At 66.6% G+C, this 56,495-nt stretch carries 52 protein-coding genes and 1 tRNA gene (2 of these 53 running past the window's edge); 43 read left to right on the top strand and 10 right to left on the bottom strand.

Annotated features, from left to right (window positions below; translation table 11 throughout):
* The 7 genes from WG898_RS17170 to tsaD all read left to right on the top strand — a co-directional run.
* Positions 1-930 carry the 3' portion of an IscS subfamily cysteine desulfurase gene (locus WG898_RS17170; RefSeq protein WP_339604016.1) on the top strand. It extends 291 nt beyond the left edge of the window, so the window shows 930 of its 1,221 coding nt (coding positions 292-1,221); the start codon falls outside the window, past its left edge; its stop codon occupies positions 928-930.
* 26 nt (positions 931-956) lie between these two features.
* Positions 957-1,343, top strand: a complete 387-nt coding sequence (iscU, locus tag WG898_RS17165; protein ID WP_339604015.1) for a Fe-S cluster assembly scaffold IscU — start codon at positions 957-959, stop codon at positions 1,341-1,343.
* 24 nt (positions 1,344-1,367) lie between these two features.
* The gene (iscA, locus tag WG898_RS17160) at positions 1,368-1,691 is read left to right on the top strand and encodes an iron-sulfur cluster assembly protein IscA (protein ID WP_285232281.1); all 324 of its coding nucleotides are present in this window, start codon (positions 1,368-1,370) and stop codon (positions 1,689-1,691) included.
* Between the two features lie 68 nt (positions 1,692-1,759).
* A complete protein-coding gene (gene hscB, locus WG898_RS17155) occupies positions 1,760-2,287 on the top strand; it encodes a Fe-S protein assembly co-chaperone HscB (protein WP_339604014.1) in 528 nt (175 codons plus the stop codon).
* A 4-nt stretch (positions 2,288-2,291) separates the two neighbouring features.
* The gene (gene hscA, locus WG898_RS17150) at positions 2,292-4,148 is read left to right on the top strand and encodes a Fe-S protein assembly chaperone HscA (RefSeq protein ID WP_339604013.1); all 1,857 of its coding nucleotides are present in this window, start codon (positions 2,292-2,294) and stop codon (positions 4,146-4,148) included.
* A gap of 2 nt (positions 4,149-4,150) precedes the next feature.
* Complete coding sequence (fdx, locus tag WG898_RS17145) at positions 4,151-4,489, top strand: ISC system 2Fe-2S type ferredoxin (RefSeq protein ID WP_285232278.1); 339 nt, start codon at positions 4,151-4,153, stop codon at positions 4,487-4,489.
* Positions 4,490-5,521, top strand: coding sequence for a tRNA (adenosine(37)-N6)-threonylcarbamoyltransferase complex transferase subunit TsaD (gene tsaD / locus WG898_RS17140; RefSeq protein ID WP_339604012.1), 1,032 nt, complete (start codon positions 4,490-4,492; stop codon positions 5,519-5,521).
* Between the two features lies 1 nt (position 5,522).
* On the opposite strand, the gene WG898_RS17135 is transcribed toward tsaD, so the two are convergent.
* Positions 5,523-5,963, bottom strand: coding sequence for an Hsp20/alpha crystallin family protein (locus WG898_RS17135; RefSeq protein WP_339604011.1), 441 nt, complete (start codon positions 5,961-5,963; stop codon positions 5,523-5,525).
* Positions 5,964-6,395: 432 nt separating this feature from the next.
* Between WG898_RS17135 and rpsO the strand changes: the two genes are divergently transcribed.
* The 25 genes from rpsO to WG898_RS17010 all read left to right on the top strand — a co-directional run bounded on the left by rpsO (position 6,396) and on the right by WG898_RS17010 (position 32,240).
* Positions 6,396-6,665, top strand: coding sequence for a 30S ribosomal protein S15 (rpsO, locus tag WG898_RS17130; RefSeq protein ID WP_339604010.1), 270 nt, complete (start codon positions 6,396-6,398; stop codon positions 6,663-6,665).
* Between the two features lie 214 nt (positions 6,666-6,879).
* Positions 6,880-9,045 (top strand): polyribonucleotide nucleotidyltransferase, encoded by a 2,166-nt coding sequence (pnp, locus tag WG898_RS17125; protein ID WP_339604009.1) that lies wholly within the window; start codon positions 6,880-6,882, stop codon positions 9,043-9,045.
* 9 nt (positions 9,046-9,054) lie between these two features.
* Positions 9,055-10,041: an NAD(P)H-quinone oxidoreductase gene (locus WG898_RS17120; RefSeq protein ID WP_339604008.1), complete on the top strand. Its 987-nt coding sequence runs from the start codon at positions 9,055-9,057 to the stop codon at positions 10,039-10,041.
* A 15-nt stretch (positions 10,042-10,056) separates the two neighbouring features.
* Positions 10,057-10,797, top strand: coding sequence for a triose-phosphate isomerase (gene tpiA / locus WG898_RS17115; protein ID WP_339604007.1), 741 nt, complete (start codon positions 10,057-10,059; stop codon positions 10,795-10,797).
* A gap of 67 nt (positions 10,798-10,864) precedes the next feature.
* On the top strand, positions 10,865-11,236 hold the full coding sequence (secG, locus tag WG898_RS17110; RefSeq protein ID WP_285232271.1) for a preprotein translocase subunit SecG: 372 nt from the start codon (positions 10,865-10,867) through the stop codon (positions 11,234-11,236).
* Positions 11,237-11,337: 101 nt separating this feature from the next.
* Positions 11,338-11,422 (top strand) — tRNA-Leu (locus tag WG898_RS17105).
* Between the two features lie 261 nt (positions 11,423-11,683).
* Positions 11,684-12,043: an NADH-quinone oxidoreductase subunit A gene (locus tag WG898_RS17100; RefSeq protein ID WP_339604006.1), complete on the top strand. Its 360-nt coding sequence runs from the start codon at positions 11,684-11,686 to the stop codon at positions 12,041-12,043.
* A 132-nt stretch (positions 12,044-12,175) separates the two neighbouring features.
* Complete coding sequence (locus WG898_RS17095; RefSeq protein WP_046113908.1) at positions 12,176-12,652, top strand: NuoB/complex I 20 kDa subunit family protein; 477 nt, start codon at positions 12,176-12,178, stop codon at positions 12,650-12,652.
* 12 nt (positions 12,653-12,664) lie between these two features.
* Positions 12,665-13,258, top strand: coding sequence for an NADH-quinone oxidoreductase subunit C (locus WG898_RS17090; RefSeq protein ID WP_339604005.1), 594 nt, complete (start codon positions 12,665-12,667; stop codon positions 13,256-13,258).
* A 5-nt stretch (positions 13,259-13,263) separates the two neighbouring features.
* On the top strand, positions 13,264-14,517 hold the full coding sequence (locus WG898_RS17085) for an NADH-quinone oxidoreductase subunit D (protein WP_339604004.1): 1,254 nt from the start codon (positions 13,264-13,266) through the stop codon (positions 14,515-14,517).
* A complete protein-coding gene (locus WG898_RS17080; RefSeq protein WP_339604003.1) occupies positions 14,514-15,032 on the top strand; it encodes an NADH-quinone oxidoreductase subunit NuoE family protein in 519 nt (172 codons plus the stop codon). The genes WG898_RS17085 and WG898_RS17080 overlap by 4 nt, the downstream gene beginning before the upstream one ends.
* Before the next feature lie 15 nt (positions 15,033-15,047).
* Positions 15,048-16,391, top strand: a complete 1,344-nt coding sequence (gene nuoF / locus WG898_RS17075) for an NADH-quinone oxidoreductase subunit NuoF (RefSeq protein ID WP_339604002.1) — start codon at positions 15,048-15,050, stop codon at positions 16,389-16,391.
* A 14-nt stretch (positions 16,392-16,405) separates the two neighbouring features.
* A complete protein-coding gene (gene nuoG / locus WG898_RS17070; protein WP_339604001.1) occupies positions 16,406-18,739 on the top strand; it encodes an NADH-quinone oxidoreductase subunit NuoG in 2,334 nt (777 codons plus the stop codon).
* Between the two features lie 3 nt (positions 18,740-18,742).
* Positions 18,743-19,840: an NADH-quinone oxidoreductase subunit NuoH gene (gene nuoH / locus WG898_RS17065; RefSeq protein WP_339604000.1), complete on the top strand. Its 1,098-nt coding sequence runs from the start codon at positions 18,743-18,745 to the stop codon at positions 19,838-19,840.
* Positions 19,841-19,845: 5 nt separating this feature from the next.
* Positions 19,846-20,334 (top strand): NADH-quinone oxidoreductase subunit NuoI, encoded by a 489-nt coding sequence (nuoI, locus tag WG898_RS17060; RefSeq protein WP_339603999.1) that lies wholly within the window; start codon positions 19,846-19,848, stop codon positions 20,332-20,334.
* Between the two features lie 59 nt (positions 20,335-20,393).
* A complete protein-coding gene (locus WG898_RS17055) occupies positions 20,394-21,032 on the top strand; it encodes an NADH-quinone oxidoreductase subunit J (protein ID WP_339603998.1) in 639 nt (212 codons plus the stop codon).
* The gene (nuoK, locus tag WG898_RS17050; RefSeq protein WP_339603997.1) at positions 21,032-21,343 is read left to right on the top strand and encodes an NADH-quinone oxidoreductase subunit NuoK; all 312 of its coding nucleotides are present in this window, start codon (positions 21,032-21,034) and stop codon (positions 21,341-21,343) included. The genes WG898_RS17055 and nuoK overlap by 1 nt, the downstream gene beginning before the upstream one ends.
* Positions 21,344-21,350: 7 nt before the next feature.
* Positions 21,351-23,408, top strand: coding sequence for an NADH-quinone oxidoreductase subunit L (gene nuoL, locus WG898_RS17045; RefSeq protein ID WP_339603996.1), 2,058 nt, complete (start codon positions 21,351-21,353; stop codon positions 23,406-23,408).
* 18 nt (positions 23,409-23,426) lie between these two features.
* The gene (locus tag WG898_RS17040) at positions 23,427-24,899 is read left to right on the top strand and encodes an NADH-quinone oxidoreductase subunit M (RefSeq protein WP_339603995.1); all 1,473 of its coding nucleotides are present in this window, start codon (positions 23,427-23,429) and stop codon (positions 24,897-24,899) included.
* Positions 24,900-24,913: 14 nt separating this feature from the next.
* Positions 24,914-26,398, top strand: a complete 1,485-nt coding sequence (gene nuoN, locus WG898_RS17035) for an NADH-quinone oxidoreductase subunit NuoN (protein ID WP_339603994.1) — start codon at positions 24,914-24,916, stop codon at positions 26,396-26,398.
* A 16-nt stretch (positions 26,399-26,414) separates the two neighbouring features.
* Positions 26,415-26,723, top strand: a complete 309-nt coding sequence (locus WG898_RS17030) for a DUF2818 family protein (protein ID WP_339603993.1) — start codon at positions 26,415-26,417, stop codon at positions 26,721-26,723.
* A complete protein-coding gene (locus tag WG898_RS17025) occupies positions 26,713-27,300 on the top strand; it encodes an NUDIX domain-containing protein (protein WP_339603992.1) in 588 nt (195 codons plus the stop codon). Before WG898_RS17030 ends, WG898_RS17025 begins: the two co-directional genes overlap by 11 nt.
* 24 nt (positions 27,301-27,324) lie before the next feature.
* Complete coding sequence (locus WG898_RS17020) at positions 27,325-27,738, top strand: DUF1178 family protein (RefSeq protein WP_339603991.1); 414 nt, start codon at positions 27,325-27,327, stop codon at positions 27,736-27,738.
* Positions 27,739-27,872: 134 nt separating this feature from the next.
* Complete coding sequence (locus WG898_RS17015) at positions 27,873-29,021, top strand: efflux RND transporter periplasmic adaptor subunit (protein WP_339603990.1); 1,149 nt, start codon at positions 27,873-27,875, stop codon at positions 29,019-29,021.
* A 3-nt stretch (positions 29,022-29,024) separates the two neighbouring features.
* Positions 29,025-32,240 carry an efflux RND transporter permease subunit gene (locus tag WG898_RS17010; protein WP_339603989.1) on the top strand — a complete coding sequence of 1,072 codons (3,216 nt, stop codon included), beginning with the start codon at positions 29,025-29,027 and terminating at the stop codon, positions 32,238-32,240.
* Positions 32,241-32,279: 39 nt separating this feature from the next.
* Here the strand turns inward: WG898_RS17010 and WG898_RS17005 are convergent, their stop codons facing one another.
* Both WG898_RS17005 and WG898_RS17000 read right to left on the bottom strand, forming a co-directional pair.
* Positions 32,280-33,689, bottom strand: coding sequence for an FAD-binding oxidoreductase (locus WG898_RS17005; protein WP_339603988.1), 1,410 nt, complete (start codon positions 33,687-33,689; stop codon positions 32,280-32,282).
* Complete coding sequence (locus WG898_RS17000) at positions 33,686-34,075, bottom strand: DUF2069 domain-containing protein (protein ID WP_339603987.1); 390 nt, start codon at positions 34,073-34,075, stop codon at positions 33,686-33,688. Before WG898_RS17000 ends, WG898_RS17005 begins: the two co-directional genes overlap by 4 nt.
* 25 nt (positions 34,076-34,100) lie before the next feature.
* On the opposite strand from WG898_RS17000, the gene WG898_RS16995 reads away from it, so the two are divergent.
* Positions 34,101-35,393, top strand: coding sequence for a YihY family inner membrane protein (locus tag WG898_RS16995; RefSeq protein WP_339603986.1), 1,293 nt, complete (start codon positions 34,101-34,103; stop codon positions 35,391-35,393).
* 222 nt (positions 35,394-35,615) lie between these two features.
* Here the strand turns inward: WG898_RS16995 and WG898_RS16990 are convergent, their stop codons facing one another.
* On the bottom strand, positions 35,616-36,194 hold the full coding sequence (locus WG898_RS16990) for a helix-turn-helix domain-containing protein (RefSeq protein ID WP_339603985.1): 579 nt from the start codon (positions 36,192-36,194) through the stop codon (positions 35,616-35,618).
* Between the two features lie 95 nt (positions 36,195-36,289).
* On the opposite strand from WG898_RS16990, the gene kbl reads away from it, so the two are divergent.
* The 3 genes from kbl to WG898_RS16975 are packed head-to-tail and all read left to right on the top strand — an operon-like array spanning position 36,290 to position 39,338.
* The gene (gene kbl / locus WG898_RS16985) at positions 36,290-37,510 is read left to right on the top strand and encodes a glycine C-acetyltransferase (protein ID WP_444718964.1); all 1,221 of its coding nucleotides are present in this window, start codon (positions 36,290-36,292) and stop codon (positions 37,508-37,510) included.
* Positions 37,511-37,527: 17 nt separating this feature from the next.
* Positions 37,528-38,469, top strand: a complete 942-nt coding sequence (locus WG898_RS16980; protein ID WP_339603984.1) for an NAD-dependent epimerase/dehydratase family protein — start codon at positions 37,528-37,530, stop codon at positions 38,467-38,469.
* 38 nt (positions 38,470-38,507) lie between these two features.
* Positions 38,508-39,338 carry a MipA/OmpV family protein gene (locus tag WG898_RS16975; RefSeq protein ID WP_339603983.1) on the top strand — a complete coding sequence of 277 codons (831 nt, stop codon included), beginning with the start codon at positions 38,508-38,510 and terminating at the stop codon, positions 39,336-39,338.
* Positions 39,339-39,351: 13 nt separating this feature from the next.
* Here WG898_RS16975 and WG898_RS16970 read toward each other — a convergent pair whose 3' ends face one another.
* The gene (locus WG898_RS16970) at positions 39,352-40,152 is read right to left on the bottom strand and encodes an alpha/beta fold hydrolase (protein WP_339603982.1); all 801 of its coding nucleotides are present in this window, start codon (positions 40,150-40,152) and stop codon (positions 39,352-39,354) included.
* A 7-nt stretch (positions 40,153-40,159) separates the two neighbouring features.
* Positions 40,160-41,521, bottom strand: coding sequence for an O-acetylhomoserine aminocarboxypropyltransferase (locus WG898_RS16965; RefSeq protein WP_339603981.1), 1,362 nt, complete (start codon positions 41,519-41,521; stop codon positions 40,160-40,162).
* Positions 41,522-41,612: 91 nt separating this feature from the next.
* Between WG898_RS16965 and WG898_RS16960 the strand changes: the two genes are divergently transcribed.
* The 5 genes from WG898_RS16960 to WG898_RS16940 all read left to right on the top strand — a co-directional run bounded on the left by WG898_RS16960 (position 41,613) and on the right by WG898_RS16940 (position 48,988).
* Positions 41,613-42,083, top strand: a complete 471-nt coding sequence (locus tag WG898_RS16960; RefSeq protein WP_339603980.1) for a CBS domain-containing protein — start codon at positions 41,613-41,615, stop codon at positions 42,081-42,083.
* A 51-nt stretch (positions 42,084-42,134) separates the two neighbouring features.
* On the top strand, positions 42,135-43,232 hold the full coding sequence (gene aroC / locus WG898_RS16955; RefSeq protein WP_339603979.1) for a chorismate synthase: 1,098 nt from the start codon (positions 42,135-42,137) through the stop codon (positions 43,230-43,232).
* The gene (locus WG898_RS16950) at positions 43,184-44,416 is read left to right on the top strand and encodes an MFS transporter (protein ID WP_339603978.1); all 1,233 of its coding nucleotides are present in this window, start codon (positions 43,184-43,186) and stop codon (positions 44,414-44,416) included. The genes aroC and WG898_RS16950 overlap by 49 nt, the downstream gene beginning before the upstream one ends.
* Before the next feature lie 158 nt (positions 44,417-44,574).
* Positions 44,575-45,750: an efflux RND transporter periplasmic adaptor subunit gene (locus tag WG898_RS16945; protein ID WP_339603977.1), complete on the top strand. Its 1,176-nt coding sequence runs from the start codon at positions 44,575-44,577 to the stop codon at positions 45,748-45,750.
* Positions 45,751-45,760: 10 nt separating this feature from the next.
* Complete coding sequence (locus WG898_RS16940) at positions 45,761-48,988, top strand: efflux RND transporter permease subunit (RefSeq protein ID WP_339603976.1); 3,228 nt, start codon at positions 45,761-45,763, stop codon at positions 48,986-48,988.
* 42 nt (positions 48,989-49,030) lie between these two features.
* On the opposite strand, the gene WG898_RS16935 is transcribed toward WG898_RS16940, so the two are convergent.
* Positions 49,031-51,262 (bottom strand): O-linked N-acetylglucosamine transferase, SPINDLY family protein, encoded by a 2,232-nt coding sequence (locus WG898_RS16935; RefSeq protein ID WP_339603975.1) that lies wholly within the window; start codon positions 51,260-51,262, stop codon positions 49,031-49,033.
* Positions 51,263-51,388: 126 nt separating this feature from the next.
* Between WG898_RS16935 and WG898_RS16930 the strand changes: the two genes are divergently transcribed.
* Complete coding sequence (locus WG898_RS16930; RefSeq protein ID WP_339603974.1) at positions 51,389-52,150, top strand: substrate-binding periplasmic protein; 762 nt, start codon at positions 51,389-51,391, stop codon at positions 52,148-52,150.
* Here WG898_RS16930 and WG898_RS16925 read toward each other — a convergent pair.
* Genes WG898_RS16925 through WG898_RS16915 form a run of 3 tightly spaced genes read right to left on the bottom strand, consistent with a single transcriptional unit; the run spans position 52,147 to position 54,663 of the window.
* On the bottom strand, positions 52,147-53,397 hold the full coding sequence (locus WG898_RS16925) for a putative glycoside hydrolase (RefSeq protein ID WP_339603973.1): 1,251 nt from the start codon (positions 53,395-53,397) through the stop codon (positions 52,147-52,149). The genes WG898_RS16930 and WG898_RS16925 overlap by 4 nt on opposite strands.
* Entirely contained in the window at positions 53,388-53,708 is a 321-nt protein-coding gene (locus WG898_RS16920; RefSeq protein ID WP_339603972.1) for a chaperone modulator CbpM, read from the bottom strand. The genes WG898_RS16925 and WG898_RS16920 overlap by 10 nt, the downstream gene beginning before the upstream one ends.
* Positions 53,709-53,712: 4 nt before the next feature.
* Positions 53,713-54,663, bottom strand: a complete 951-nt coding sequence (locus tag WG898_RS16915) for a DnaJ C-terminal domain-containing protein (RefSeq protein ID WP_339603971.1) — start codon at positions 54,661-54,663, stop codon at positions 53,713-53,715.
* A gap of 106 nt (positions 54,664-54,769) precedes the next feature.
* Here WG898_RS16915 and ftsH point away from each other — a divergent pair, with 106 nt between their 5' ends.
* On the top strand, positions 54,770-56,495 hold the 5' portion of the coding sequence (gene ftsH, locus WG898_RS16910) for an ATP-dependent zinc metalloprotease FtsH (RefSeq protein ID WP_339603970.1). The gene runs 152 nt beyond the window's last position; only the first 1,726 of its 1,878 coding nucleotides appear in the window; it begins with the start codon at positions 54,770-54,772; its stop codon lies beyond the right edge, outside the window.

The following is a 56,495-nucleotide window of genomic DNA, read 5'->3' as shown; positions in this document are numbered from 1 at the left end:
CACATCATCACGCTCAAGACCGAGCACAAGGCGGTGCTGGACACCTGTCGCGAGCTGGAACGTCAGGGTTTCGATGTCAGCTACTTGGATGTGCAGGAGAACGGCCTGCTGGATCTGGAAGTGTTCAAGGCCGCGCTGCGGCCGGACACCATCCTGGCCTCGGTCTTGTTCGTCAACAACGAGATTGGCGTGATCCAGGACATCGTGGCGATCGGCGATCTCTGCCGCGAACGCGGTGTGATCTTCCACGTCGACGCCGCGCAGGCCACCGGCAAGGTGGAGATCGACCTGGCGAGCCTGCCTGTCGACCTGATGAGCCTGGCCTCGCACAAGACCTATGGCCCCAAGGGCATCGGCGCGCTGTTCGTGCGCCGCAAGCCGCGCATCCGCCTGGAAGCGCAGATGCATGGCGGCGGCCATGAGCGTGGCATGCGCTCGGGCACGCTGGCCACGCACCAGATCATAGGCATGGGCGAGGCCTATCGCATCGCCAAGCTGGAAATGAAGGAGGAGGGCGAACGCATCCGCATGCTGCACCAGCGTCTGCTGGATGGCCTGTCGGGCATCGAGCAGGTGTTCGTCAATGGCGACCTGAAGCAGCGCGTGCCGCACAACCTGAACATGTCCTTCAACTATGTGGAGGGCGAGTCCCTGATCATGGGCGTGAAGGGCTTGGCTGTGTCGTCGGGCTCGGCCTGCACCTCGGCCAGCCTGGAGCCCAGCTATGTGCTGCGCGCCCTGGGCCGCAGCGATGAGCTGGCGCATTCATCCCTGCGCATGACGATAGGCCGCTTCACCACGGTGGAGGAGATCGACTATGCCGTCAGCACGCTGAAGGACAGGGTGGCGAAACTGCGCGAGCTCTCGCCGCTGTGGGATATGTACAAGGATGGTATCGACCTGAGCACCATCCAATGGGCGGCTCACTGAGCGGCCCTGACTAGCAGGAGAACAACATGGCATACAGTGAAAAAGTCGTTGATCATTACGAAAATCCCCGCAATGTCGGCGCCTTCGAGAAGGGTGACGACACGGTTGGTACCGGTATGGTGGGTGCGCCGGCCTGCGGCGATGTGATGAAGCTGCAGATCAAGGTCAACCCCGCCACCGGGCTGATCGAGGATGCCAAGTTCAAGACCTATGGTTGCGGCTCGGCCATCGCCTCCAGCTCGCTGGTGACCGAATGGGTCAAGGGTAAGACCCTGGACCAGGCACTCGACATCAAGAACACCCAGATCGCCGAGGAACTGGCGCTGCCGCCGGTGAAGATCCACTGCTCCATCCTGGCCGAAGACGCCATCAAGGCCGCGGTGGATGACTACCGCGCCAAACACGTTCAGTAAACGAAAGAAGGCGGGAACTTCAGGATGTCAGTGACCTTGACGGAAGCCGCGGCGCGCCATGTGACGCGCTATATCACCAAGCGCGGCAAGGGTGTAGGTGTGCGCCTGGGGGTGAAGACCACCGGTTGCTCGGGCCTGGCCTACAAGCTGGAATACGCCGACGACGTGGCGCCGGAGGACATCGTGTTCGAGGGCCATGGCGTCAAGATCCTGATCGATCCCAAGAGCCTGCCCTACCTGGACGGCACCGAGCTGGACTTCGTGCGCGAGGGCCTGAACGAGGGTTTCAAGTTCCGCAATCCGCGCGAGAAGGATCGCTGCGGTTGCGGTGAATCTTTCCGCGTCTGAGCTCATGCTCCGATGACGAGGCGCGGCCATCACCGGCCGCGTTTTTGTTGCTTCGCTGACTAAGCTTCATGAATCTCGCCGACGACGATTTCAGCCTCTTTGGCCTGCCCCAGCGCTATGCGCAGGAGCTGGCCGACATCGACGCGCGCTGGAAGGCCGTGGCGGCCCATGTGCATCCGGACAAGTTCGCCGCCGACGGCGCGGCCGCACAGCGCCTGGCGATGCAGTGGGCGGTGCGCGTCAACGAGGCCCACCAGCGCCTGCGCAACCCGATGAAGCGCGCCGCCTATCTGTGCGAGCTGCGCGGTGCACCGCTGCAGGAGCATGACAACACCGCCATGCCGGCCGGCTTCCTGATGGAGCAGATGGCATGGCGCGAGGCCCTCGACGAGGCCGATGGCGTGGCGGCGGTGCAGGCGCTGGACGATCTGGTGGCGGCGCGCGAGCGCGCCTTGCTGGCGGAGGCCGGCATGCTGCTGGACGACAAGCAGGATGCGGCCGCCGCGGCCCAGCGCGTGCGCGCGCTGATGTTCGTGACACGCTTTCGCGCCGATATCGACAAGCGCCTGGACGCCCTGGACGGGCTGGGACAATAAGAACATGGCATTGCTGCAGATTTCCGAACCGGGCCAGTCGCCCAATCCGCATGAACGGCGCATCGCCGTTGGCATCGACCTGGGTACCACGCATTCGCTGGTGGCCTCGGTGCGCCATGGCGTGGCCGAGTGCCTGCCCGACGCGCAGGGGCGCGTGATCCTGCCGTCGGCGGTGCGCTACCTCACGGATGGCGGGCGCCAGATCGGTGCCGAAGCGCTGGCGGCGCAGGCCGACGACCCCGAGCACACCGTCGTGTCGGTGAAGCGCTTCATGGGGCGCGCGCTGGCGGACATCGGTGGCCGCGACAAGCTGCCTTACCGCTTCGAGGACACGCCGGGCATGCTGAGCGTGAACACGCGCGCGGGCGTCAAGTCGCCGGTGGAGATCTCCGCCGAGATCCTGGCGACGCTACGCTATCGCGCCGAAGACAGCTTTGCCGACGACGTGTTCGGTGCCGTGATCACCGTGCCGGCCTACTTCGATGACGCGCAGCGCCAGGCCACCAAGGATGCGGCCCAGCTCGCCGGCCTCAAGGTGCTGCGCCTCATCAACGAGCCCACCGCGGCGGCCATCGCCTATGGGCTGGACAATGCGTCCGAGGGGCTTTATGCGGTCTATGACCTGGGTGGTGGCACCTTCGACATCTCCTTGCTGCGCCTGACGCGCGGCGTGTTCGAAGTGGTGGCCACCGGCGGTGATGCCGCGCTGGGTGGTGACGATTTTGACCAGTTGCTGGCCGACTGGGCGCTGGCCCAGGCCGGGCTGGCGGCCGCCAGTGCGCACGACAAGCGCGCCGTGCTGGTCGCCGCGCGGCGCGCCAAGGAGGCGCTGTCCGCGGCCGTGTCCACCGAGCTGGTTTGCGAGCTGGATGCGGGGCGCGTCGACGTGAGCGTCAGCCGCGAGCAGTTCGAAGCGCTGGCCAAGCCGCTGGTGGACAAGACCCTGGTCGCGGTACGCCGCGTGCTGCGCGACGCCAGGATCAAGGCGGACGAGGTGCAGGGCACGGTGATGGTGGGTGGCTCGACCCGCATGCCCTGTGTGCGCGCTGCGGTGAGCCAGTTGTTCGGCCGCGAGGTGCTGGTCAATCTGAATCCCGACGAGGTGGTGGCCCTGGGTGCCGCTATCCAGGCCAACCAACTGGCCGGCAACGCGGCCGACGGCGAGATCCTGCTGCTCGACGTGATCCCGCTCTCACTTGGGCTGGAGACCATGGGCGGCCTGGTGGAGCGCGTGATCGAGCGCAATGCCACCATTCCGGTGGCCAAGGCGCAGGACTTCACCACCTTCAAGGATGGCCAGACCGCCATGGCCATCCATGTGCTGCAGGGCGAACGCGAGCTGGTGAGCGAGTGCCGCTCGCTGGCGCGTTTCGAGCTGCGCGGCATCCCGCCCATGGTGGCCGGTGCGGCGCGCATACGCGTGAGCTTCCAGGTCGACGCCGACGGCTTGCTGAGCGTGTCGGCGCGCGAGCTGGGCTCGGGCGTGGAGGCCGCCATCAGCGTCAAGCCCAGCTATGGTCTGTCGGACGAGCAGGTCGCCAGCATGCTCAAGGATGGCTTTGCCAGCGCCGAGACCGATATGCAGGCGCGCGCCCTGCGCGAAGCGCGGGTGGAGGCCGAGCGCATGCGCCTGGCCACCCTGTCGGCGCTGGAGGCCGACGCCGAGCTGCTCACCGCGGGTGAGCATGCCGAGATCGACGCCTTGCTGGAGCAGATGCAGGCCGCGGCGATCGGCGAGGACGCCGATCGCATCAATGCCGCCGTCGAGACCCTGGCCAAGGGAACCGAGGCCTTCGCGGCCGCACGCATGAACAAAGGCATACGCCAGGCGCTGGCGGGCCGCAACATCGAGCAGCTCTGACCATGCCCATCATCAAGATCCTTCCCCATCCCGAATACTGCCCGCAGGGCGCCGAGGTGACGGCGCCGTCCGGCACCTCGATCTGCGAGGCCCTGCTGGACAACGACATTCCCATCGAGCATGCCTGCGACCAGGTCTGCGCCTGCACCACCTGCCATGTGATCGTGCGCGCCGGCCAGCGTTCGCTGTCCGAGATGGAGGAGGGCGAGGAAGACATGCTGGATCGGGCCTGGGGGCTGGAGCCCGATTCGCGCCTGAGCTGCCAGGCCATCCTGGCGAATCAGGATGTCACCATCGAGATCCCCAAGTACTCGATCAACCACGCCAAGGAAAAGCACTGAATGCGCGTGTTGGGCTTCGAGTCATCCTGCGACGAGACCGGGGTGGCCCTGGTCGAGGTGCCTGAGCAGGGCGCGCCGCGCCTGCTGGCGCAGGCCCTGCACAGCCAGATCAGCATGCACCAGGCCTACGGCGGCGTGGTGCCCGAGCTGGCCTCGCGCGACCATATCCGCCGCGTCATCCCGCTCACGCGCGAGGTGCTGGCCGGGGCGCGGCTGGGCTTGGCGGACGTGGATGTGATTGCCTATACCCAGGGGCCAGGTCTTGCCGGTGCCCTCCTGGTCGGGGCCGGCGTGGCGGTGGCGCTGGCCGCGGCGCTGGGCAAGCCCAGCCTGGGCGTGCATCATCTCGAAGGCCATTTGCTCTCGCCCTTTCTTTCGGCCGACGCGCCCGAGTTTCCCTTCGTGGCCCTGCTGGTTTCGGGCGGGCACACGCAGCTGATGCGGGTGGACGATGTGGGCAGCTATGAGGTCTTGGGCGAGACCATCGACGATGCGGCCGGCGAGGCCTTCGACAAAAGCGCCAAGCTGCTGGGCCTGCCTTACCCAGGCGGGCCGCATCTGGCCCAGCTGGCCCTGCGGGGCGACCCCAAGGCCTTCGACCTGCCGCGGCCGCTGCTGCACAGCGGCAAACCGGATTTCAGCTTTGCCGGCCTGAAGACGGCGGTGCTGACCCAGGTGAAGCGCCTGGGTGAGTCGCCCAGCGAGCAGCAGCGCGCCGACCTGGCGGCGGCCACACAGGCGGCCATCGTCGAGGTGCTGGTGAAGAAGGCGCTGCTGGCGCTCAAGACCTCGGGCCTCAAGCGCCTGGTGGTGGCGGGCGGCGTGGGCGCCAACAGCGCCCTGCGTCAGCAACTCAACAGCGCCTGCGCCAAGCGCGGCGTGCGCGTGCACTATCCCGAGCTCAGCCTGTGCACCGACAACGGCGCCATGATCGCGATGGCCGCCGCCATGCGCCTGCAGCGCGGCATGGGCCAGCTCAGGCGCGACGGCAGCTTCGAAGTCAGGCCGCGCTGGGACCTGGCTTCGGTCTGACTCAACTCACCGTCAGTTGTGCGGCACCCTTGGCCTGGCGCTTGGCGAGATTCAGGGTCAGTACGCCATGGTCCATCTTGGCGCTGGAGTCGGACTGACTCACTTCCTCGGGCAGGGTGAAGCTGCGCGAGTAGCGTGAGCTGGAGCGCTCGCGATACAGCAGGCGCTCGCCGTCCTTCTTCTCTTCGTCCTTGTGGGTCTCGGCGTCCACGCTGATGCGGCGGCCGTCGATGCTGATCTTCACCGCCTCCTTGGGCACGCCTGGCATGTCCAGCTTGACCGTGTAGGCCTGCTCGGTTTCGCTGACATCCAGGGCCGGGCTGCGCAGCTGGCTGGCGAGTTCGCGGCCATCGCCGAAGAAGCTGCTGAGGCCGTCGTCAAACAGGCGCTCAAGGCTGCGCGAGAAGTCGGACACATTGCGGTTCACGGGAACGAGAAACATAAAGCCTCCTTTTGACACGGGTGGAATGTCGAGCCTGCCGCCCCAAGGGCGCGTCAGTGCCCGTAGCCTCAACGTAGGTGCCGCCCCCATGCTTTCAAGAGCTGCTCGCGATGGCTTCTTGCGGCGCGTCAAGAGGCACTGACGGCCGCCTGCTTGGGGCCTCGTCGGGCGCTTGAAAACGGGCAGCGGCGCTGCCATATGTGTCTGCTTGCCTGATCGGCCCGATCCACAGTCCGTCGCCACGCCTGCATTTTGGGTTAGAATCCGCAGGTTTTGCGCCGCCAGGCCTTGCTTGGTGGCGTGGAACAAGGCACGGCACGGGTCGGTTTCACCTGTGACCGCAAGTTGAAAACCTGGAAACCGTCTGAGAGCGACGCATCAGTCCCTGCATGGGAGCGCTGCCCGGCGGATTCCGATAGCTAGGAACGCACCATGGCAATCGCCGATCTGAACAAAGCAGACATCGTCAAGTCGAACGCTCGCAGCGCCAACGACACCGGTTCGCCGGAAGTCCAAGTGGCCCTGTTGACCGCCCGCATCAACGAGCTGACCCCCCACTTCAAGCTGCACGCCAAGGACCACCACGGCCGCCGCGGTCTGCTGAAGATGGTCAACACCCGCAAGAGCTTGCTGTCTTACCTGAAGCGCAAGGACGCTGCGCGTTACACCGCACTGATCCAGAAGCTGGGTCTGCGTAAGTAAGCAGCTGTCGCGATCAAGGAGCCTGTCTGGAACTACTGCCAGCACAGGCTCTTTGTCTTTGTAGTTCAACGTTTTGGAGTTGAGCTGACGTGGTTGAGATGTGTCATTCCAAGGTGTTTCACCCGAGGCCCCCTGGAATGGCATCCGGCCAAACCCAGCCCCACTCCCGGTTCGCAGGCGCACCGCAAGCGCCCAAACACTAGAGGAGATGAACATGAGCTTGTTCAACAAAGTCACCAAGACCTTCCAATGGGGCAACCACCAGGTCATCATGGAAACCGGCGAGATCGCACGCCAGGCTTCCGGCGCCGTGCTGGTGAACATCGAAGACACCGTGGTGCTGGCCACCGTGGTGGCCAAGGGCGAGGCCAAGGCCGGCCAGGACTTCTTCCCGCTGACGGTCGACTATCTCGAGAAGACCTATGCCGCCGGCAAGATCCCCGGCAGCTTCTTCAAGCGTGAAGGCCGCCCCAGCGAGCTGGAGACCCTGACCTCGCGCCTGATCGACCGCCCGATCCGCCCGCTCTTCCCCGAGGGCTTCTTCAACGAAGTGCAGGTGGTGGTGCATGTGGTGTCGCTGAACCCCGAGGTGCAGGCCGACATCGCGGCCCTGATCGCTACCAGCGCCGCGCTGGCCATCTCCGGCATCCCATTCAATGGCCCGATCGGCGCTGCGCGCGTGGGCTATGTGAACGGCGAATACGTGCTGAACCCCGGCAAGACCGCGCTGCTGGACTCCAAGCTGGACCTGGTGGTGGCCGGTACCGAGGCCGCCGTGCTGATGGTGGAATCCGAAGCCGACCAGCTCAGCGAAGACATCATGCTGGGTGGCGTGGTGTTCGGCCATGAGCAGGGCAAGATCGCCATCAACGCGATCCATGAACTGGTGCGCGACGCCGGCAAGCCGAGCTGGAACTGGGTGGCTCCGGCCAAGAACGAACCCTTCATCGCCAAGGTCACAGCCCTGGCCGAAGAGGCGCTGCGCGCCGCCTACCAGATCCGCTCCAAGCAAGCCCGTACCGTGGCCTGCCGCGAGGCCTATGCCAAGGTCAAGGAGACCCTGAAGGCCGAGGGCGTGGAATTCGACGGTGTCGAGGTCGACGGCCTGCTGTTCGAGATCGAAGCCCGCATCGTGCGCGGCCAGATCCTGGCCGGTGAGCCCCGCATCGACGGCCGCGACACCCGCACCGTGCGCCCGATCGAGATCCGCGCCGGTGTGCTGCCGCGCGCCCACGGTTCCTCGCTGTTCACGCGTGGCGAGACCCAGGCCCTGGTGGCCGCGACCCTCGGCACCGACCGCGATTCGCAGACCATCGACGCGCTCGCCGGCGAGTTCAGCGAGAGCTTCATGCTGCACTACAACATGCCTCCGTTCGCCACCGGCGAAACCGGCCGCGTGGGCAGCCCCAAGCGCCGCGAAATCGGCCATGGCCGTCTGGCCAAGCGCGCCCTGGTGGCGGTGCTGCCGAACAAGGAAGACTTCCCCTACTCGATCCGCGTGGTCTCGGAAATCACCGAGTCCAACGGCTCCTCGTCGATGGCTTCGGTGTGTGGCGGCTGCCTCTCGCTGCTGGACGCCGGCGTGCCGCTGAAGGCGCATGTGGCCGGTATCGCCATGGGCCTGATCAAGGACGCGAACCGTTTTGCCGTGCTGACCGACATCCTGGGCGATGAAGATCATCTGGGCGACATGGACTTCAAGGTCGCGGGTACCACCACCGGTATCACGGCCCTGCAGATGGACATCAAGATCCAGGGCATCACCAAGGAAATCATGCAGGTCGCACTGGCGCAGGCCAAGGAAGCGCGCCTGCACATCCTGGGCAAGATGGTGGAAGCGGTGGCCGGCGCCTCGACCGAGGTGTCGGAGTTCGCGCCGCGTCTGTACACCATGAAGATCAACCCCGAGAAGATCCGTGACGTGATCGGCAAGGGCGGCGCCACCATCCGTGCGCTGACCGAAGAGACCGGCACCACCATCGACATCGGCGAAGACGGCACCATCACCATCGCCTCGACCGACGCCGACAAGGCCGCACACGCCAAGAAGCGCATCGAAGAGATCACCGCCGAAGTGGAAGTGGGCAAGGTCTACGAAGGCCCGATCACCAAGATCCTGGACTTCGGTGCCCTGGTGAACCTGCTGCCCGGCAAGGACGGCCTGCTGCACATCAGCCAGATCGCGCACCAGCGCGTCGAGAAGGTTACCGACTTCCTGACCGAAGGCCAGATCGTCAAGGTCAAGGTGCTGGAGACCGACGAGAAGGGTCGCATCAAGCTGTCGATGAAGGCCCTGATCGACCGCGACGCCGCGCCTGCATTCGCACCGCAGGCAGCGCCCGTCGCGGCCCCGGTGGCCGAAGAAGGCACGGCCGAGTAAGGCCTGGCAGTGAAGGCCATCGCCATCACGCAGCCGGGCGCGCCCGAGGTGCTGCAGTTGGTCAGCCGACCCGACCCCGTCGCCGGGGCAGGGGAGTGCCTGATCGCTGTGCAGGCCTATGGCATCAATCGCCCGGATGTGCTGCAACGCAAGGGTGCTTACCCGCCGCCTCCCGGGGCCAGCGATCTGCCTGGCCTGGAAGTGGCGGGGCGCATTGTTGCGGGCGATGCGCAGGCCCTGGCTGCGGCCGGCCTGCATATCGGCGACGCGGTCTGCGCGCTGGTGGCGGGCGGCGGCTATGCCGAGCTTTGCACGGCGCCGGTGGCGCAATGCCTGCCGGTGCCGGATGGTTGGAGCATGGCCGAGGCGGCCAGCCTGCCCGAGACCTTCTTCACCGTCTGGAGCAATGTGTTCGAGCGGGCGCGTCTGCAGCCCGGCGAGAGCCTCCTGATCCATGGCGGCAGCAGCGGCATCGGCGTGACCGCGATCCAGTTGGCCAAGGCCTTTGGTGCCCAGGTGCTGGTGACGGTGGGCAGTGCCGAGAAGGCCGAGGCCTGCCTGAAGCTGGGTGCCGATGTGGCGATCAACTATCGCACGCAGGACTTCGTGTCCGAGGTCAAGCTGGCGACCGCGGGCCGTGGCGTGGATGTGATCCTCGACATGGTGGCGGGCGACTATGTGGCCCGCAATGTGCAATGCCTGGCCGACGACGGCCGGGCCGTCATCATCGCGGTGCAGGGTGGCGTCAAGGCCGAGTTCGATGCGGGTCAGGTCTTGCGCCGGCGCCTGACCATCAGCGGCTCGACGCTCAGGCCGCGCTCGCTCGAGTTCAAGGCCGGCATCGCGCGCGCGCTGCGCGCACATGTCTGGCCCCTGCTGGCGGCGCGCACCATCGCGCCGGTGATCTACAAACAATTGCCAGCCGATCAGGCCGCTGCAGCGCACGCACTCATGGAGTCGGGCGAGCATGTGGGCAAGATCGTGCTGAGCTGGTAAGTTGGAGTGTTAGCGATGCGCAAGAAGTTGGTGGTGGGCAATTGGAAGATGCACGGCAGCCGTGCCGCCAATGCCTTGTTGCTGACCGGCTTGAAGGAGGCGGGCCCCTGGAATGCCGACGTGGCGGTCTGCGTGCCCTTTCCGTACATCACCGAGACTGCGTTGGCGCTGACCGGCCAGGCGATGGCCTTCGGTGCCCAGGACTGCTCGGCCCACGAGCAGGGCGCCTACACCGGCGAGGTCTCGTCGGCCATGCTGGCCGACACCGGTTGCCGCTATGTCATCGTCGGCCACTCCGAGCGCCGCGCCTATCACCATGAGAGCGACCAGCTGGTGGCCGACAAGGCCAAGGCCGCGCTGGCGCACGGCGTGACGCCCATCGTCTGTGTGGGTGAAACCCTGGCCGAGCGCGAGGCGGGCCAGACCGAGGTGGTGGTGAAGCGCCAGCTCGCCGCGGTGATCCATACGCTGACGCATTGCATTGGCGAGATCGTGCTGGCCTATGAGCCGGTGTGGGCGATCGGCACCGGCCTCACCGCCTCGCCCGAACAGGCGCAGGCGGTGCATGCAGTGCTGCGCAAGCAGCTCGCCGCTGCAACACAGAAGGCCGACGCGATGCGCATTCTGTATGGCGGCAGCGTCAAGCCCGACAACGCGGTGCAGCTGTTCGCCCAGCCCGATATCGATGGCGGTCTGATCGGTGGCGCCGCCCTCAAGGCGGCCGACTTCTCGGCCATCTGCCGCGCGGCTGGCTGAGCTAATGAAGAAACGACGCGGCCGCTGGCGGCCGCGCGTCCGCAAATGATTTCCTGGAGAGTTTGAGATGCAAGTGTTGATGAATCTGGTACTGATCGTGCAACTGCTGAGCGCCCTGGCGATGATCGGCCTGGTGCTGGTGCAGCATGGCAAGGGTGCCGATATGGGCGCCTCGTTCGGCAGCGGCGCCTCTGGCAGTCTGTTTGGCGCCACCGGCAGCGCCAACTTCCTGTCGCGCAGCACCGCGGTGTGCGCCACGCTGTTCTTCGTTTGCACCCTGGGCCTGGCCTATCTGGGCAGCCGTGGCAGTGCGGCTCCGGCGGGCGGCGAAAGCGTGTTGGACCGTGCCGCTCCGACGGCGCCTGCGGCACCCGCATCCGGCGCGGCTGCGGTGCCGACCAGCCTGCCCGCGGCACCGGCTTCCGCAGCCTCGAACTGAGTCGCAAAAATACAGCGAATCTCGCTGGAGCCTTGAAATTTCGGTATAGAATTCAAGGCTGTCTCGGAAGCAATCCTCAAGCAACCGAATATCAGGCAAGCGCCGACGTGGTGAAATTGGTAGACACGCTATCTTGAGGGGGTAGTGGCGAAAGCTGTGCGAGTTCGAGTCTCGCCGTCGGCACCAAACAATGCGATCGAGATCGTCAGTTAACATCCCAGGGCTGGAGCCCGACGATGTGTTGGTGATGTTGGTTGTGGCGCCCTGTAGTGGTGAAGGTTTGACGAAGGTCATGCCGGAAGCTGCGAAGGGACTAGGCGGGCGCAGTCCGTGAGCGATACTCCATCGCCAACGGCGCGCCCTTTGCTTTTGGCGAAACGTTGTTTTGTCGAATATGTTGCTGCTGGGCCTGGAGGCCGTAGGGCAGCGCAAACGAGAGCAAAAAAAGTGAATCTGGAACAGTACCTCCCCGTCATCCTCTTTATCTTGGTCGGCGCAGCGGTGGGTATAGTGCCCCAGGTTCTGGGCTTCCTGCTGGGGCCCAATCGGCCGGATCAGGCCAAGAACTCCCCCTATGAATGTGGCTTCGAGGCCTTTGAAGATGCGCGCATGAAATTCGATGTGCGCTATTACCTCGTGGCCATTCTCTTCATTTTGTTTGACCTGGAAATCGCCTTCCTGTTTCCCTGGGCCGTGGCCCTGCGTGAAATTGGAGCCACGGGTTTCTGGGCCATGATGATTTTCCTGGGCATTCTGGTCGTGGGCTTTGCCTACGAGTGGAAAAAGGGTGCCCTCGACTGGGAATGATGGTTGGCCCCTCGCCCAACGGTTACGTTGGGCGGTCCCCCGAGGGGATGCCAGCCTGGCGGCTGGCAAAGGGCCGGCTTGGGGCGGCCCGGCGCTCGGCCCCAAGTGGCCGCGAACGTTTGAAAGCTTGCAATGGGTATTGAAGGCGTTTTGAAGGAAGGCTTTGTCACCACCTCGGTGGACAAGCTGATCAACTGGTCCAAGACCGGTTCACTCTGGCCGATGACCTTTGGTCTGGCTTGCTGTGCGGTGGAGATGATGCATGCCGGTGCGGCGCGCTACGACATCGACCGCTTCGGCATGCTGTTTCGTCCGAGCCCGCGCCAGTCCGATCTGATGATCGTGGCTGGCACGCTGTGCAACAAGATGGCGCCCGCCCTGCGCAAGGTCTACGACCAGATGGCCGAGCCGCGCTGGGTGCTGTCGATGGGTTCCTGTGCCAACGGCGGCGGCTACTACCACTACAGCTATTCGGTGGTCCGGGGCTGCGACCGCATCGTGCCGGTGGACGTCTATGTGCCCGGTTGCCCGCCCACCGCCGAAGCCTTGCTCTATGGCATCTTGCAGCTGCAGGCCAAGATCCGCCGTGAGAACACCATCGCACGCTGAAGGCTGCCATCAATGAGCAAACTCGATACCTTGCAGGCCGCGCTGGAGAAGGTGCTGGCCGGCCAGATCATGGAACTCAAGCGCGAGTTCGACGAAATCACCATCCGCGTCTCGCCCGCCGACTATCTGGCCGTGGCCAAGACGCTGCGCGACCATTCGGAACTGCGCTTCGAGCAATTGATCGACCTGTGCGGCCTGGACTACAGCGCCTATGGCGACGGTGGCCATGAAGGTCCGCGTTATGCAGTGGCCTCGCAGCTGCTGTCGGTCAACAAGAACTGGCGCCTGCGCCTGAAGGTGTTCTGCGCCGACGACGACTTCCCCTGCGTGGCGGCCGTGACGCCGATCTGGAACTCGGCGAACTGGTTCGAGCGCGAAGCCTTCGATCTGTTCGGCATCATCTTCGAGGGCCATGAGGACCTGCGTCGCATCCTGACCGACTATGGCTTCATCGGCCATCCGATGCGCAAGGACTTCCCGACCCAGGGCAATGTGGAAATGCGCTACGACGCGGAACAGAAGCGCGTGATCTATCAGCCGGTGACGATTGAGCTGCGTGAGATCACGCCACGCGTCATCCGCGAAGACAACTACGGCGGGATCTGATCCAAATGGCCGACATCAAGAACTACACCCTCAATTTCGGGCCTCAGCATCCGGCCGCGCACGGCGTGCTGCGCCTGGTGCTGGAACTCGACGGCGAAGTGATCCAGCGTGCCGATCCGCATATCGGCCTGCTGCACCGCGCCACCGAGAAGCTGGCCGAGAGCAAGACCTATATCCAGTCGTTGCCCTATATGGACCGTCTGGACTATGTGTCGATGATGGCCAACGAGCATGCCTACTGCCTGGCGATCGAGAAGATGCTGGGCGTGGACGTGCCGCTGCGTGCGCAGTACATCCGCGTGATGTTTGCCGAGATTACGCGCCTGCTGAACCACCTGCTGTGGATCGGCGCGCATGGTATCGACTGCGGCGCCATGAACATCCTGATCTACGCCTTCCGCGAGCGCGAGGATCTGTTCGATATGTACGAGGCGGTGTCGGGTGCGCGCATGCACGCGGCCTACTTCCGTCCGGGTGGCGTCTACCGCGACCTGCCCGACAGCATGGCGCAGTACAAGGTCTCCAAGATCAAGAACGCCAAGACCATTGCGATGCTGAACGAAAACCGTTCGGGCACGCTCTTGGACTTTATCGACGACTTCTGCGCACGCTTCCCCAAGAATGTCGACGACTACGAAACCCTGCTGACCGACAACCGCATCTGGAAGCAGCGCACCGTGGGCATCGGCGTCGTCAGCCCCGAGCGCGCGCTGAACATGGGCTTCACCGGTCCGATGCTGCGTGGTTCGGGCATCGCCTGGGATCTGCGCAAGACCCAGCCCTACGATGTCTACGCCCAGATGGACTTCGACATCCCGGTGGGCACCAACGGCGATACCTACGACCGCTACCTGGTGCGCATGGAAGAGATGCGCCAGTCCAACCGCATCATCAAGCAATGCGTGGACTGGCTGCGCGCCAACCCCGGCCCGGTCATCACCGACAACCACAAGGTGGCGCCGCCCGCCCGTGTCGACATGAAGTCGAACATGGAAGAGCTGATCCACCACTTCAAGCTCTTCACCGAAGGCTTCCGCGTGCCCGAGGGCGAGGCCTATGTGGGCGTCGAGCATCCCAAGGGCGAGTTCGGCATCTACATCGTCAGCGATGGTGCCAACAAGCCCTACCGCCTGAAGATCCGTGCCCCCGGCTTCTCGCATCTGGCCGCGCTGGACGAGATGGCCAAGGGCCACATGATTGCCGACGCCGTTGCCATCATCGGCACCATGGATATTGTTTTTGGTGAGATCGATCGATGAGCGCCACCACCTATGTGATCAGCGAGGCCACGCGCGCTCGCTTTGACCGCGAAGTCGCGAAGTACCCGGCCGAGCAGAAGCAGTCGGCCGTGATGGCCTGCCTGGCCATCGTGCAGCAGGAGCAGGGCTATGTCTCGCGCGAGAGCGAAGACGCCATCGCCGCCTACCTGGGCATGCCGGCCATCGCCGTGTACGAGGTCACGACCTTCTACAACATGTACAACCAGCGCCAGCTGGGCAAGTTCAAGTTGAACGTCTGCACCAACCTGCCTTGCCTGCTGCGCAACGGCCAGCAGGCCTTGGACCATCTGTGCCAGAAGCTGGGCGTGGAAGAGGGCGGCACCACCGCAGATGGCCTGTTCACCGTGCAGAAATGCGAATGCCTGGGCGCCTGCGCCGATGCGCCGGTGATGCTGGTGAACGATCGCCAGATGTGCAGCTTCATGAGTCATGAGCGCCTCGACGAACTCGTCGACGTGCTCAAGGCCAATTCCAACAATTCGGCCAAGAACTGAGGGAAGAGAAATAGCATGCTGGATCTCTCCAAGTTTCAAGCCAAGGGCGTCGAAACCTGTTTCCATGATCGCCACCTTGGGGCCCAGATATATGCCGGCCTGAACGGCAGCAACTGGAGCCTGAAGGACTACGAGGCACGCGGCGGTTATGCCGCGCTGCGCAAGATCCTGGGCAAGGATGGCGGCGAAGGATTGACGACGGACCAGGTGATTGCCGAGGTGAAGACCTCGGGCCTGCGCGGCCGCGGCGGTGCGGGCTTCCCCACCGGGCTGAAGTGGAGCTTCATGCCGCGCCAGTTCCCCGGCGCCAAATACCTGGTCTGCAATTCCGACGAGGGCGAGCCCGGTACCTGCAAGGACCGCGACATCCTCATGTACAACCCCCACATCGTCATCGAAGGCATGGCGATTGCCGCCTATGCGATGGGCATCAAGGTGGGCTACAACTACATCCACGGCGAGATCTTCGAGGTCTACGAGCGCTTCGAGGCGGCCCTGGAAGAGGCGCGCGCCGCCGGCCTGCTGGGCGACCACATCCTGGGCTCGGATTTCAGCTTCCAGCTGCACGCCCACCATGGTTTCGGCGCCTATATCTGCGGCGAGGAAACCGCACTGCTGGAATCGCTGGAAGGCAAGAAGGGCCAGCCGCGCTTCAAGCCGCCGTTCCCGGCCAGTTTCGGCCTCTACGGCAAGCCCACCACCATCAACAACACCGAGACCTTCGCGGCGGTGCCCTGGATCATCCGCAACGGCGGCCAGCCCTATCTCGAGATCGGCAAGCCCAACAACGGCGGCACCAAGATCTTCTCGGTCTCGGGCGATGTCGAGCGCCCTGGCAACTACGAGGTGCCGCTGGGCACGCCCTTCGCCAAGCTGCTGGAGCTGGCCGGTGGCGTGCGCAAGGGTCGCACGCTCAAGGCCGTGATTCCCGGTGGTTCGTCGGCACCGGTGCTGCCGGCCGCGACCATGATGGAATGCACCATGGACTACGACTCCATCGCCAAGGCCGGCTCGATGCTGGGCTCGGGTGCGGTGATCGTGATGGACGACAGCCGCTGCATGGTCAAGAGCCTGCTGCGCCTCTCGTACTTCTACGCGCATGAGAGCTGCGGCCAGTGCACGCCCTGCCGCGAAGGCACGGGCTGGATGCACCGCGTGGTCGAGCGTATCGCCAACGGCCATGGCAAGCCCGAGGACATCGACTTGCTGAACTCGGTGGCCGACAACATCCAGGGCCGCACCATCTGCGCGCTAGGCGATGCCGCGGCCATGCCGGTGCGCGCCATGATCAAGCATTTCAAGCACGAGTTCGTGCACCTGATCGAACACAAGACGGCCCTGGTGCCGGCCGCTGCCTAAGCGCAGGAAGAGATATGGTTGAAATCGAACTCGACGGCAAGAAGGTAGAGGTCCTGGAAGGCAGCATGGTGATGCATGCGGCCGAAAAGGCCGGCACCTACATCCCGCATTTCTGCTACCACAAGAAGCTCTCCATCGCCGCCAACTGCCGCATGTGCCTGGTGGACGTGGAGAAGGCACCCAAGCCCATGCCGGCCTGCGCCACCCCGGTGACGCAGGGCATGATCGTGCGCACCAAGAGCGACAAAGCCATCAAGGCCCAGCAGGGCGTGATGGAGTTCCTGCTCATCAACCATCCGCTGGACTGCCCGATCTGCGACCAGGGTGGTGAGTGCCAGCTGCAGGATCTGGCGGTGGGCTATGGCGGCACGAAGAGCCGCTACACCGAAGAAAAGCGCGTGGTCTTCCACAAGAACGTGGGCCCGCTGATCTCCATGGAGGAGATGAGCCGCTGCATCCATTGCACCCGCTGCGTGCGCTTTGGCCAGGAGATTGCCGGCCAGATGGAGCTGGGCATGGCGCATCGCGGCGAGCACAGTGAGATCCAGACCTTTGTCGGCCGCACGGTGGATTCCGAGCTGTCCGGCAACATGATCGACATCTGCCCGGTGGGTGCTCTCACCAGCAAGCCCTTCCGCTACAGCGCCCGCACCTGGGAGCTGTCGCGCCGCAAGAGCGTCAGCCCGCATGACTCCACCGGCGCCAACCTGATCGTGCAGGTCAAGGGTAACCAGGTGATGCGCGTGGTGCCGCTGGAGAACGAAGAGGTCAACGAATGCTGGATCGCCGACCGCGACCGCTTCTCCTACGAGGCCCTCAACAGCGACGCCCGCCTGACCCAGCCCATGATCAAGCAGGGCGGCCAGTGGAAGGAAGTCGACTGGAGCGTGGCGCTTGAGTATGTGGCCAAGGGCCTGCAGGGCATCAAGAGCCAGCAAGGTGCTGCCAGCATCGCTGCCCTGGGTTCGGCGCATAGCACGGTCGAAGAGTTGCACCTGCTGGCCTCGCTGGTGCGCGGCCTGGGCAGCGAGAACATCGACTACCGCCTGCGCCACGCCGCCTTCGACAACCGGGCCGAGGCCGGCAAGGCACATTGGCTGGGCGGCTCGATCGCCTCGCTGAGCCAGTTGGACCGTGCCTTCGTGATCGGTTCCTTCCTGCGCAAGGACCACCCGCTGTTCGCGCAGCGCCTGCGCCAGGCCGCTCGCCACGGCGCCAAGGTACTGAGCCTGCATGCCAGCGAGGACGACTGGCTGCTGCCGGTGGCCGCACGCATCACCGCGGCGCCCAGCGCCTGGGTGCAGGAGCTGGCCAATGTCGCCGCTGCCATCGCCGCAGCGAATGGCGCACAAGCCCCCGCCGCTGGCCAGGCCACCGAGGCCGCCAAGGCCATCGCCGCTGCGCTGCTGAGCGGCTCGCGTAAGGCCGTGCTGCTGGGCAACGCCGCCGCCGAGCATCCGCAGGCCGCCAGCCTCCTGAGCCTGGCCAACTGGATCGGCGCGCAGACCGGCGCCAGCGTCGGCTACCTGACCGCCGCCGCCAACACGGTGGGCGCGCAGCTGGTGAATGCCATGCCGGGGCAGGGCGGTGCGAACGCCGCCGAGATCCTGGGTGCAAATCCTGACAAGGGCGCCAAGGCCTTGCTGCTGCTGAATACCGACCCGCTGCTGGACGCCGCCAACCCGGCCGCCGCCGCCAAGGCGCTGGACGCTGCCGACATGGTGGTGGTGCTGAGCCCCTTCAAGTCGGGCATGGACTACGCCGATGTGCTGCTGCCCACCGCGCCCTTCACCGAGACCTCGGGCAGCTTCGTGAATGCCGAGGGTCGCCTGCAGAGCTTTGTCGGTGTGGTGAAGCCGCTGGGTGAAACCCGCCCGGGCTGGAAGATCCTGCGCGTGCTGGGCAATCTGCTGGGCCTGCAAGGCTTTGGCCATGAGAGTTCCGAGCAGGTGCGTGCCGAGGCCCTGGGTGTGGATGCCGATCTGAGCGCGCGTCTGAGCAACGCCGGCCAGGCCGCCGTGGTGTTCGGCCAGGCGAGCGATGTCGAGCGCATCGCCGACCTGCCCATCTACGCCAGCGATGCCCTGGTGCGCCGCGCCAGCTCGCTGCAGCTGAGCACCGACGCGCGCCGGGCCGCCGTGGCGCGCGTGTCCAAGGCGCTGTGGCAACAACTCGGCCTTGCCGAGGGTGGCCGCATCAGCGTGAGCCAGGACGGTGCCGGCTCGGCCGAGTTGGCCGCCCAATTGGATGCCAGCCTGCCCGCCAATGTGGTGCGCGTGCCGGCCGGCCTGCCCGAGACGGCCGCCCTCGGCGCCGCCTTCGGCAGCCTGACGATTGCCAAGGTGTAATCCATGATCGACAGCCTTTATCAATCCGGCAACGCGCTCCTGGGGGGCTTCTGGCCCGTCATCTGGAGCCTGCTCAAGATCGTCGCGGTGGTGGCACCGCTGATGTTGTTCGTCGCCTACCTGACGCTGTGGGAGCGCAAGGCCATCGGCTGGACGCAGATCCGTCCGGGCCCGAACCGCGTCGGCCCCTACGGCCTGCTGACCCCGATTGCCGATGCGGTGAAGCTGATCTTCAAGGAGATCATCATCCCGACGGCGGCCAACAAGGGCCTGTACTTCCTCGGCCCCATCATGACCATCATGCCGGCCCTGGCGGCCTGGGCGGTGGTGCCCTTCGGCCCGCAGGCCGCGGTGGCGGACGTGAATGCCGGCCTGCTGTTCCTGATGGCCATCACCTCGCTGGAGGTCTACGGCGTCATCATCGCCGGCTGGGCATCGAACTCGAAGTACGCCTTCCTGGGCGCGCTGCGCGCCTCGGCCCAGATGGTGTCCTATGAAATCGCGATGGGCTTTGCCCTGGTGATCGTGCTGATGGTCACCGGCAGCATGAATATGAGCCAGATCGTGATCTCGCAGGAGACCGGCCGCTTCGCCGACCTGGGGCTGAACTTCCTGTCCTGGAACTGGCTGCCGCTGCTGCCGATCTTCGTCGTCTACTTCATCTCGGGCCTGGCCGAAACCAACCGCCACCCCTTCGACGTGGTGGAAGGCGAGTCGGAAATCGTTGCCGGCCACATGATCGAGTACTCGGGCATGTCGTTCGCGATGTTCTTCCTGGCCGAATACGCCAACATGATCCTGGTCTCGACCCTGACCGCGGTGATGTTCCTGGGCGGCTGGTCGGCACCGATCTCCTGGAGCCTCCTGGGCATGGAGACGCCGGCCCTCATCAAGGCCACGCTGCCGCTGTGGAACTGGTTCTGGCTGTTCGCCAAGATGTTCGTCGTCGTCACCATGTTCCTGTGGGTGCGCGCCACCTTCCCCCGCTTCCGCTACGACCAGATCATGCGTCTGGGCTGGAAGATCTTCATTCCCGTGACGCTGATCTGGCTGGTCGTTGTTGGCCTGTGGATCCAGTCGCCGTTCAACATCTGGAAGTGATTGACATGAGTTCAGTCAGCCATTTCTTCAAGAGCTTCTTGCTCACCGAGCTGTTCAAGGGCATGGCCCTGACCGGCCGGCATTTCCTGTCGCGCAACATCACGGTGCAGTTCCCGGAAGAGAAGACGCCGCTGTCGCCGCGCTTCCGTGGCCTGCATGCGCTGCGCCGCTACGACAACGGTGAAGAGCGCTGCATCGCCTGCAAGCTCTGCGAGGCGGTGTGCCCGGCGATGGCCATCACCATCGAGTCGGATGTGCGCGAGGACGGCAGCCGCCGCACCACGCGCTACGACATCGACCTCACCAAGTGCATCTTCTGCGGCTTCTGCGAGGAGAGCTGCCCGGTGGATTCGATCGTCGAGACACCGATCTTCGAGTACCACGGCGAGAAGCGCGGCGACCTCTACTTCACCAAGGACATGCTCCTGGCCGTGGGCGACCGCTACGAAAAAGAGATCGCAGCCACCAAGGAGGCCGACGCCAAGTACCGCTGATGGCCGAGGGTCAGGTCTTGCGCCTGGCCTCCCACACAGCTGACGCTTGCAGGATTCCCATGCAAACAACCACTGCGCTGTTCTACGTTTTCTCGGCCGTCTTGCTGGCCTCTTCGTTCCGTGTCATCACGGCCAAGAGCACCGTGCATTCGGCCCTGTTCCTGATCCTGGCCTTCTTCACCGGCTCCTGCATCTGGATGCTCTTGAAGGCCGAGTTCCTGGCGATCGCCCTGGTGCTGGTCTATATCGGCGCCGTGATGGTGCTGTTCCTGTTCGTGGTGATGATGCTGGACATCAACACCGACAGCATCCGCCAGGGCTTCTGGAAGCATCTGCCGCTGGCGGGCCTGGTGGGCGCCTTCATTGCGCTGGAAATGGCCGCGGTGCTGATGAGCGGCTTCCGCCTCAGCGAGGCGCCGGCGCTGGACCCGGTCTCGGCCCAACTGGGCAATAGCAAGATGCTGGGCATTGCGATCTACACGCAATACCTGTACCCGCTGCAGATCGCCGCCGTGCTGCTGCTGGTGGCCATCATCGCCGCGATTGCGCTGACGCTGCGCCGCCGCAAGGATTCGCGCTACCAGGACCCGGCCGAGCAGGTCAAGGTCAAGAAGGCCGACCGCCTGCGCGTGCTGAAGATGCAGGCAACGGTGCAAGCACCGGCGGCTGCCGCCGACAAGAACGAAGGAGCCGCATGATGGGTGCGCTGACCCTGGGCCATTTCCTCACGCTGGGCGCGCTGCTGTTCGCGCTCTCCGTGATAGGCATCTTCATGAACCGCAAGAACCTGATCGTCATCCTGATGGCGATCGAGCTGATGCTGCTGGCGGTGAATCTGAACTTCGTGGCCTTCTCGCACTACCTAGGCGACATGGCGGGCCAAGTCTTTGTGTTCTTCATCCTGACCGTGGCGGCCGCCGAATCGGCGATCGGCCTGGCGATCCTGGTGGTGTTGTTCCGCAACCGCGCCAGCATCAATGTGGAAGAACTGGACGCCTTGAAGGGCTGATAAGAACATGTCCGCACAACTCTCACAGAACCTGCTGCTGGCGGTGCCGCTAGCGCCCCTGGCCGGTGCCATCGCGGCCGGCTTCTTCGGCAAGCAGATCGGTCGCCGCGGCGCCCACACGCTCACCATCCTGGGCGTGCTGATCGCCTTCATCATCTCGGCCATGACGCTGAACGCGGTGGCCGTTGACGGCGCGCGTTTCAACCAGACCGTCTACGAATGGATGGTGCTGGGCGGGCTGAAGATGGAGGTCGGCTTCCTGGTCGATGGCCTCACCGCCATGATGATGTGCGTGGTGACCTTCGTCTCGCTGATGGTGCATATCTACACCATCGGCTATATGGAGGAAGACCCCGGCTACCAGCGCTTCTTCGCCTACATCTCGCTGTTCACCTTCTCCATGCTGATGCTCGTGATGAGCAACAACATGCTGCAGCTGTTCTTCGGCTGGGAGGCGGTGGGCCTGGTGTCGTATCTCTTGATCGGCTTCTGGTACACCAAGCCGACGGCGATCTTCGCCAATATGAAGGCCTTCCTGGTGAATCGCGTCGGTGACTTCGGCTTCATCCTGGGCATCGGCCTGCTGGTCGCCTATGGCGGCTCGCTCAACTACGCCGAAACCTTTGCCAAGGCGGGCGAGCTGGCGCAGATCAAGTTCCCGGCGCCGCTCTGGGGCTCGGACTGGATGATGCTGAGCGTGGCCTGCATCTGCCTGTTCATCGGTGCGATGGGCAAGTCGGCGCAGTTCCCCCTGCATGTCTGGCTGCCCGATTCGATGGAAGGCCCGACCCCGATCTCCGCGCTGATCCACGCCGCCACCATGGTGACGGCCGGCATCTTTATGGTCGCCCGCATGAGCCCGCTGTTCGAGCTCAGCGACACAGCGCTGAACTTCGTGCTCATCATCGGCGCCATCACCGCGCTCTTCATGGGCTTCCTGGGCATCATCCAGAACGACATCAAGCGCGTGGTGGCCTACTCGACGCTGTCGCAGCTGGGCTATATGACGGTGGCGCTGGGTGCCTCGGCCTACTCGGTGGCGGTGTTCCACCTGATGACGCATGCCTTCTTCAAGGCGCTGCTGTTCCTCGGCGCGGGCTCGGTCATCATCGGCATGCACCACGACCAGGACATCCGCAATATGGGCGGCCTGCGCAAGTACATGCCCATCACCTGGATCACCTCGCTCTTGGGCTCGCTGGCTCTGATCGGCACGCCGCTGTTCTCAGGCTTCTATTCCAAGGACTCGATCATCGAGGCGGTGCACGCCAGCCATCTGCCGGGTGCGCAGTTCGCCTACTTTGCGGTGATCGTGGGCGTGTTCGTCACCGCCTTCTATTCCTTCCGCATGTACTTCCTGGTCTTCCATGGCAAGGAACATTTCCATCACAAGCCCTTCCCGCAGGAAGATGCGGCCGAGCATGACGCGCATCACGGTCATGACGAGGACCATACGCCGCACGAGTCTCCCTGGGTGGTGACGGCGCCGCTGGTGCTGCTGGCGATCCCCTCGGTGGTGATCGGTTACCTCACCATCCAGCCCATGCTGTTCGGCGACTTCTTCAAGGATGCGATCTTCGTCAACCACGAGGTCCACCATGCGATGGAAGAGCTGGCGCATGAGTTCCACGGCGCGGTGGCGATGGCCACGCATGGCCTGACGGCGCTGCCGTTCTGGCTGGCGCTGGGCGGCGTGCTGACGGCCTATGTCTTCTACATGGTCGCGCCCAGCATCCCGGCCACCATCGCGCGTGTCTTCAGGCCGGTCGTGAACCTGCTGGAGAACAAGTACTACATGGACTGGATCAACGAGAACATCTTCGCCGCCGCGGCGCGCGCCATCGGCGTGGGCCTGTGGAAGGGCGGCGACGGCGCGCTGATCGATGGTGTGCTGATCAATGGTTCGGCCAAGGCGGTGGGCGGCATTGCCGGCCTGGTGCGCCGCGTCCAGACCGGCCACCTGTACTGGTATGCCCTGGTGATGATTCTGGGCGTCATTGGCTTGATGACCTGGCAGCTGTGGCCTTACATCGGGCCCCAATTCAGAGCCTTGGCGGGTTTCTGATCCGGGCGGAGAACAAGAATGTCCTTGCTTAGTATTTCCATCTGGTTGCCCATCGTCAGCGGCCTCGTGCTGCTGGCCCTGGGGCGTGACGACCAGGCCAAGACCGTGCGCTGGCTGGCCCTGGTGGCCGCCGTCACCAGCTTCCTGGTGACGCTGCCGCTCATCACCGGCTTCGACACCAGCACTGCCGCCGCTCAGTTCGGCGAGAACCTGCCCTGGATCGAGCGCTTCAACATCCGCTACCACCTGGGCGTGGACGGCATCTCGATGTGGTTCGTGCCGCTCACCGCCTTCATCACCGTGATCGTGGTGCTGGGTGCCTGGGAGGTGATCCAGACCCGCGTGAACCAATACATGGGCGCCTTCCTGGTGCTCTCGGGCCTGATGGTCGGCGTGTTCTGCGCGCTCGACGGCATGCTGTTCTACGTGTTCTTCGAGGCCACGCTGATTCCGATGTACATCATCATCGGCGTCTGGGGCGGCCCGCGGCGCGTCTATGCGGCCTTCAAGTTCTTCCTCTACACGCTGGCCGGCTCGCTCCTGATGCTGGTGGCCTTGCTCTACCTGTACTACAAGTCGGGTGGCAGCTTCGACATCCTCACCTGGCACAAGCTGCCGCTGCCGCTGAACGCGCAGACCCTGCTGTTCTTCGCCTTCCTGGCCGCCTTCTCGGTGAAGGTGCCGATGTGGCCGGTGCATACCTGGCTGCCGGACGCCCACGTCGAAGCGCCCACCGGCGGCTCGGTGGTGCTGGCCGCCATCATGCTGAAGCTGGGCGCCTACGGCTTCCTGCGCTTCTCGCTGCCGATCGCGCCCGACGCAGCGCGCGAATACGCCTGGTTCATCATCGCGCTCTCGCTGATCGCGGTGGTCTACATCGGCCTGGTGGCCCTGGTGCAGAAGGACATGAAGAAGCTGGTGGCCTATTCGTCCATCGCCCACATGGGTTTCGTGACGCTGGGCTTCTTCATCTTCAACGAGCTGGGTGTTTCGGGCGGCATCGTGCAGATGATCTCGCACGGCTTTGTCTCGGGTGCGATGTTCCTCTCCATCGGCGTGCTCTACGACCGCGTGCATTCGCGTGAGATCGCCGACTACGGCGGCGTGGTCAACACCATGCCCAAGTTCGCCGCCTTCGCGCTCTTCTTCGCCATGGCCAACTGCGGCCTGCCGGCCACCGGTGGCTTCGTCGGCGAGTGGATGGTGATCCTGGGCACGGTGAAGGCCGACTTCTGGCTCGGTGCGATCGCCGCCACCGCCCTGGTGTTCGGCGCCGCCTACACCTTGTGGATGTACAAGCGCGTCTATTTCGGCGCCATTGGCAACGACCATGTGCGCGAACTCACGGACATCAATGGCCGCGAGTTCCTGATGATGGCGCTGCTGGCCGCGGCGGTGCTGTGGATGGGCGTGTATCCCAAGCCCTTCACCGATGTGATGCATGTCTCGGTCACCGAGCTGCTCAAGCATGTGGCCATCTCGAAGCTCTGAGGGCCGATAAGCAAATGAACACCCAAATGAATTGGCTCGCGGTTTACCCCGAAATCGTCCTGCTGGGCATGTCCTGCCTGGTGGCGCTGGTGGACCTGTTCGTCACCGACCCGCGCCGCACGCCGACCTACTGGCTGACCCAGCTGACGCTGGCGGTGCTGGCCGGCATGCACTTCAGCTACTTCAACGCTGGCGGCACCGTCTATGCGATGCAGGGTATGGTGGTGTCCGACCCCATGGGCCATCTGCTGGCGGCCTTCGCGGCCGTGGCCACCATCGTCACACTGGTCTATGCGCGCCCCTACGCCGAGTCGCGCGAGATGCTCAAGGGCGAGCTGTTCACGCTCAGCCTGCTGGCCTATCTGGGCATCTGCATCATGGTGTCGGCCAACAACTTCCTGGTCATCTACCTTGGCCTGGAGTTGATGAGCCTGTCGCTCTACACCCTGGTGGCGCTGCGCCGTGACCATGCGGTGTCGACCGAGGCCGCGATGAAGTACTTCGTGCTGGGCGCGCTGGCCAGCGGCTTCCTGCTCTACGGCCTGTCGATGATGTATGGCGCCACCGGTTCGCTGGCGATCCCGCGCGTCTTCGAGGTCATCAGCACCGGTGCCCCGAACAAGTCGGTACTGATCTTCGGCGTGGTCTTCGTGGTCGCCGGCCTGGCCTTCAAGCTCGGTGCCGCCCCCTTCCACATGTGGGTGCCCGACGTCTACCAGGGCGCGCCCACCGCCGCCACGCTGCTGCTGGGCGGTGCGCCCAAGCTGGCCGCCTTTGCCATCACCATCCGCCTGCTGGTGGAAGGCATGCTGGGCCTGGCGGTGGACTGGCAGCAGATGCTGATCGTGCTGGCGCTGATGTCGCTCTTGGTCGGCAATCTGGCCGCCATCGCGCAGACCAACCTCAAGCGCATGCTGGCCTACTCCACCATCGCGCAGATGGGCTTCATGCTGCTGGGCCTGGCCTCGGGCGTGGTCAACAACAACACGCTCTCGGCCGCCAATGCCTACAGCTCGGCGATGTTCTACGCCGTGACCTATGTGCTGACCACGCTGGGCAGCTTCGGCATGATCATGCTGCTGTCGCGCCAGGGCCATGAGTCCGAAGAGATCAGCGACCTGGCCGGCCTGGCCAAGCGCAGCCCCTGGTATGCGCTGGTGATGACCATCTTCATGTTCTCGCTCGCGGGCATCCCGCCCACGGCCGGCTTCTACGCCAAGCTGTCGGTGCTGCAGGCCCTGGTGTCCACCAATGTGCAGCTCTATCTGTGGCTGGCGGTGGCGGCGGTGCTGGTGTCGCTGGTGGGCGCCTTCTACTACCTGCGCGTCATTAAGGTAATGTTCTTCGACGAACCCAGCGATCGCTCGGCGCTCGGCGCGCCCATCGACGTGCGCCTGGTGATGTCGCTGAACGGTGCCGCGGTGCTCGCCTTCGGCCTGCTGCCCGGCGGCCTGATGAATATGTGCGCCCAGGCCATCGTGCGTACGCTGGCGAGCTGAGCCTCAGGTCGCGTCGATGAATCAGACCGCGGCCGTCTGGCTGGTGCTGCTGGTTGCACTGGTTTCGGCCAATCTGCCTTACTTCAGCACGCGCATCCTGCTGCTCGGGCCGGCTCGCCACCCCAAGGCGGTGGGCTGGCGCCTGCTGGAGCTGTTGCTGATGGCCTGCCTGACCCTGGGCCTGGGCTTTGCGCTGGAGGCCCGCATGGGCCAGCGCCAGCCTCAAGGCTGGGAGTTCTATGCCGCCGGCCTGTGCCTCTTCATCACCCTGGGCTTTCCGGGCTTTGTCTGGCGCTATCTGCGCCGCGGCCGGCATGAAGACTGACAGCGACGATGCGCATCTGCGCGAGCATTGCATCGAATCGGCCGCGGTCTACGAGGGTCATTTCCTGCACGTGCGGCGCGACCGCGTGCGCCTGCCCGATGGCCGCGAGGCGGCGCGCGAGTACATCCGCCATCCCGGCGCGGTGATGATCGTGCCGCTGCTGGACGATGGCCGCCTGCTGCTGGAGCGCCAGTACCGCTACCCGATGGGCCGGGTGATGCTGGAGTTCCCGGCCGGCAAGCTGGATGCGGGCGAGGGCGCCCTGGCCTGCGCCCGACGCGAGCTGCGCGAGGAAACCGGCTACCAGGCGCGCGAATGGGCCCATGCCGGCGTGCTGCACAACGCCATTGCCTATTCCGACGAGGGCATCGAGATCTTCTTTGCGCGCGGCCTCGAGCCCGGCGCGCGCCAGCTCGACGAGGGCGAATTCCTCGACCTGGTGAGCCATACCCCGGCCGAGCTCGATGCCATGGCGCAGGTGGGCGAACTCACCGACGCCAAGACCCTGGTGGCCATGCTCTGGCTGGCGCGCTGGCAGACGGGCCAATGGGCTTTGCACTGGCAGCCGGCGCACTGAGCAGCATCTGCCTATCATCCGAGCATGCTTGTCCTCAACCTGGCCTGCGAACATGGCCACAGCTTTGAAGCCTGGTTTGGCTCCGCGGCGGACTATGAGTCGCAGCAGCAGCGCCAGCTGGTGAGCTGCCCGATCTGCGGCAGCCAGGACATCAGCCGCATGCCCAGCGCTCCACGCCTGAATGTCTCGCACCTGCGCGCCGAACCGGCCGCGCTCAAGACCGCCCAGGCCCTGGCCGCCGTGCGACAGCTGATCGCCAACACCGAGGATGTCGGCGAGCGCTTTGCCGAAGAGGCGCGCCGCATCCACTATGGCGAGGCCGAGGAGCGCGGCATCCGGGGCCGCGCCAGCGCCGAACAGACGCGCGAGCTGGTGGAGGAGGGCATCGCCGTGCTACCCCTGCCGATGGCCGACGCGCTCAAGGGCACGCTGCAATAGCACTGCTGACATGTTTGGGATCCGTCGCACCATGACCTGCGGCTATATTCCCGATCGCACGTAAGCTGCCCCCCGCGCCCTGGCCGTCCGGCCAGGGCGACTCTTTGCCTCTCACTAGAACTCTCGGAGCCCACATGCGTGAGTCCCTGCTCGCTGTTGCCATCGCCCTTGCCCTGGTGGCTTGCAGCAAACCCTCCAACGACGCACCCGCCGGAGCCGGCGAGGCCAAGGCGGCCTCGGTGGCGGCAGGCGCCGACAGCAAGCCGCTGCTGGTGGCTGCCGTTGACCTGCGCGCCCTGGATCTGAGCAGCTTTGCCAGCGGCCCGGTGATCACCGGGTCGATCCAGCCGGAGCGCCGCGCCGATCTGCGCGCCGAGGTCTCGGCCATCGTGCTGCAGGTGCTGAAGGAGAACGGCGAGCCGGTACGCCGCGGCGACCTGCTGGTGCGCCTGGATGACACCGCGATTCGCGACAGCTTGGCCTCGGCCGAGGAAGCCGCGCGCGCCGCCGGCCAAAGCTTCGAGCAGGCCGAGCGCCAGTACCAGCGCCTCAAGACCCTGCAGGCCCAGGGCATGAGCTCGATCCAGGCCACCGAGGACGCCGAGATCCGCCGCAACAACGCGCAAAGCGATCTGGTGGCGGCCAAGGCCCGCGCCGCCACCGCGCGTCAGCAGCTGCAGCGCACCGAGGTGCGCGCGCCCTTCGACGGCGTGGTGAGCGAGCGCAAGGTCTCGGCCGGCGACACCGCCCAGGTGGGCAAGGAGCTGGTCAAGGTGATAGATCCGCAAAGCCTGCGCTTCGAGGGCCTGGTGGCCGCCGATCGCCTGGCCGAACTGAAGGTCGGCCAGGGCGTGCATTTCCGCGTCAACGGCTATGGCAACAGCGGCTTCAGCGGCAAGGTCAAACGCGTGGACGTGGCGGCCAATGCCACCACGCGTCAGGTCGAGGTAATGGTGGCCTTTGCCGAGGGCGAAAAGCCCAAGGCCGCCGGCCTCTATGCCGAGGGCCATGTCGAGTCCAGCGCCAGCCAGGCCCTGCTGCTGGAAGACGCCGCCGTGCAGCGCGTGGGCGACAAGAGCTATGCCTGGCGACTGCAGGGCGGCCGCCTGAACAAGGTGGAAGTGCAGCTGGGCGCACGCGATGTGCGCACCGGCAACTACGCGGTGCTGAGCGGCCTGAAGGCCGGCGACCAGGTGCTGGCCAAGCCCGGCAGCACGCTCAAGGATGGCCAGAGCGTCGAGCTGCTGAAGGTGGCCGCGCAATCCTCCCCGACCGGAAAGTAAACCATGTTTCTTTCAGACTTCAGCATCAAGAAGCCGATCGCCACGATCGTCATCATCATCTCGGTGATGTGCCTGGGCTTGATGGCCCTGAAGAAGCTGCGCGTCAACTCGATCCCGGATGTGCAGGAGCCGATGCTGTTTCTGAGCATCGCCTACCCGGGCGCCTCGCCGGACACGGTGGAGCGCGAGGTGGTGAACCGCGTCGAGAAATCGCTGCAGGGCCTATCGGGCGTGCGCAAGGTCAACTCGACCTCGCGCGAGGGCGCGGCCGAGTTCCAGCTGATCTTCAACTTCAGCAAGAACCTGATCGAGGCCGCCGACGATGTGCGCAATGCCATCGCCACGGTGCGCTACAAGCTGCCGGTCGAAATGCGCGAGCCGGTGCTGCAGCGCTTCGACGTCTCGGCACAGCCGGTGATGCAGCTGGCGCTCTCGTCCACCACGCAGAGCCATGCCGAGATCAGCCGGCTGGCCGAGGACCAACTGGCCGACAAGTTCCGCAGCATCCCGGGCGTGGCCACGGTAGCGGTGAACGGCGCGCTGCGCCGCGAGCTGAGCGTGCTGCTGCGCGCCGAGAAGCTGCGCGAGTACAACGTCTCGGTCACCGAGGTGGTGGCGGCGCTGCGCGCACAGAACATCTCGGTGCCGGTGGGCAAGGTGCGCGGCCAGATGGAGGACCAGAGCATCCGCCTGCAGGGCCGCATTGAATCGCCCGCCGACTTCCAGCAGGTGGTGGTCAAGCACATGGGCAGCGAGTCGATCCGCCTGGGGCAGCTGGCCCAGATCGGCGACGGCTTTGCCGAACTCGCCAGCTTCAGCGTGCGCAATGGCCGGCCCAATGTGGGCATCTCCATCACGCGCACCCGCGACGCCTCCACCGTCACGGTGGCGGCCGAGGTCAACAAGATGGTGGCCAAGCTGGCCCCCACGCTCAGCCAGGGCACCACCCTGGAGGTGACGCGCGACGAGGGCAAGGAATCGCAGGAGAACCTCGACAACGTCATCCACGCCCTGGTGTTCGGTGCCGGGCTGACGATTGCGGTGGTCTATGTGTTCCTGAACTCCTGGCGCTCCACCATGATCACGGCGCTGAGCCTGCCGACCTCGGTGATCGCCGCCTTCATCGCCGTCTGGCTGTGCGGCTTCACGCTCAACTTCATGAGCCTGCTGGGCCTGTCGCTGGCGATCGGCGTGCTGATCGACGACGCCATCGTGGTGCGCGAGAACATCGTGCGCCATATGGAGCGCGGCGCCGATCGCCGCACCGCGGCGCTCAACGGCACGGCCGAGATCGGCCTGGCCGTCGCCGCCACCACCTTCTCCATCGTCGCCGTGTTCATTCCGGTGGCCTTCATGCCGGGCGTGTCGGGCGAATGGTTCCGCCCCTTCGGCCTGACCGTGGTGGCCTCGGTGCTGGTGAGCCTGTTGATCTCCTTCACGCTGGACCCGATGCTGTCGGCCTTCTGGGGCGACCCACCGGGCGAGCAGCACAAGCCCAGGACCGGCATCAGCCGCCAGCTGCAGCGCTTCAACAACTGGTTCGACCACCAGTCCGACCGCTATGGCCGCGTGATCGCCTGGGCCCTCCATCACCGCCGCTGGATGGCGGTGTTTGCGGTCGGCAGCCTGGTTGCCGCGGTAGTGCTGGCGGCCAAGTTCCTCGGCACCAGCTTCCTGCCGACCTCGGACGCCGGCATGGTGGTGGTGAATGTGCGCACGCCCGCCAGCACCAACCTGGAATATGCCAAGCTCAAGCTGGAGGCGGCCGCCACGCTGGCACGCGGCCTGCCCGAGACCGTGGCCACCAACAGCCGCGTTAGGGTGGGTGGCGGCACCATCTATGTGGACCTGGGCAAGGCCAAGCAGCGCAAGCGCTCGGCCGAGGAGATTGCCGCGGACCTGCGCGGCAAGGTCTCGCGTCTGGTGGGTGCCGAGTACACGGTGCAGGACAACCTCAACAACGGCGGCCAGAAGCCGGTGCAGATCCAGTTCAACGGCACCGATGCGCGCAGGCTGCTGGACATCAGCAACGACTTCATCGCCAAGCTGCGCGAGGTCAAGGGCGCGGTGGACGTGGGCCTGTCCGAGCAGGATCCGCAGAACGAGCTGCAGATCGAGCTGAACCGCGGGCTGGCGAATTCGCTGGGCATCTCGGTGGGCGATGCGGCCCAGGCCCTGCGCGTGGCCTTTGCCGGCGTGGAGGTGGGCGACTGGGTCGACCCCACCGGCGAGACGCGCGACGTGGCGGTGCGCCTGCACCCCGACGACCGCGTGGAGCTCAGCAATATCGAGCGCCTGCCGGTGTCGGTGGCGGGCACCAACCGCATGGTGCCGCTGGAGCAGATCGCCAGCATACGCATGGGCCGCGGCCCCTCGCAGATCGAGCATGCCAATGGCAAGCGCACCATCACGGTGTCGGCCAATGCGCATGAGCGCTCGCCCGGCGAGGTCACCGCCGATGCGCTGAAGATCGCCAAGGCAATCGACTTCCCGCCCGGCTTCGGCCTGGAGCTGGGCGGCGATTCGGAAACCCAGAACGAGGTCTTCGGTGCCATGTTCATCGCGCTGATCAGCGGCGTCGGCCTGATGTATCTGATCCTGGTCATGCAGATGGGCTCGTTCACCGCGCCGCTGGGGGTGATGCTGTCGCTGCCGCTGTCGCTGATCGGCGTGGTGGTGGCGCTGCTGCTCACCAAGGGCACGCTCAATCTGATGAGCTTCATCGGCATCATCATGCTGATGGGCCTGGTGGCCAAGAACGCCATCCTGCTGCTGGATGCGGCGCGCCAGGAAGAGGCCGAGGGCATGGATCGCGAGGAGGCCCTGATGCATGCGGGCCGCAAGCGCCTGCGGCCCATCCTGATGACCACCTTTGCGCTCATTGCCGGCATGCTGCCGGTGGCCATAGGCGTGGGCGACGGCGGCGAGTTCTACCGCCCGATGGCGGTGGCCATCATCGGCGGCACCATCACCTCGACCCTCTTGACCCTGCTGGTGGTGCCTAGCTTCTACGACAGCATCGAGATCGCCAAGGACCGCATGTTCGCCAAGTTCCACCGCCGCGTGCTGCGCTGGAATGCCCTGGTGGCCTTCGTGCTGACCTTTGTCGAGGCCATCCTGGCGCTGACGCTGGTGCGCTTCCTGTTCCGCATGCTGCTCAAGCTGGGCGGTCTGGCACGCGGCCGCAAGGCCAGCGTGCAGCCGGTCGGAGCCGACTGAGCCCGCGCACAAAGGCCCGGAAGGGGTTTTGTGGCTGGCTCAGAGCAATCTGTTGGGATTCATCAGGCCCTGGGGATCCAGGGCCTTTTTGATGGCGCGCATCAATGTGAGGGCCACCGGGTGCTTGCGGCGCGCCAGCTCATCGCGCTTGAGCTGGCCTATGCCATGCTCGGCCGAGATCGAACCGCCATGCGCCAGCACCGCGTCGAACACCAGCTGGTTGACCGCATGCTCCTGCTCGCGCAGAAAGCCCGCCGCGTCCATGCCCTCGGGTGCCTGCACGTTGTAGTGCAGATTGCCGTCGCCCAGGTGGCCGAAGTCCACCAACCGGATGCCCGGCCAGCGCGCCTGCAGCGCGGCGTCGGTGCTGGTGACGAAGGCTGGGATGCGCGAGACGGGCAGGGCGATGTCGTGCTTGATATTGAGCCCTTCCTCGCTCTGCGCCAGCGGGATGGACTCGCGCAGCTGCCAGAGCGCCTGCGATTGCTGCAGGCTTTCGGCCACCACGGCATCGTGGATCAGGCCCTGCTCCAGCGCGGCCTCCAGCAGGCCCTCGAAGACCGCGCGGGCATGGGCCTCGCTCTCGCTGTCGGAGAGCTCCAGCAGCACGGTCCAGGGCTGCGGCCCCAGCGGCTGCGCCAGCTGCGGGAAATGCCTGGCCACCAGGCCGAGCGCAAAGCCGTTCATGACTTCGAAACCGGTCAGGCTTGCGCCGGCGCGGGCCTGGGCCAGGCCCAGCAGGGCCACCGCCGCCTCCAGGCTGGCGCAGGCGGCCAGCGCCGTCATCTGCGCCAGCGGCGCCGGATAGAGCTTGAGCGTGGCCGCGGTGATGATGCCCAGCGTGCCCTCGCTGCCGATGTAGAGATCGCGCAGGTCGTAGCCGCTGTTGTCCTTGCGCAGGCCGCTCAGGCCGTCCCAGATCTCGCCCTGTGGCGTCACCACCTCCAGCCCCAGGCACAGCTCGCGCGCATTGCCATAACGCAGCACCTGCGTGCCACCGGCATTGCTGGCCAGGTTGCCGCCTATGGTGCAGCTGCCCTCGGCGGCCAGGCTGAGCGGGAACAAGAGGCCCGCAGCGGCCGCGGCCTCCTGCACCGCCTGCAAGACGCAGCCGGCCTCGACGGTGAGGGTGAGATTGGCGGCGTCCAGCTCGCGCACGCGGTTCAGGCGCTGCAGGCTCAGCAGCAGCTGCGCGCCGCTGGCGTCGGGCACACCAGCGCCCACCAGGCCGGTGTTGCCGCCCTGCGGCACGATGCTCACGCCATGCGTGGCGGCCAGCTTGACGGCGGCCGCAACCTCGGCCGTGCTGCCGGGGCGCAGCACGGCCAGGGCCTTGCCGGCATAGCGCTTGCGCCAGTCGCGCTCGTAGGCGGACAGGTCGCCCTCGCTGAGCACCTGGGCGGGGCCCAGCGCCGCGCGCAGCGCGCTCAGCAGCGCTTCATGGCTCATGCCTGCTTGGCCGCCGCGAGGCGCTGGCGCACCTGCATCGCGCAGGCGACGAAGATGGCCACGCTCAGCAGCACTTCCAGCAGCGCCAGGGCCTGCGAGAGCCCATGCTCGCTGGTGGCGCGCACGGCACCCTCGGCGAAATAGAGCCAGATCATCAGGCTCAGCCAACGGAAGGTGTAGAGCCGGTAGCGCCACAGCCCCAGCAAGGGCAGCAGCAGCGGCAGGGCCTTGAGGGCCAGGGTACCGCGGCCGGTGGGCGCCAGCCACAGCTCCCAGGCCAGGCAGAGCAGGAACAGCATGGCCACGCTGGCCAGGGCGAGGTTGCGCGAGCGCGCTTCCTGCGGCCGCGGCTGGCTGCGCAGGGAGGGTGACTGAGGGGTATCCATTGACATGTTTGGCATCATAGCCAGCATGACCACAAGAACTGACCCGCCCGGCGCGCTCGGCAACCCGATCGCGCTGCTGTCCAACTTCCTCAGCGAGCTGCTGGCCTGGCCCTGGTGGCAGACCCTCCTGACCTTCCGCGAGCGCTTCAAGCAGGAGCGCCTGGGCCTCACCGCAGGCAGCCTCACCTTCACCACGCTGATCTCGCTGGTGCCGCTCCTGACGGTGATGCTGGCGTTGTTCACCGCCTTCCCGATGTTCTCGTCCTTCCAGTCGGCGCTGGAGCAGTATTTCCTCAAGAGCCTGATCCCGCCGAATATCGCCAAGCCGGTGCTCGCGGCGCTGACCCAGTTCGCCAGCAAGGCCAACAGGGTGGGCACGGTGGGCCTGGTGGTGCTGGGCTTTACCGCACTGATGCTGATGCTCACCATCGATCGCACGCTCAACGCGATCTGGCGGGTGCAGCGCCCGCGTCCGATCGCGCAGCGGGTGCTGGTGTACTGGGCAGCGCTGACGCTGGGCCCGCTGCTGCTGGGCGCCAGCCTCACGCTCACCAGCTATGCGATCTCGGCCGGCCAGGGCCTGGTGAGCAATCTGCCGCAAAGCCTGAGCGTGCTGCTCAACAGCGTGGACATGCTGGTGCTGGGTGCCGCCATCGCCGGCCTGTTCCACTATGTGCCCAACACCCATGTGCGCTGGCGCCATGCGCTGATGGGCGGTGCCTTCGTGGCGATCGCCTTTGCCCTGGCCAAGAGCGGCCTGGCCTGGTACGTCAAGCAGGTGCCGACCTATTCGACCCTTTACGGCGCCTTTGCCACCGTGCCGATCTTCCTGATCTGGATCTATCTGGGCTGGGCCATCGTGCTGCTGGGCGCGATCCTGGCGGCCAATGCGCCCAGCCTGTCGACGCGCATGCGGCGCCGCGCCGACGCGCCGGGCCTGGCCTTCGAGCTGGCGCTGGAGAGCCTGCGCGAACTTTGGCGTGCGCGCGAGGTCGGCGAGGGCGGGCGGCATGGCCTGCAGCTGGCGGAGGCGCTGCGCGTCGATCCGCTGCAGCTGGAACCGGTGATCGACAGCCTGCTGGACCTGAACTGGGTGGGCCGCCTGGAAGAGGCCGGCGCGCAGCGCCTGGTGCTGCTTTGCGCGCCCGCCGAGGTGGCAGCGGCGCCGCTCATCCAGGCCTTGCTGGCCGAGCGCAGCGAGAGCCTAGCGGCGCTGTGGGGGCGCAGCGACTGGGAGCGCCTGAGCCTGGCCGATCTACTAGGGCCTGTTAACACTATATTTGCCCGTGCGAACGGGGCCGGTAGGGCCCAGGTCTAGGCGGACGACGAAGCCCAGGCTGGCTGCCTGGGCGAGGAGTTCAACGACGAGATGGGCCCTGCCAGCCCCGTTCCCTTCGGGTTGCCACCAGAAAAGCCGTGCACGTCGTTGCAAAGCCTCGCCGGGGGAGCTACCCCGGCTTCGGTTTGCGCCTAGTTCACGGCTTTTCTGGTGGCAACGCATCGGGCAAATTTAGTGTTAACAGGCCCTAGGCTGAAGGCTTCACGGGTGCAGCACCACCATCAAGGCGGTGGCAGCCTGCTTGCCATGGTTGCGGATCGCGTGCGGCCCATCGGCCGCATAGCGCGCCGTCTCGCCGCTCTTGAGCTTTTGCATTACCTGGCCGGCACTGACCTCCAGCGTGCCGCTGAGCACGCTCAGATGCTCGCGCGAGCCGGGCTCGTGCGCGGCCGATTCCAGCGCGCCGCCTGGTTGCACCGTCAGCTCGTACCACTCGAATTGGCCGGCCAGATCGATGGGGCCGAGGATGCGCAGCTTGCACAGCCCGTCGGGGCTGCTCATGCCCGGCGTGCCATGCGCCGGCACCACCTCGATGGCCGGCGCGCTGGGGCGCTCGCCGCCCAGCAGCTCCGACAGGTCCACGCGCAGCGCATTCGCCAGCCGCCATACCACCGCCACCGTGGGGTTGGCCTGGTTGCGCTCGATCTGCGACAGCATCGACTTGCTGACCCCGGCGCGGCGCGAGAGTTCGTCCAGCGACAGGCCCTGGCCCTGGCGTAGCGTTTGCAAGGTGGCGCCGACACGTGGCGGCTCCAGGGCATCGAGATTGGGGACGGACATGCTGCCTTGACCGGTTGAGGTTAATCCTGGATACTGCACGAAAGTTCGATATAGCGAACTGCGTTCTATTTAACGGATTGTGCACCAGGAGACCCATGATGACCACCAGCGTGAACAGCAGCGACGCGTTCTATGCGCATCTGCGCCAGGAACTGCAGGGCATACGCGACGCCGGCCTGTTCAAGAAAGAGCGCATCATCACCACGCCGCAGGGCGCCGATGTGCACACAGCCGAGGGCGGCGACGTCATCAATCTGTGTGCCAACAACTACCTGGGCCTGTCCTCGCATCCGGACGTGATCGCCGCCGCCCATGAGGCGCTGCGCACGCATGGCTATGGTCTCTCCTCGGTGCGCTTCATCTGCGGCACGCAGGACCTGCACAAGACCCTCGAGGCCCGGCTGGCGCGCTTCCTTGGCACCGAGGACACCATCCTCTACGCCGCGGCCTTCGACGCCAATGGCGGCCTGTTCGAGCCGCTGCTGGGCGAGCAGGATGCGGTCATCAGCGACGAGCTCAACCACGCCTCCATCATCGACGGCATCCGCCTGTGCAAGGCGCAGCGCTATCGCTACAAGCACAACGACCTGGCCGATCTGGAAGTGCAGCTGCAGGCCGCGCGTGCCAAGGGTGTGCGCCACGTGCTGGTGTTCACCGACGGCGTGTTCTCGATGGACGGCACGATCGCCCAGCTCGACAAGATTCGCGCGCTCACCGACCAGTATGGTGCGCTGCTGGGCATAGACGAATGCCATGCCAGCGGCTTCATGGGCAAGACCGGCCGTGGCACGCATGAGTACCGCGATGTTTTTGGCAAGATCGACATCATCACCGGTACCCTGGGCAAGGCCCTGGGCGGCGCCTCGGGCGGCTTCACCAGCGGCCGCAAGGAAGTGATCGAGCTGCTGCGCCAGCGCTCGCGCCCCTATCTGTTCTCCAACACGGTGGCGCCCAGCATCGTCGGTGCCTCGATCGCGGTACTGGACCTGCTGGAGGGCTCGACCGCGCTGCGCGACAAGCTGGAGGCCAACACCGCCTATTTCCGTGCGGCCATCCAGGCCGCCGGCTTCGAGATCAAGCCTGGCAGCCATCCCATCGTGCCCATCATGGTGTACGACGCGGTCAAGGCCCAGCAGCTCAGCGCACGCCTGCTGGAGCTGGGCGTGTATGCGGTGGGCTTCTTCTTCCCGGTGGTGCCCAAGGGCCAGGCGCGCATCCGCGTGCAGGTCTCGGCCGGCCATGAGCGCCATCACCTCGAAAAGGCCGTGGCCGCCTTCACCCAGGCCGGCCGCGAGCTGGGCTTGATTCCCGCCTGAACAGAGCAAGAGCGCGTATGACCAAGATTCTCATCATTGGCGCCAACGGCCAGATCGGTACCGAGCTGGCGCAAGAGCTGGCGCTGCGCCATGGCAATGCCAACGTCATCACCAGCGACCTGGCCCCCGAGGGCCGCGTGCCCACGCTCACGCACGAGATGCTGGACGTGACCGATGCCGCCGCGCTCACCGCGGTGGCCAAGCGCCACGGCATCACCCAGGTCTACCACCTTGCCGCGGCGCTCTCGGCCACCGGCGAGAAGCACCCCATGTGGGCCTGGGACCTGAACATGAAGGGCCTGCTGAATGTGCTGGAGCTGGCGCGCGTGCAAAAGCTCGAGCGTGTGTTCTGGCCTAGCTCGATCGCGGCCTTCGGCCCCAAGACCCCGCAGACGCTGACGCCACAGGACACGGTGATGGACCCCAGCACGGTCTACGGCATCTCCAAGCTGGCCGGCGAGGGCTGGTGCCGCTGGTACCACGCCAACCATGGCGTGGACGTGCGCAGCCTGCGCTACCCCGGCCTGATCAGCTGGAAGACCCCGCCCGGCGGCGGCACCACCGACTACGCGGTGGAGATCTTCCACGCCGCGCTGAAGACGGGCCGCTACAGCTGCTTCCTCGAAGAGGGTCAGGCCTTGCCGATGATGTACATGCCCGACGCGCTGCGCGCCACCATCGAGCTGATGGAAGCGCCCGCCGAGGCGATCCGCGAGCGCGGCTCCTACAACCTGGCGGGCGTGAGCTTCACGCCGGCGCAGATCGCCGCGGCGATCCGCGCCGAGCTCCCCGCCTTCGAGATCAGCTACGCGCCCGACTTCCGCCAGGCGATTGCCGCCAGCTGGCCGCAGTCCATCGACGACAGCCGCGCCAGCGCCGACTGGGGCTGGCAGCTGGCCTACGACCTGCGCGCGATGGTGGGCGACATGCTCAAGGAATTGCGCCCGCTCTTGACCTGAGTGCATGGGCGGCGGCATGGCGCTGCTAAGCTTGCGGCATGCGTGTGACCCCTGCTGCGCTCACTCTTGGCGCCATGCTGCTGCTCGGCGCCGGCCCCGCTGTTGCCCAGACCCTCCCGGCGGCGGATGAGGAAGACTTCCGCTACCTGCTGGGCCTGGGCCTGCGCGCCGGCCCCGATTACTGGGGCTCGGAGCAGCGCAGCGTCGGTCTGAAGCCCTTGTGGGCGCTGCGCTGGGGGCGCTGGCGCATCTCCACCTCGGGGGCGGGGGGCTTGATGGGCTTTGGCAACGAGGCCGTGGGGCCGGGGCCCGGCGCCAGCCGCGAACTGTTCCGCAGCAGCACCTTGCGCGTGGGCTTCGGCCTGCGCTTCGACAGCGGCCGCCACAGCGATGCCGTCAGCAGCACGGCGGGCTTGCCGGATGTGCAGCGCACCCTGCGCGGCCGCATCTATGCGAGCTACGAACTGGGGCCCCAATGGCAGCTGTCCGGCGCCCTGAGCCAGGATCTGCTGGGCAAACGCGGCGGTGCCGTGGCCACCATCGATCTGACACGCCGTCTCTATCGCAGCCAGATGGCCGAGCTGAGCGCTTTCGTGAGTGCCTCGGCGGGCGATCGCCGCCACATGCTCAGCTACTTCGGCGTGCCGGCCGACAGCCCGGCCGCGCAACGCTATGGCCGCGCTTACGAGCCCGGCGCCGGCCTGCGCGACGCCAGCCTGGGCGCCAACTACACGAGGGCCTTTGGCCGCCATTGGGTGGGCTATGCGGGCGCCAGCCTCAGCACCCTGCTGGGTCCGGCGGCCGACAGCCCGCTCGACCAGCGCCGCAGCGCCTTCGGCTGGAGCCTGGGGCTGGCTTACCGCAACTGATGCTTCGGGGCGTTTAGGCGAGCGCGGCCCTCAACGCCGTCAATACCTGCTCGGGCGCCTCCGCCATCATCGAATGCCCGGCGGGCACGCGCTGCACGCTGGCTTTGAGTGCCGCGCCCAGGGCCTGGCTTTGCTTGGGGGCGGTCATCTGGTCGCGCTCGCCCAGGATGAAGTGCGCCGGGCAGGTCACTTGCGCGGCCGCTTCCAGGCCATGGGCATAGGCATCGCAGACGCGGAAGTCGTGCTCGAACAGATTGCCATGGCCATAGCCGGACTGGATGTGCCGCATCAGCTGCAGATTGCCGCCATGCAGCCAGGCGCCCGGGCCGGGGTAGGACGGCTTGCTGGCCTGGCTGCTGTGCGAGAACACATTCACCATCTCCATGGCCTTGAGCGGCGCGCTGCGCGAGGTTTCCAGCAAGGCCTCGGAGACCTTCATCGGATAGGCCGTGCCCAGCATCAATAGGCGCGTGGCGCGCGCCGGCGCCTGCGCCGCGGCCTCCAGCGCGATCAGCGAGCCCATGCTGTGGCCCACCAGCGCCGCCTGCTGCACGCCGGTGGCGTCCAGCACCTGCACCAGCCAGGCCCCCAGCGCCTCCACCGAGGGCAAGGCCTGACCCTCGCTGCGGCCATGGCCGGGCAGGTCCAGCGCCAGCACGGCATGGCCATGGTGGGCGAACCAGCGTGCCAGCAGGGTCCAGACGCTGTGGTCGTGCAGGGCGCCATGCACGAACACGATGCAGGGCAGGGTGGGGTCGAAGTCCTTGCCGCCGGTATAGGCGTAGACGGTCTGTGCGTTGACTTGCAGCTTCATGGTGCGCTTACTTGGCGGCAATCTTCAGGGCGGTCTTGAGGTCGGCGATCAGGTCGTCGGCATCCTCCAGACCGATGGACAGGCGTATCGTGCCCGGCGTGATGCCGGCCTGCGCCAGCGCCGCATCGTCCATGCGGAAATGCGTGGTGCTGGCCGGGTGTATCACCAGCGAGCGGCAATCGCCCACATTGGCCAGATGGCTGAAGATCTTCAGCGCCTCGATGAAGCGCTTGCCCTGCTCGCGGCTGCCATTCAGATCAAAGCTGAACACCGAGCCGCAACCCCTGGGCAAGAGGCGCTGCGCGAGTGCATGGCTCGGATGGCTGGCCAGGCCCGGATAGCCCACGCGCGCCACGCCGGCTTGGGCCTCCAGGAACTCGGCCACCTTTTGCGCGTTGCTCACATGGCGTTGCATGCGCAGCGAGAGTGTCTCTATGCCCTGCAGGATCAGCCAGGCGGTGTGCGGGCTCATGCAGGCGCCAAAGTCGCGCAGCCCCTCGCGGCGCGCGCGCAGCAGAAAGGCACCCACCGTGCTTTCCTCGCTGAACACCATGCCGTGGAAGCCCGCGTAGGGCTCGCACAACTCGGCGAAGCGGGGCGTGGCGGGCTTGGCGCCGCTTGCGGCGTCAAAGCCCGACGATCGCAGCGCCTCGGCGCTGCGATCATGCGCGGCCTGCCAGTCGAAGGCGCCGCTGTCGGCCAGCACGCCACCCACCACGGTGCCATGGCCGCTGAGGAACTTGGTGGCCGAGTGGTAGACCAGGTCGGCGCCATGCTCGAAGGGCCGCATCAGATAGGGCGTGGTGAGCGTCGAGTCCACCAGCAGCGGCAGGCCGGCCTCATGGGCGATGGCGGCCACATTGGGAATGTCCAGCAGGTCCATGCCCGGGTTGCCCAGGGTCTCGCCGAACAGCAGCTTGGTGTTGGGTCGTATCGCCGCCTTCCAGGCATCCAGCTCGCCGGGGCGCACGAATGTGGTTTCGATGCCGAAGCGCGCCAGCGTGTAGTGCAGCAGATTGTGCGAACCGCCGTAGAGCGCGGCCGAGGCGACGATGTGCGAGCCCGCGCCGGCCAGGGTAGCGATCGCAAGATGCAGGGCGGCCTGACCGCTGGCGGTGGCGATCGCGCCGACGCCGCCCTCCAGCGCCGCCACGCGCTCCTCGAATACCGCAGTGGTGGGGTTGGAGATGCGCGAGTAGACATGGCCGGCGCGTTCCATATTGAAGAGCGAGGCCGCGTGCTCCGAGTTCTCGAAGACGAAGGAGGTCGTGAGGTGCAGGGGCGTGGCGCGCGCGCCGGTGGCGGGGTCGGGTGTTGCCCCCGCGTGTAGCGCCAAGGTATCAAAGCCAGGGTCGGCGTAGCCGGACATGGTGTCTCCGCTTGTGTTCGATGCGGGCATTGTGTGCTATGTTGGAAACCATCCAACGCTACACATCACCCAGTTCTTCGAGGAGGCCACCATGAAAGTTGTCGACATACTCCGCGTCAAGGGCGGCACCCTCTACACAGTTGCGCCGGATCAAGCCCTGGGCGATGCCATCGCCACCATGGCCGAATACGACATCGGTTCGCTGGTGGTGATGGAGCACGGCGACCTGGTGGGCATGCTGACCTTCCGCGAGGTGATCGCGGCGGTGCAGCGCAATGGTGGCAGTGTCGGCTCCTCGATCGTGCGCACGGTGATGGACGACCATCCGCTCACCTGCACGCCCGAGACCGAGATCGACGAGGTGCGCCGCATGATGCTGGGGCGCCATGCCCGCTACATGCCGGTGCTCAACGGCAAGACGCTGATGGGCGTGATCTCCTTCTACGACGTGGCCAAGGCCGTGGTCGACAGCCAGGACTTCGAGAACCGCATGCTCAAGGCCTATATCCGCGATTGGCCGGTCGAGGAAGAGGGCGCCTCGACGGCCGAGCCCAAGCTCTAGAATCCGGGTCGAAGCCCGGCGTTCCCGCCGGGCACAGGCTTTGGATCCGGCATGTCAGGCAGCACATTTGGTGAGTTGTTCCGCGTCACGAATTTCGGCGAGAGCCATGGCCCGGCGATAGGCTGCGTGATCGACGGCTGCCCGCCCGGCCTGGCGCTGAGCGAGGCCGACATCCAGCCCGAACTGGATCGCCGCCGCCCCGGTACCTCGCGACATGTGACCCAGCGCAACGAGCCCGACACCGTCGAGATCCTCTCCGGCGTCTACGAGGGCCAAACCACCGGCACGCCGATCTGCCTGCTGATCAAGAACACCGACCAGCGCAGCAAGGACTACGGCAACATCCTCGACACCTTCCGCCCCGGTCATGCCGACTACAGCTACTGGCGCAAATACGGCCTGCGCGATCCGCGCGGCGGTGGCCGCTCATCGGCGCGCCTGACCGCGCCCATGGTGGGCGCCGGAGCGGTGGCGCGTCTGTGGTTGAAGCAACAGTACGGCACCGAGTTCCGCGGCTGCATGACCCAGCTGGGCGAGCTGGAGATCCCCTTCGAGGGCTGGCAGCATGTGAGCCAGAATCCCTTCTTCGCCGCCAACGCCAGCAAGATCGCCGAGCTGGAGGTCTATATGGACGAGCTGCGCCGCGCCGGCGATTCGGTGGGCGCACGCATCCGCGTGGAAGCCACCGGCGTGCCGGTAGGCCTGGGCGAGCCGCTGTTCGACAAGCTGGACGCCGAGATCGCCTACGCGATGATGGGCATCAATGCGGTCAAGGGCGTGGAGATCGGCGCCGGCTTTGCCAGCGTGGCGCAGCGCGGCAGCCAGCATGGCGACGAGCTGACCCCGGGCGGTTTTGCCAGCAACAATGCCGGCGGCGTGCTGGGCGGCATCTCCACCGGCCAGGACCTCTCTGTCTCGATTGCGATCAAGCCCACCAGCTCGATACGCAGCCCCAAGGCCTCGATCAACCGCGCCGGCGAGCCCACCCAGGTGGAAACCTTCGGCCGCCACGACCCCTGCGTGGGCATACGTGCCACCCCCATCGCCGAGGCCATGCTGGCGCTGGTGCTGATGGACCATGCGCTGCGCCACCGCGCGCAATGCGGCGACGTGCGGCACGCGATGCCGGCCATTCCCTCGCAGCGCTGATGGCCGACGCGGCCGCCGCCCCCGGCCGCACGCTGGGTGCCTGCGCGCTGCTGTCCTTCGCCTATTTCGCCAGCATCGGCGCCTTCAATCCCTACGCGCCGCTCTGGTACAAGGAGCTGGGCCTGCCGGTGTTCGCGATCGGCGTGCTGGTCTCGATCTCGAGCTGGACGCGGCTGTTCGCACCCTATGCCTGGGGCGCGCTGGCCGACCGCAGCGGCCAGCGCGTGCGCCTGATCCGCTGGGCCAGCCTGGCCTGCCTGCTGGCCTCGCTGGGCTTCTTGCTGCCGCCCAGCTTTGCCAGCCTGGCCCTGTCCTGCTTTCTGATGTATCTGTTCAACGCCGCCATCGTGCCGCTCACCGAGACCGTGGTGGCAGCGCAGTTGCTGACCCAGGGCGGCGGCATGGACGCGCGCAAATACGGCCGCGTGCGCGTCTGGGGCTCGGTCGGCTTTCTGAGCACCGTGTTGCTGGCGGGCTGGTGGTTCCAGCATTTCGGCATGCGCTACTTTGCCTGGACCGTGATCGCCCTGCTGCTGCTGCTGGTGTGGGCCGCGCATCGCCTTCCCGAGCAGCATGCGCCCTCGCATGGCCATGAGCCGGCGCCGCCGCTGCGCGAGGTGCTGGCACACCCGGAGGTGCGCTGGTTCTTCGCCGGCGTGTTCCTCACCGTGCTGGCACACTCGGCCCTCTATGCCTTCTTCAGCCTCTACCTGGACGAGCTGGGTTACAGCAAGCCTGTGGTGGGCGGGCTGTGGGCGGTCTCGGTGGTGGTGGAGATCGCCTGGTTTGCCTTCCAGGGGCGCTTGCTGGAGCGCGGCAGCCTGCATGGCTGGCTGATGGCGGCGGCGCTGCTGTCGGGCGCGCGCTTTGCCGCCACCGCCGCCTTTGGCAGCTGGGTCTGGGTGCTGGTGCTGGCGCAATGCACCCATGCCCTCACCTTTGCGGCCCAGCACACCGCCTGCATCGCGCTGGTGACGCGCTACTTCCCGGGGCGCTTGCGTGGCCGTGGACAGGCGCTCTATTCGGTGCTGGGCTATGGCTGCTCGGGTGTGCTGGGCAGCGTGGGCGGCGCCGCGCTGGCCTCGCTGTGGGGCTATGCCGCCACCTTCTGGGCTGCCAGCGCGGCAGCCCTGCTGGGCGCGCTGTGTTGCTGGCACAGCGCAAGGCTGGACGCCGCGCGCTGACGCGCGAACTTTGCGTTTCGTCACGGACAGACACCTTTTGTCCGTGCTCAGAGCAGCCGGGGTTGAGCAATCCGCATTTCGTCGCAGGCCCCCTGGCGCACGCAAACCGCGTCCCTACACTGCCCCCACTTTCAACATCCGCTTCGATCGGGGGAACCATGCGCAAGCAGTGGATTTATGGTGGTGTGGCCGTGGCCATCCTGGCCGGTGGCGCCGGTGTGGCCGTGTTTGCCAGCAAGGGCGAGGGCCCCAAGAAAGTCGATGACAAGAAGGCCGAGGTGGCCCTGGAGTTCACCGCCGGCGAGGTGGTCAAGCCGTCAACGGTCAGCATGCCCGAATTGATCGAGTTCTCGGGCCCGCTGGTGGCGCCGGGCACGGTGGTGGTGCGCAGCAAGTCGGCCGGCACACTGCTGAACCTGGCGGTGGCCGAAGGCAGCCGTGTGCACATCGGCCAGGCCCTGGGCCAGGTCGATCTGGAGGAGTTGCGCTACCGCGCAGCCGAGCGCAGTGCCAGCGTCGAATCTGCGCGTGCCCAGCTCGAGCAGGCCGAGCGCCAGTACAAGGCCAACCAGGGCCTGGCCGATCAGAAATTCATCGCCTCCACTGCACTGGACACCTCGCGTGCCGCGCTGGAAGCGGCACGCGCGCAGCTGCTCAGTGCCAAGGCGCAGTACGACACCAGTCAGGTGGCGCTGCGCCAGGCCGCGCTGGTGGCGCCCATCAGCGGGGTGGTGTCCAAGCGCCATGCCCTGCCGGGCGAGAAGCTCTCGCCCGAGCAGCAAATCCTCAGCATCGTCGACCTCAGCCGCTTGGAGTTGGCGGGCCTGGTGGGCACGCACGAGGTCAGCCGGCTCAAGCCCGGTATGGCGGTGCAGGTGCGCATCGAAGGCGTCGACAAGCCGGTGGAGGCGCGCATTGCCCGCATCGCGCCTGCCGCCGAGCCCGGCACCCGCTCGATCGGCGTGACCCTGGAGCTGAGCAATCCCAAGGAGGAATTCCGCGCCGGCCAATACGCCGTGGCGCGCGTCGAACTGCCTGACGAAGCCCAGCGTCTGGCGGTGCCGATCGCCGCGGTGGGCAGCACCTCGGGCCAGGAGCATGTCTGGATGATCGAGAAGGGTGCGCTCGTGCGCCGCATCGTCACCACCGGCCGGCGCGATGCGCGCGAGGGCCGTGTCGAGGTGCTGCAAGGCCTCAACGCGGACGCCCAGGTGCTGGCAGCGCGCTTCGACAATCTGCGCGAGGGCAGCAAGGCCGAGATCGTGGCAGCCAAGTCCAAGGATGGCAAGGACGCCAAGGTTGCCAGCGCCGCCGCCGGCCCGGCGGCCAACTGAGGAGCGCGCCATGTGGATGACACGCGTCTCGATTCAAAACCCGGTCTTCGCCACCATGGTGATGGTGGCCCTGTGCGTGCTGGGCCTGTTCAGCTACGCCAAGCTGGGCGTGGAGAACCTGCCCGACATCACCATCCCGGTGGCCTCGGTGGATGTGCGCTACCCCGGCGCATCGCCCGAGGCGGTGGAGCGTGAGATCGCCAAGCCGCTGGAGGAGGCGCTCAACAGCATCGCCGGCGTCGAGAAGGTGATCTCGCGCAGCTTCGAGGGCCGGGTGCAGGCCCAGGTCGAATTCGGCCTCAACACCGATATGGGCCGGGCCATGCAGGAGGTGCGCGACCGCGTCTCCGCCGTGCAGGCGATCTTCCCAAGGGATGCCAAGGCGCCCACGGTGGCGCGTGCCTCGGTGGAAGAAAACCAGCCGGTGGTGTTGGCCGCCTTGATGAGCAAGACGCGCCCGGCGCGCGAGCTCTCGATGATGGCCGAGTTGACGGTGGCCAAGCGCCTGGGCCGTGTGGACGGCGTGGCGCGCGTGGATGTGAGCGGCATGGTGACGCGCGAGGTGCGCGTCGATCTGGATCCGCTGCGCCTGCGCGCCTACAACGTCACGCCGGCCGAAATCTCGGCCGCCTTGCGCGATGCCAATATGGATCAGCCCGTGGGCCTGATTTCCGACTCGACCGCCGACGCCATCCTGCGCGTCGAGGGCCGCGTGCGCGATCCCAAGCAGTTTGCTAACGTGGTGGTGGCGCGGCGCGGCAACCTGGTGCTGACCCTGGGCGATCTGGGCCATCTCGTCGAGCGCGAGCGCGAGCGCGACAGCATCGCGCGCATCAACGGCGCCCAGGCCGTGACCTTCAATGTGTTCAAACAGCAGGACGCCAACATCGTCGCCACCGGCGACGGCGTCAAGGAGGCCATGGACGAGCTGCGCAAGAGCCTGCCGGCCGATGTCGAGCTGAACCTGATCTATGCCTCCAGCGACAACGTCAAGAATTCGCTCGAAGGCCTCAAGCACACCCTGATCGAAGGTGCGCTGCTGACGGTGGCGATCGTGTTCCTGTTCCTGCACAGCTGGCGTTCCACCATCATCACCGGCCTGACCCTGCCTATCGCGGTGATCTCCAGCTTCATCGCGGTGCACGCCTTCGGCTTCACGCTCAACTTCATGACCATGATGGCGCTCTCGCTGTGCATCGGTCTGTTGATCGACGACGCCATCGTGGTGCGCGAGAACATCGTGCGCCATGTGGCGATGGGCAAGAACCACCAGCGCGCCGCCGAAGACGGCACCAACGAGATCGGCCTGGCGGTGATGGCCACCACCTTCGCGATCTGCGCGGTGTTCGTGCCGGTTTCCTTCATGGGCGGCATCATCGGCAAGTTCTTCTACCCCTTCGGCATCACGGTGGCGGTGGCGGTGCTGGTGAGCCTGTTCGTCAGTTTCACGCTGGACCCGATGCTGAGCTCGGTCTGGAAGGATCCGCCCAGCCATTACCTCAAGCGCATGCCGGTGATCGGGCACATGATCCGTGCCACCGACCGCGGCATGGATGTGCTGCACCGTGTGTACGAACACACCATACGCTGGGTATTCTCGGGTCGCCGCTACCGCGCCTGGCTGCCGGTGTTCGCGCGCCCCTTCGATGCCCAGGGCCTGCGTGACCGCACGCAGAAGCGCCGCCTTCGCTTTGCCACCATCACGCCGCGCGGCCTGGTGCTGTGGGGCGGTACGCTGAGCTTTTTCGTGGCCCTGCTGCTGGCCGGCCTGGTGGGCTCGGAGTTCGCTCCCAAGACCGACGACAGCTTCACCCAGATCAATCTGCGCCTGCCGGTGGCCTCCAGCCTGGAGCGCAGCAGCGCCAAGGTGGCACAGATCGAGGAGATCCTGAGCGGCTATCCCGAGGTCAAGACCGTCTCCACCGTGGTGGGCAGCACCGGCGAGGGCATGGCCACCGGACGCAACCAGGCCATCCTGAGCATTTCGCTGGTGGAAAAGAAGGCACGCAAGCGCAGCCAGAAGCAGATCGAGGACGCGATCCGTGCCGACATCGCCAAGATCCCCGGTGTGGACGCCAGCGTTGGCGGCAACCGCGAAATCTGGATCACCATCCTGGGCAACGATCCCGAGGTGTTGACGCAGCTGGCCAACGACCTGGTCGCCAAGATCAAGCAAATCAAGGGCGCGGTGGACGTGGAGACCACGGTCAAGCCCGGCCTGCCGGCCTTTGCGGTCCGCCTCAAGGATTCGGCCATTCGCGAGCTGGGTCTGACCGGCCCGCAGATCGCCGCGTCGCTGCGCGCTTATGTGAACGGCGAGGTCGCCACCCACTGGACCACGCCCGACGGCAACCAGGTCGAGGTGCTGCTGCGCCTGCCGGTGGAGCAGCGCCAGCGCGTCGACCAGATGCTCAAGTTGCCGGTGGCCTTTGCCAAGGACGGCTCGCCGATCGCGCTCGACCAGGTAGCCACCATCACACCGGTGTTCAACCCCGAGGTGATACGCCGCCAGAACCTGCAGCGCCGCGAGGCGGTGTTCGCCGGCGTCGAGGGCCGCCCCTCGGGCGACGTCAACGCCGACGTGCAGAAGCTCATCAAGGCCACCCATCTACCGCCCGGCACCAGCTTCAATGTGGACGGCGCCGGCAAGCAGCAGGCCGATGCCTTCAAGGGTCTGCTGGCGGCCATGGGGCTGGCGGTGATCTTCATCTACATCGTGCTGGCCAGCCAGTTCGGCAGCTTTGTGCAACCCATCGCCATCATGGCCTCGCTGCCCCTGGCCCTGATCGGTGTGATGCTGGCCCTGCTGGTCACCGGGACCACGCTGAACGTGTTCTCGATGATTGGCCTGGTGATGCTGATGGGCCTGGTGACCAAGAACGCCATCCTGCTGGTGGACTTCGCCAACCATGCCCGCAAGGCCGGCGCCTCGGTGCCCGATGCCCTGCTGCAGGCCGGCCTGATACGCATGCGCCCCATCATCATGACCACCGCGGCGATGATCTTTGGCATGCTGCCGATGGCGATCGCGCTCAACGAGGGTGGCGAGATCCAGGCGCCGATGGGCCGCGCCATCATCGGCGGCGTGATCACCTCGACCATCCTGACCCTGGTGGTGGTGCCGGTGCTGTACTCCTATCTCGTGCGCCTGCGCAAGCCGGCCGCCAAGGCCGTCGAAGCGCAGGGTGCGGCCATGCCGCTGGATATGCCCGGTGCCATGCCGGCCGCCAAGGAGTGACGCAAGGAGTGATGGGTTCAAGCTGGCGGTGAGACGCGGCCCCTAGGCCCCGACCTGGTCGGGGCCTTTTCTCTTCTGCTCGCACCATTGCCGCCACAGCTGCCGCAGCGCAGCCTCGAAATGCGTGGCGAAGCGCGGCGCGTCGCACAGCGGCGAGCGCAGCAGGCGCGCGCGCAGACCCTGGCGCAGGGCCGCCAGGGTCTGCAGGTCGGCGGCATGGCGTTGTGCCAGCGTCAAATAGTCGGCGCGGTCGGCGGCCACCCAGTCGGGCAGCTGCAGGTTCTGCATGATGCTCACGCCCTGGCGCGCCAGCGGCGTGCTGCCGGCCAGGGTCAGCACCGGCACGCCCATCCACAGCGCCTCCATGCTGGTGGTGCCGCCAGGGTAGGGGAAGGGGTCCAGCGCGATGTCCACGTCGGCATAACAGCGCAGGTAGTCGGTACGCGGGCTGGCGCCTTCCAGCCACAGGCGTTCGGCGGGAATGCCCAGCGCGGCCAGGCGGGCCTGCAGGCCAGCGCGGGTGCTGGCCACGTCCAGCTGGGCATTCTTCAGGTACAGCCGGCTGCCCGGCAGCGCGGCCAGCAGCTCGGCCCACAAGCGCAGCACCGCGTCGTTGAGCTTGTTGAATTTGTTGAAACAGCCGAAGGTGAGCTGGCCGCGCGTGGCAGCGGGCAGGGGGGCGACAGGCAGGGGCAGCGTCGGCGGCGTGAAACACAGAAAGCTCTCGGGCAGCCGCCACAAGCCTTCGGTGAAGGCCGCCTCCATGCCCGGCGGTGCAATCCAGGGGTCGCACAGGACATGGTCGATGGCTGCCACGCCGGTGCTGGCGCAATAGCCCAGCCAGGAGAGCTGCAGCGGCGCGGGCTTGCGAGCGAACGCAGGCAGGCGGTTGCCCGCGGTGTGGCCAGAAAGGTCGACCAGGATGTCAATGCCGTCCGCCTCGATCTGCGCCGCCAGCTGCGCATCGCTCAAGTCCTGCACCTGGCGCCAGCCCGCAGCGCTGGCCTTCAGCGCCGCGCTGAGGCCATCATGCTGGGCGTTGTTCGCATAGGCGATCAGGCTCAGCTGGTCGCCTGCCTGAGCAGCCAGCGCCGTCAGCAGCGACTGCAGGAAGTAGCCGACCGGATGCTCGCGCAGGTCGGCCGACACCAGGCCGACGCGCAGGCAGCGCGCCGGCTCGGCAGCATTGGGCCAATGCGCGCGTGCCGGCGCGAGGCTGGCCAGCGTGGCGCCATAGCGTGCCGCCGCGGCGCGCGTCGCGGCCGGCGATTCCGGCTCGCGATGGCATCGCAGGAACAGCAGGTCGCTGTGCGCCCAATGCTGCTCGGGCTGCAGGGCCAGGATGCGTTGATAGCCATGCGCCGCGCCGTCGAAGTCACCCAGCTCGCGCAGCGCAGCGGCCAGATTGGCATGGGCCAAGGTGTCGCTGGGGCGGGCGGCGATGGCGCGACGGTAGAGCGGCAGGGCTTCGTCGACAAGGCCCTGGGCCTTCAAGGTGTTGCCGAGGTTGTTGAGCAGTTCGGTCGCGGCGGGATCAAGCTCGAGGCCACGGCGGTAGAGTGCCGCGGCCTCGGCGAACCGGCCCAGCCCCTGCAGCAGCAGGCCCAGATTGCACAGCGCGGGCAGATGCCCGGGCTGGCGCTGCAGCAGCCGCTGGTAGCGCGCGATGGCGGCCTGGGTCTGGCCCTGTGCGGCCAGGGCATGGGCCGCATCGAACAACGCCTTGTCCAGCAGCGCCTGGGCGGCGGCGAAGTCGGGCTTGAGCGCAAGCGCGCGCTCGAACGCTTGCAGCGCCTCGTCCAGGCGGCCAAGCCGCTGCAGCACCAGGCCCAGATTGCAATGCGCTTCGACGAAGCCGGGCTTGAGCTGCAGGGCGCGCTGCAGGCATGGCAGGGCGTCGTCCAGGCGCCCCGCGCGCATCAGAGCCAGACCCAGATTGCCATGCGCCTCGGCGAAATCGGGGCGCAGCGCCAGCGCATCCCGGTAGCAGGCCAGCGCCTCCTTGTGCAGGCCCTGCTGGCTCAGCAGGTTGCCCAGATTGCTGGGCAGTTCGGCATCGTCGGGCAGCAGCGTGCGCGCGCGCCGCAGCGTCTCTATGGCCTCCTTGCCCTGGGCCTGCAGGGCGACGCCCAGCGCCTTGCACAGCAGGCCCGAATCCGGAAAGCGCAGCAGCAAGGCCCGCGCGGCCCGCTCCATCTCGTCATAGCGCCTGGTGTTGAAGCATTGCAGCAGCGGCTGCAACTCGGCTTGCGAGGGATCGCGCGTTGCGCTCATCGTGACGGCGTCGGCATGGTCTGCATGGCGGCGCGATTATCACGGCAGGCGCGCCTGCGGCGCGCCGTCGCGCTGGGGCAGACCCTGCTTGTGCAATGGATCAGGGTCGCTAGCATGCGCATCCAAATGCGTCATTCACTCCTTGCTTTCGCCATCGGCCTCGCCTGCTGTCTGTCGGCGACGGCGCGCGCCGCCCCCGCGCTGCGACTGCTCAGCGAAGAGTTCGCGCCGGTCAATTTCAGCGAGAACGGCGTTGGCAAGGGCCTGTCGGTCGAGATCGTGCGCGAGATCCAGCAGCGCTTGGGCGAGCCGGCCGAGATCGAGTTCAAGCCCTGGAGCCGTGCCTACCGTGAGGCCCAGGGCCGCGAGCCGGTGGCCCTGTTCGCGATGGCGCGCACGCCGGCGCGCGAGAGGCTTTTCAAATGGGTGGGCCCCATCGTCACCTTCTACAGCTCGATCTATGCGCCCAATGGCGATGGCCTGCGCCTGCGCAGCCTGGACGATGCCAAGAAGGTCAGCGCCGTGCTGGTGGTGCGCGACTGGTACACCGGCGAGCAGCTCAGCACCCTGGGTTTCAAGAACCTGGTGCCGGTGACCGACCCGGTGCAGGGCATCAAGATGCTGCAGGCTCGGCGTGCGCCGCTGTTCGCCACCGAGCGCATCACCATGCCGCAAATCATGGCCCAGGCTGGCGTGCCGGCGGACGCCTTCGAGGTGGTCTACAGCTTTGCCAGCTCCGATGGCTATATCGCCTTCTCGTTGGCCACGCCCGATGCCACCGTGAAGGCCTGGCAGCAGCAGCTCGATGCGATGAAGCAGGATGGCCGCTTTCTGGCCATCTATAAGCGCTGGTTGCCCAACGACAACCCGCCAATCGGCAAGCGCTAAGGTGTTTTGGCTTTGAGGCCGTCGGCCGCATAGCGGTTGCGGGGATTCCACAGCATCCAACCCTGCGTGCCCTGGGCCTCGGCCGCGTCGATCTGGGCGCGGATCTCGGCGGCGCCAAAGGCCCGGTGATCGAAGGCATAGTCGGCAAATGCCTGCAACCAGGGCCGGTACAGCGGTAGGCCGCGGCCGGTGCGCGCGCTGGCGCGCTGCAGCGAATGCTCGACCAGTTCATAAGGCGCCTTCATCGGCTCGCGATGCCCGGGGATGCCGAAGGAGAAGCCCGAGGGATAGAGCATGGGCGAGAGCAGGTCCACATGGCCGGCAAGGCGCTCGAGCTGCTGGCCGATCTGGGTATCGTCGCTGTTCCAGAGCACATAACCAAAAATGTCCGCGGCGATGAAGACGTTGTGGCGCGCCACACGCTGGCGGGCGGCATCGAGAAAGCCGACGATGGCGGCCACCCGGCCGGCCTCGGTATTGGGCTGGCTGAAACTCAGGCCGGCCTGGTCGGGAAAGCGCAGGTAGTCGAACTGCAGCTCGTCGAAGCCCAGCGCCGCCGCTTCTTCGGCCAGCGCCAGGCTGCGCTCCCAGGCCTCACGCTGGAAGGGGTCGATCCAGGCCAGCTCCTCGCGGTCCTTCCAAAGCTCGCCGCGCGCATCACGCACGGCCCAATCGGGCCTGGCCTGGGCCAGCGGCTCGTCCTTGAACACCACGATGCGCGCGATCAGGTACAGCCCCCGGCCCTTCAGCTCGGCCATCAGCGCGGGCATGTCGGCCACCGTGACGATGGGCTGTGCCAGGCCGGCCGCGGCCACCGCCGCGCTGCGGTAGGGCACGATGCCGCGGTCGCCCTTGACGTCGATCACCAGGGCGTTCAACTCGGTATGCGCTATCAGCTGGAGTGCATCGCCGCGCAGCTGCGCGTTGCCGATGCCATAGGCCGACAGATAGAGGGCCTTGGGCTGGATGGGCTGCAGGGCGATGCGCAGCGCGCCGTTGCCGGCGGGCGTCAGCGTGCGGCGCTGGTAGCCCGGTGCGCGGGCCGACACCTTGCCTGCTCTCGCGCCAGGCTCGACCAGCTCGGCCCGCCCGGACACATCGCTGAGCGTCTGCATGCCGCCCGCCACCAGGGTGGCCGCGGCAATCGGCTGGCCGGTGGCGGCATCCACCACCTGCAGCTCCAGGGCCCCGGCCACGCCCGCCCACAACAGGGCCAGGCTCAGCAGGGCCACAGACCTCACTGCCATTTGCTGCGGCGCAGCTGCGTCTTGAGCGACTGGATCTCGTCCAGCAGATCCAGGGCCAGCGCGGCACCGGCGGCGTTCAGCGCAAGGTCGCGCGTGAGATGCCAGGCCACCCGGGCGCGGCGCAGTTCGCTGCTGGCAAAGCGCCATTGCTGCGGCTCGGGCCCAACGGCGTCGATCACGCCTTCATGCACCAGCTCGACCAGCCATTCGCTGTGGCAGCCGCAGCTGCGCGCCAGCTCGTCCAGGTTCAGCTGCAGCTCATCTTCCAGCAGCGTGCTGCCGGGGGCGGGAACAGAGGAAGAAGCATTCATGGGCTCATGCCTCCAGGGATGCGCGTGGGTTGAAACCGTCGTGGGCCCGTGCCAGCTCGCGCCAGGCCTGCTGCTGGGTCGCGCCGCCGCCCGGCGGCAGCACCAGCGTCAACTGGGCATAGAGGTCACCGGGCGGCGAGCCAGGCAGCCCCAGGCCCTTGAGCCGCAGCCGCCGCCCCGGCGCCGATTGCGGCGGCACCCGCAACTCCACGCGGCCGCTCGGCGTGGGAACCTGCACGGTGGTGCCCAGCGCGGCTTCCCAGGGCGCGATCGGCAGCTCGAAGACGACATCGCGCCCCTCCAACTGGAACAGGCGATCGGGCCTGAACGCCACTTCCAGGTAGAGGTCGCCGGCCGGCGCGCCCGCGAGCCCGGGTCCGCCCTGGCCACTCAGGCGCAGCTGCTGGCCCGGCCCTATGCCCTTGGGAATGGCGACGCTGAGCTGGCGCTCCTGCCACTGCATGCGGCCATCCGGGCCCGGCACCGCGGCGCGCAGGGTCAGGTCTTGTGTGCCGCCGCGGTAGGCATCGCGGAGGTCGATGAGCAGCTTGGCATGGTGATCCTGCCCGCGCTCGGCATGGGCATGCGGCCGCGCATGCGCGTACCTGCCGGTGGCGCCCTGGCGCCCGAACAGGGCTTCAAAGAAATCGCTGAAGTCGGCCGCGCCGGCGAACTCCTGCGGGGCCGCCCCGCTGAACTCGTAGCCGGCATTCCAGTCCGGCGGCGGCTGGCCGCCCTGCCAGCGCTGGCCAACCTGGTCGTAGGCGGCGCGCTTCTCGGCATCGTGCAGGACCTCGTAGGCTTCGGACACCTCCTTGAAGCGCGCCTCGGCATCGGGCTCCTTGCTCACGTCGGGGTGGTATTTGCGCGCCAGCTTGCGGTAGGCGCGCTTGATCTCATCGGCGCTGGCGCTGCGTGCCAGGCCAAGGGTGGCGTAGTAGTCCTTGAACTGCATGATGTTGCTGACGCTAGGCCCGCGGCCGGCGGCCGGCCTTGATCCAGATCAGCGAGACTGGGGGCGCTGGGCGACATCGTCCGCCACGTCCAGGAGAATCTGCGCCATGAGCCCGACCCCGCCCGAGCCCTCCAAACCCGCGCCGAATGCGCCGCTGGACTGGCGGCCGCAAAGGCTCTGGCTGCTGCTGCTGGCCCTGGTGGCGCTGTTCTGGCTGCGCGATCTGTGGGTGGTGTCCACCCAGGTCCAGCCGATTCCCTACAGCGAGTTTCTCCAGCACCTGAAGGCCGGCCGGCTGGAATCCGTCACGGTGGGCAGCCAGCTCATCGAGGGCAAGCTCAAGGCCGCGCAAGCCGATGGCCGCACCCGCATCGTCACCACCCGGGTGGCGCCCGAGCTGGCGCGCGAGCTGGCGCAGTACGAGGTGCGCTTCGAGGGCGTGGTGGAGAACACCTTGCTGCGCGATCTGCTGTCCTGGGTCGTGCCGGCCCTGCTGCTGATGGGAGTCTGGAGCCTGATGGCCAAGCGCCTGGCCGGGCAGGGCGGCCTGGGTGGCCTGCTCTCGGTGGGCAAGAGCCGCGCCAAGCTGCATTCCGAGACCGATGTGGGCGTGCGTTTCGACGATGTGGCGGGGGTCGACGAGGCCAAGGCCGAGTTGCGCGAATCGGTGGACTTCCTCAAGAACCCCAAGGCCTATGGCCGCCTGGGTGCGCATATGCCCAAGGGGGTGTTGCTGGTCGGCCCGCCCGGCACCGGCAAGACCCTGCTGGCGCGCGCCATGGCCGGCGAGGCCGGCGTGCCCTTCTTCTCGATCACCGGCTCGGAGTTCGTCGAGATGTTTGTCGGCGTGGGTGCGGCGCGCGTGCGCGATCTGTTCGAGCAGGCCCGTGCCTCGGCGCCCTGCATCATCTTCATCGACGAGCTCGACGCGCTGGGCCGTGCGCGTGGCGTCGGCCCGCTGAGCGGCGGCCATGACGAGAAGGAGCAGACGCTCAACCAGTTGCTGGCCGAGATGGACGGCTTTGATGCCAGCACCGGGGTGGTGATTCTGGCCGCCACCAACCGGCCCGAGGTGCTGGACCCGGCGCTGCTGCGCGCCGGCCGCTTCGACCGCCAGGTGCTGGTGGACCGGCCCGACCGCAAGGGCCGCGTCGATGTGCTGCGCGTGCATCTGAAGAAGGTCACCTTGGGCGCCGACGTCGACCCGGACGCGGTGGCGGCGCTGACGCCCGGCTTTGCGGGTGCGGACCTGGCCAACCTGGTCAACGAGGCGGCGCTGCTGGCCACGCGGCGTGGCGCGGCGGCGGTGGCCATGCAGGACTTCACCGCGGCGGTGGAGCGCATCGTGGCCGGCCTGGAGCATCGCCAGCGCGTGCTGGGCGCGCAGGAGCGCCGCACGGTGGCGGTGCATGAGATGGGCCATGCGTTGGTGGCCATGCTGCTGCCCGGCAGCGATCCGGTGCACAAGATTTCAATCATTCCGCGCGGCGTGGGGGCCTTGGGCTACACCTTGCAGCGGCCCAGCGAGGACCGCTACCTGGCCAGCCGCAGCGAGCTCTGCAATCGCCTGGCGGTGCTGATGGCGGGGCGGGCCGCCGAGGCCCTGCTGCTGGGCGAGGTTTCCACCGGCGCGGCCGACGACCTCGTCAAAGCCAGCGACATCGCCCACGACATGGTGGCGCGCTACGGCATGTCCGAGGCAGTGGGCCAAGTGGTCTACGAACGCCAGCGGCCGCGTTTTCTCGAACTGCCGGAGAACCTGGCCATGGAGGGTGGGCTGTCCGACGCGACGGCGCGCCGCATCGACGACGCGGTGCGCGCCCTGGTGGACG

This window comes from Paucibacter soli, from assembly GCF_037482845.1.
GTDB lineage: Bacteria > Pseudomonadota > Gammaproteobacteria > Burkholderiales > Burkholderiaceae_C > Paucibacter_B > Paucibacter_B soli.
This window is presented reverse-complemented; position numbering and strand designations above follow the sequence as displayed.

Bases quoted from the DNA above. Each gene is read 5' to 3' on its own strand.
- iscU (WP_339604015.1), top strand. From the start codon at position 957: ATGGCATACAGTGAAAAAGTCGTTGATCATTACGAAAATCCCCGCAAT.
- iscA (WP_285232281.1), top strand. From the start codon at position 1,368: ATGTCAGTGACCTTGACGGAAGCCGCGGCGCGCCATGTGACGCGCTAT.
- hscB (WP_339604014.1), top strand. From the start codon at position 1,760: ATGAATCTCGCCGACGACGATTTCAGCCTCTTTGGCCTGCCCCAGCGC.
- hscA (WP_339604013.1), top strand. From the start codon at position 2,292: ATGGCATTGCTGCAGATTTCCGAACCGGGCCAGTCGCCCAATCCGCAT.
- fdx (WP_285232278.1), top strand. From the start codon at position 4,151: ATGCCCATCATCAAGATCCTTCCCCATCCCGAATACTGCCCGCAGGGC.
- tsaD (WP_339604012.1), top strand. From the start codon at position 4,490: ATGCGCGTGTTGGGCTTCGAGTCATCCTGCGACGAGACCGGGGTGGCC.
- WG898_RS17135 (WP_339604011.1), bottom strand. From the start codon at position 5,963: ATGTTTCTCGTTCCCGTGAACCGCAATGTGTCCGACTTCTCGCGCAGC.
- rpsO (WP_339604010.1), top strand. From the start codon at position 6,396: ATGGCAATCGCCGATCTGAACAAAGCAGACATCGTCAAGTCGAACGCT.
- pnp (WP_339604009.1), top strand. From the start codon at position 6,880: ATGAGCTTGTTCAACAAAGTCACCAAGACCTTCCAATGGGGCAACCAC.
- tpiA (WP_339604007.1), top strand. From the start codon at position 10,057: ATGCGCAAGAAGTTGGTGGTGGGCAATTGGAAGATGCACGGCAGCCGT.
- secG (WP_285232271.1), top strand. From the start codon at position 10,865: ATGCAAGTGTTGATGAATCTGGTACTGATCGTGCAACTGCTGAGCGCC.
- WG898_RS17095 (WP_046113908.1), top strand. From the start codon at position 12,176: ATGGGTATTGAAGGCGTTTTGAAGGAAGGCTTTGTCACCACCTCGGTG.
- WG898_RS17090 (WP_339604005.1), top strand. From the start codon at position 12,665: ATGAGCAAACTCGATACCTTGCAGGCCGCGCTGGAGAAGGTGCTGGCC.
- WG898_RS17085 (WP_339604004.1), top strand. From the start codon at position 13,264: ATGGCCGACATCAAGAACTACACCCTCAATTTCGGGCCTCAGCATCCG.
- WG898_RS17080 (WP_339604003.1), top strand. From the start codon at position 14,514: ATGAGCGCCACCACCTATGTGATCAGCGAGGCCACGCGCGCTCGCTTT.
- nuoF (WP_339604002.1), top strand. From the start codon at position 15,048: ATGCTGGATCTCTCCAAGTTTCAAGCCAAGGGCGTCGAAACCTGTTTC.
- nuoG (WP_339604001.1), top strand. From the start codon at position 16,406: ATGGTTGAAATCGAACTCGACGGCAAGAAGGTAGAGGTCCTGGAAGGC.
- nuoH (WP_339604000.1), top strand. From the start codon at position 18,743: ATGATCGACAGCCTTTATCAATCCGGCAACGCGCTCCTGGGGGGCTTC.
- nuoI (WP_339603999.1), top strand. From the start codon at position 19,846: ATGAGTTCAGTCAGCCATTTCTTCAAGAGCTTCTTGCTCACCGAGCTG.
- WG898_RS17055 (WP_339603998.1), top strand. From the start codon at position 20,394: ATGCAAACAACCACTGCGCTGTTCTACGTTTTCTCGGCCGTCTTGCTG.
- nuoK (WP_339603997.1), top strand. From the start codon at position 21,032: ATGGGTGCGCTGACCCTGGGCCATTTCCTCACGCTGGGCGCGCTGCTG.
- nuoL (WP_339603996.1), top strand. From the start codon at position 21,351: ATGTCCGCACAACTCTCACAGAACCTGCTGCTGGCGGTGCCGCTAGCG.
- WG898_RS17040 (WP_339603995.1), top strand. From the start codon at position 23,427: ATGTCCTTGCTTAGTATTTCCATCTGGTTGCCCATCGTCAGCGGCCTC.
- nuoN (WP_339603994.1), top strand. From the start codon at position 24,914: ATGAACACCCAAATGAATTGGCTCGCGGTTTACCCCGAAATCGTCCTG.
- WG898_RS17030 (WP_339603993.1), top strand. From the start codon at position 26,415: ATGAATCAGACCGCGGCCGTCTGGCTGGTGCTGCTGGTTGCACTGGTT.
- WG898_RS17025 (WP_339603992.1), top strand. From the start codon at position 26,713: ATGAAGACTGACAGCGACGATGCGCATCTGCGCGAGCATTGCATCGAA.
- WG898_RS17020 (WP_339603991.1), top strand. From the start codon at position 27,325: ATGCTTGTCCTCAACCTGGCCTGCGAACATGGCCACAGCTTTGAAGCC.
- WG898_RS17015 (WP_339603990.1), top strand. From the start codon at position 27,873: ATGCGTGAGTCCCTGCTCGCTGTTGCCATCGCCCTTGCCCTGGTGGCT.
- WG898_RS17010 (WP_339603989.1), top strand. From the start codon at position 29,025: ATGTTTCTTTCAGACTTCAGCATCAAGAAGCCGATCGCCACGATCGTC.
- WG898_RS17005 (WP_339603988.1), bottom strand. From the start codon at position 33,689: ATGAGCCATGAAGCGCTGCTGAGCGCGCTGCGCGCGGCGCTGGGCCCC.
- WG898_RS17000 (WP_339603987.1), bottom strand. From the start codon at position 34,075: ATGGATACCCCTCAGTCACCCTCCCTGCGCAGCCAGCCGCGGCCGCAG.
- WG898_RS16995 (WP_339603986.1), top strand. From the start codon at position 34,101: ATGACCACAAGAACTGACCCGCCCGGCGCGCTCGGCAACCCGATCGCG.
- WG898_RS16990 (WP_339603985.1), bottom strand. From the start codon at position 36,194: ATGTCCGTCCCCAATCTCGATGCCCTGGAGCCGCCACGTGTCGGCGCC.
- kbl (WP_444718964.1), top strand. From the start codon at position 36,290: ATGATGACCACCAGCGTGAACAGCAGCGACGCGTTCTATGCGCATCTG.
- WG898_RS16980 (WP_339603984.1), top strand. From the start codon at position 37,528: ATGACCAAGATTCTCATCATTGGCGCCAACGGCCAGATCGGTACCGAG.
- WG898_RS16975 (WP_339603983.1), top strand. From the start codon at position 38,508: ATGCGTGTGACCCCTGCTGCGCTCACTCTTGGCGCCATGCTGCTGCTC.
- WG898_RS16970 (WP_339603982.1), bottom strand. From the start codon at position 40,152: ATGAAGCTGCAAGTCAACGCACAGACCGTCTACGCCTATACCGGCGGC.
- WG898_RS16965 (WP_339603981.1), bottom strand. From the start codon at position 41,521: ATGTCCGGCTACGCCGACCCTGGCTTTGATACCTTGGCGCTACACGCG.
- WG898_RS16960 (WP_339603980.1), top strand. From the start codon at position 41,613: ATGAAAGTTGTCGACATACTCCGCGTCAAGGGCGGCACCCTCTACACA.
- aroC (WP_339603979.1), top strand. From the start codon at position 42,135: ATGTCAGGCAGCACATTTGGTGAGTTGTTCCGCGTCACGAATTTCGGC.
- WG898_RS16950 (WP_339603978.1), top strand. From the start codon at position 43,184: ATGCGGCGACGTGCGGCACGCGATGCCGGCCATTCCCTCGCAGCGCTG.
- WG898_RS16945 (WP_339603977.1), top strand. From the start codon at position 44,575: ATGCGCAAGCAGTGGATTTATGGTGGTGTGGCCGTGGCCATCCTGGCC.
- WG898_RS16940 (WP_339603976.1), top strand. From the start codon at position 45,761: ATGTGGATGACACGCGTCTCGATTCAAAACCCGGTCTTCGCCACCATG.
- WG898_RS16935 (WP_339603975.1), bottom strand. From the start codon at position 51,262: ATGAGCGCAACGCGCGATCCCTCGCAAGCCGAGTTGCAGCCGCTGCTG.
- WG898_RS16930 (WP_339603974.1), top strand. From the start codon at position 51,389: ATGCGTCATTCACTCCTTGCTTTCGCCATCGGCCTCGCCTGCTGTCTG.
- WG898_RS16925 (WP_339603973.1), bottom strand. From the start codon at position 53,397: ATGGCAGTGAGGTCTGTGGCCCTGCTGAGCCTGGCCCTGTTGTGGGCG.
- WG898_RS16920 (WP_339603972.1), bottom strand. From the start codon at position 53,708: ATGAATGCTTCTTCCTCTGTTCCCGCCCCCGGCAGCACGCTGCTGGAA.
- WG898_RS16915 (WP_339603971.1), bottom strand. From the start codon at position 54,663: ATGCAGTTCAAGGACTACTACGCCACCCTTGGCCTGGCACGCAGCGCC.